Annotated in this window: 49 protein-coding genes and 2 tRNA genes (2 of these 51 cut by a window edge); 32 read left to right on the forward strand and 19 right to left on the reverse strand. The window is 44.3% G+C overall.

Going from position 1 to position 57,671, the window contains the following annotated elements; all coding sequences use genetic code 11:
- The 5 genes from ACZ5O6_RS01820 to greA all read left to right on the forward strand — a co-directional run.
- On the forward strand, positions 1 to 987 hold the end of the coding sequence (locus ACZ5O6_RS01820) for a PAS domain S-box protein (protein ID WP_447092231.1). 1,812 nt of this gene lie to the left of the window's left edge; 987 of the gene's 2,799 nt are visible here — the last part of the coding sequence; its start codon lies off the left edge, out of view; its stop codon occupies positions 985 to 987.
- Between the two features lie 17 nt (positions 988 to 1,004).
- Complete coding sequence (locus tag ACZ5O6_RS01825) at positions 1,005 to 1,754, forward strand: ATP-binding protein (RefSeq protein ID WP_447092232.1); 750 nt, start codon at positions 1,005 to 1,007, stop codon at positions 1,752 to 1,754.
- Between the two features lie 408 nt (positions 1,755 to 2,162).
- A complete protein-coding gene (gene carA / locus ACZ5O6_RS01830) occupies positions 2,163 to 3,338 on the forward strand; it encodes a glutamine-hydrolyzing carbamoyl-phosphate synthase small subunit (protein ID WP_447092233.1) in 1,176 nt (391 codons plus the stop codon).
- An 84-nt stretch (positions 3,339 to 3,422) separates the two neighbouring features.
- On the forward strand, positions 3,423 to 6,641 hold the full coding sequence (carB, locus tag ACZ5O6_RS01835; protein WP_447092234.1) for a carbamoyl-phosphate synthase large subunit: 3,219 nt from the start codon (positions 3,423 to 3,425) through the stop codon (positions 6,639 to 6,641).
- 55 nt (positions 6,642 to 6,696) lie between these two features.
- Positions 6,697 to 7,173, forward strand: a complete 477-nt coding sequence (gene greA, locus ACZ5O6_RS01840) for a transcription elongation factor GreA (protein WP_447092235.1) — start codon at positions 6,697 to 6,699, stop codon at positions 7,171 to 7,173.
- 112 nt (positions 7,174 to 7,285) lie between these two features.
- Here the strand turns inward: greA and yhbY are convergent, their stop codons facing one another.
- Positions 7,286 to 7,585 (reverse strand): ribosome assembly RNA-binding protein YhbY, encoded by a 300-nt coding sequence (yhbY, locus tag ACZ5O6_RS01845; protein ID WP_447092236.1) that lies wholly within the window; start codon positions 7,583 to 7,585, stop codon positions 7,286 to 7,288.
- A 156-nt stretch (positions 7,586 to 7,741) separates the two neighbouring features.
- Between yhbY and rlmE the strand changes: the two genes are divergently transcribed.
- From rlmE to ACZ5O6_RS01935, 18 genes are all read left to right on the forward strand, one after another.
- Complete coding sequence (rlmE, locus tag ACZ5O6_RS01850) at positions 7,742 to 8,362, forward strand: 23S rRNA (uridine(2552)-2'-O)-methyltransferase RlmE (protein WP_447092237.1); 621 nt, start codon at positions 7,742 to 7,744, stop codon at positions 8,360 to 8,362.
- Positions 8,363 to 8,529: 167 nt separating this feature from the next.
- The gene (gene ftsH, locus ACZ5O6_RS01855) at positions 8,530 to 10,437 is read left to right on the forward strand and encodes an ATP-dependent zinc metalloprotease FtsH (RefSeq protein WP_447092291.1); all 1,908 of its coding nucleotides are present in this window, start codon (positions 8,530 to 8,532) and stop codon (positions 10,435 to 10,437) included.
- A 96-nt stretch (positions 10,438 to 10,533) separates the two neighbouring features.
- Positions 10,534 to 11,388, forward strand: coding sequence for a dihydropteroate synthase (folP, locus tag ACZ5O6_RS01860; RefSeq protein WP_447092238.1), 855 nt, complete (start codon positions 10,534 to 10,536; stop codon positions 11,386 to 11,388).
- A 141-nt stretch (positions 11,389 to 11,529) separates the two neighbouring features.
- Positions 11,530 to 12,867: a phosphoglucosamine mutase gene (glmM, locus tag ACZ5O6_RS01865; protein ID WP_447092239.1), complete on the forward strand. Its 1,338-nt coding sequence runs from the start codon at positions 11,530 to 11,532 to the stop codon at positions 12,865 to 12,867.
- Positions 12,868 to 13,029: 162 nt separating this feature from the next.
- Positions 13,030 to 13,773: a triose-phosphate isomerase gene (tpiA, locus tag ACZ5O6_RS01870; RefSeq protein WP_447092240.1), complete on the forward strand. Its 744-nt coding sequence runs from the start codon at positions 13,030 to 13,032 to the stop codon at positions 13,771 to 13,773.
- A 38-nt stretch (positions 13,774 to 13,811) separates the two neighbouring features.
- Entirely contained in the window at positions 13,812 to 14,204 is a 393-nt protein-coding gene (secG, locus tag ACZ5O6_RS01875) for a preprotein translocase subunit SecG (protein ID WP_447092241.1), read from the forward strand.
- A 54-nt stretch (positions 14,205 to 14,258) separates the two neighbouring features.
- Positions 14,259 to 14,343, forward strand: a tRNA-Leu gene (locus ACZ5O6_RS01880).
- A 163-nt stretch (positions 14,344 to 14,506) separates the two neighbouring features.
- Positions 14,507 to 14,583, forward strand: a tRNA-Met gene (locus ACZ5O6_RS01885).
- A gap of 286 nt (positions 14,584 to 14,869) precedes the next feature.
- Positions 14,870 to 15,427: a ribosome maturation factor RimP gene (locus tag ACZ5O6_RS01890; RefSeq protein WP_447092242.1), complete on the forward strand. Its 558-nt coding sequence runs from the start codon at positions 14,870 to 14,872 to the stop codon at positions 15,425 to 15,427.
- 58 nt (positions 15,428 to 15,485) lie between these two features.
- Positions 15,486 to 16,985 (forward strand): transcription termination factor NusA, encoded by a 1,500-nt coding sequence (gene nusA, locus ACZ5O6_RS01895; protein WP_447092243.1) that lies wholly within the window; start codon positions 15,486 to 15,488, stop codon positions 16,983 to 16,985.
- Between the two features lie 17 nt (positions 16,986 to 17,002).
- Positions 17,003 to 19,678 carry a translation initiation factor IF-2 gene (gene infB / locus ACZ5O6_RS01900; RefSeq protein WP_447092244.1) on the forward strand — a complete coding sequence of 892 codons (2,676 nt, stop codon included), beginning with the start codon at positions 17,003 to 17,005 and terminating at the stop codon, positions 19,676 to 19,678.
- A gap of 6 nt (positions 19,679 to 19,684) precedes the next feature.
- Positions 19,685 to 20,080: a 30S ribosome-binding factor RbfA gene (gene rbfA / locus ACZ5O6_RS01905; protein ID WP_447092245.1), complete on the forward strand. Its 396-nt coding sequence runs from the start codon at positions 19,685 to 19,687 to the stop codon at positions 20,078 to 20,080.
- 17 nt (positions 20,081 to 20,097) lie between these two features.
- Positions 20,098 to 21,039 carry a tRNA pseudouridine(55) synthase TruB gene (gene truB / locus ACZ5O6_RS01910; RefSeq protein WP_447092246.1) on the forward strand — a complete coding sequence of 314 codons (942 nt, stop codon included), beginning with the start codon at positions 20,098 to 20,100 and terminating at the stop codon, positions 21,037 to 21,039.
- 156 nt (positions 21,040 to 21,195) lie between these two features.
- Positions 21,196 to 21,465, forward strand: a complete 270-nt coding sequence (gene rpsO / locus ACZ5O6_RS01915) for a 30S ribosomal protein S15 (RefSeq protein WP_447092247.1) — start codon at positions 21,196 to 21,198, stop codon at positions 21,463 to 21,465.
- A gap of 201 nt (positions 21,466 to 21,666) precedes the next feature.
- Positions 21,667 to 23,934 carry a polyribonucleotide nucleotidyltransferase gene (gene pnp / locus ACZ5O6_RS01920; RefSeq protein ID WP_447092248.1) on the forward strand — a complete coding sequence of 756 codons (2,268 nt, stop codon included), beginning with the start codon at positions 21,667 to 21,669 and terminating at the stop codon, positions 23,932 to 23,934.
- A 275-nt stretch (positions 23,935 to 24,209) separates the two neighbouring features.
- On the forward strand, positions 24,210 to 26,303 hold the full coding sequence (locus ACZ5O6_RS01925) for a di-heme-cytochrome C peroxidase (protein ID WP_447092249.1): 2,094 nt from the start codon (positions 24,210 to 24,212) through the stop codon (positions 26,301 to 26,303).
- Positions 26,304 to 26,319: 16 nt separating this feature from the next.
- Positions 26,320 to 27,651: a cytochrome P450 gene (locus ACZ5O6_RS01930; protein WP_447092250.1), complete on the forward strand. Its 1,332-nt coding sequence runs from the start codon at positions 26,320 to 26,322 to the stop codon at positions 27,649 to 27,651.
- Between the two features lie 104 nt (positions 27,652 to 27,755).
- Positions 27,756 to 28,526 (forward strand): FkbM family methyltransferase, encoded by a 771-nt coding sequence (locus ACZ5O6_RS01935; protein ID WP_447092251.1) that lies wholly within the window; start codon positions 27,756 to 27,758, stop codon positions 28,524 to 28,526.
- Positions 28,527 to 28,583: 57 nt separating this feature from the next.
- Here ACZ5O6_RS01935 and panB read toward each other — a convergent pair whose 3' ends face one another.
- From panB to dksA, 9 genes are all read right to left on the reverse strand, one after another.
- A complete protein-coding gene (gene panB, locus ACZ5O6_RS01940) occupies positions 28,584 to 29,393 on the reverse strand; it encodes a 3-methyl-2-oxobutanoate hydroxymethyltransferase (protein ID WP_447092252.1) in 810 nt (269 codons plus the stop codon).
- 15 nt (positions 29,394 to 29,408) lie between these two features.
- Positions 29,409 to 30,092 carry a deoxynucleoside kinase gene (locus tag ACZ5O6_RS01945; RefSeq protein ID WP_447092253.1) on the reverse strand — a complete coding sequence of 228 codons (684 nt, stop codon included), beginning with the start codon at positions 30,090 to 30,092 and terminating at the stop codon, positions 29,409 to 29,411.
- Complete coding sequence (gene folK / locus ACZ5O6_RS01950; protein WP_447092254.1) at positions 30,089 to 30,640, reverse strand: 2-amino-4-hydroxy-6-hydroxymethyldihydropteridine diphosphokinase; 552 nt, start codon at positions 30,638 to 30,640, stop codon at positions 30,089 to 30,091. Before folK ends, ACZ5O6_RS01945 begins: the two co-directional genes overlap by 4 nt.
- A 10-nt stretch (positions 30,641 to 30,650) precedes the next feature.
- Complete coding sequence (pcnB, locus tag ACZ5O6_RS01955; RefSeq protein ID WP_447092255.1) at positions 30,651 to 31,940, reverse strand: polynucleotide adenylyltransferase PcnB; 1,290 nt, start codon at positions 31,938 to 31,940, stop codon at positions 30,651 to 30,653.
- 706 nt (positions 31,941 to 32,646) lie between these two features.
- Positions 32,647 to 34,062 (reverse strand): sigma-54-dependent transcriptional regulator, encoded by a 1,416-nt coding sequence (locus tag ACZ5O6_RS01960; RefSeq protein ID WP_447092256.1) that lies wholly within the window; start codon positions 34,060 to 34,062, stop codon positions 32,647 to 32,649.
- Positions 34,063 to 34,141: 79 nt separating this feature from the next.
- Entirely contained in the window at positions 34,142 to 37,168 is a 3,027-nt protein-coding gene (locus ACZ5O6_RS01965; RefSeq protein ID WP_447092257.1) for an ATP-binding protein, read from the reverse strand.
- Positions 37,165 to 37,335, reverse strand: a complete 171-nt coding sequence (locus ACZ5O6_RS01970) for a hypothetical protein (RefSeq protein ID WP_447092258.1) — start codon at positions 37,333 to 37,335, stop codon at positions 37,165 to 37,167. The genes ACZ5O6_RS01965 and ACZ5O6_RS01970 overlap by 4 nt, the downstream gene beginning before the upstream one ends.
- Before the next feature lie 184 nt (positions 37,336 to 37,519).
- The gene (gene gluQRS / locus ACZ5O6_RS01975; RefSeq protein ID WP_447092259.1) at positions 37,520 to 38,473 is read right to left on the reverse strand and encodes a tRNA glutamyl-Q(34) synthetase GluQRS; all 954 of its coding nucleotides are present in this window, start codon (positions 38,471 to 38,473) and stop codon (positions 37,520 to 37,522) included.
- A gap of 204 nt (positions 38,474 to 38,677) precedes the next feature.
- Complete coding sequence (gene dksA, locus ACZ5O6_RS01980) at positions 38,678 to 39,115, reverse strand: RNA polymerase-binding protein DksA (protein WP_447092260.1); 438 nt, start codon at positions 39,113 to 39,115, stop codon at positions 38,678 to 38,680.
- 278 nt (positions 39,116 to 39,393) lie between these two features.
- Between dksA and sfsA the strand changes: the two genes are divergently transcribed.
- On the forward strand, positions 39,394 to 40,107 hold the full coding sequence (gene sfsA / locus ACZ5O6_RS01985; RefSeq protein ID WP_447092261.1) for a DNA/RNA nuclease SfsA: 714 nt from the start codon (positions 39,394 to 39,396) through the stop codon (positions 40,105 to 40,107).
- A 59-nt stretch (positions 40,108 to 40,166) separates the two neighbouring features.
- Here the strand turns inward: sfsA and htpX are convergent, their stop codons facing one another.
- Together htpX and ACZ5O6_RS01995 are read right to left on the reverse strand one after the other, a co-directional pair.
- Positions 40,167 to 41,054: a protease HtpX gene (htpX, locus tag ACZ5O6_RS01990; protein ID WP_447092262.1), complete on the reverse strand. Its 888-nt coding sequence runs from the start codon at positions 41,052 to 41,054 to the stop codon at positions 40,167 to 40,169.
- 110 nt (positions 41,055 to 41,164) lie between these two features.
- Positions 41,165 to 41,443, reverse strand: a complete 279-nt coding sequence (locus tag ACZ5O6_RS01995) for a TfoX/Sxy family protein (protein WP_447092263.1) — start codon at positions 41,441 to 41,443, stop codon at positions 41,165 to 41,167.
- A gap of 178 nt (positions 41,444 to 41,621) precedes the next feature.
- Between ACZ5O6_RS01995 and ACZ5O6_RS02000 the strand changes: the two genes are divergently transcribed.
- The 4 genes from ACZ5O6_RS02000 (at position 41,622) to nhaA (ending at position 45,574) form a co-directional block, all read left to right on the forward strand.
- Entirely contained in the window at positions 41,622 to 42,401 is a 780-nt protein-coding gene (locus ACZ5O6_RS02000; protein WP_447092264.1) for a M15 family metallopeptidase, read from the forward strand.
- Between the two features lie 33 nt (positions 42,402 to 42,434).
- Positions 42,435 to 43,229: a serine O-acetyltransferase gene (gene cysE / locus ACZ5O6_RS02005; protein WP_447092265.1), complete on the forward strand. Its 795-nt coding sequence runs from the start codon at positions 42,435 to 42,437 to the stop codon at positions 43,227 to 43,229.
- A gap of 98 nt (positions 43,230 to 43,327) precedes the next feature.
- Positions 43,328 to 44,161 carry a hypothetical protein gene (locus ACZ5O6_RS02010; protein ID WP_447092266.1) on the forward strand — a complete coding sequence of 278 codons (834 nt, stop codon included), beginning with the start codon at positions 43,328 to 43,330 and terminating at the stop codon, positions 44,159 to 44,161.
- A gap of 231 nt (positions 44,162 to 44,392) precedes the next feature.
- A complete protein-coding gene (nhaA, locus tag ACZ5O6_RS02015; protein WP_447092267.1) occupies positions 44,393 to 45,574 on the forward strand; it encodes a Na+/H+ antiporter NhaA in 1,182 nt (393 codons plus the stop codon).
- Positions 45,575 to 45,665: 91 nt separating this feature from the next.
- Here the strand turns inward: nhaA and ACZ5O6_RS02020 are convergent, their stop codons facing one another.
- Complete coding sequence (locus tag ACZ5O6_RS02020; protein ID WP_447092268.1) at positions 45,666 to 47,084, reverse strand: DUF5610 domain-containing protein; 1,419 nt, start codon at positions 47,082 to 47,084, stop codon at positions 45,666 to 45,668.
- Between the two features lie 180 nt (positions 47,085 to 47,264).
- On the opposite strand from ACZ5O6_RS02020, the gene ACZ5O6_RS02025 reads away from it, so the two are divergent.
- A complete protein-coding gene (locus ACZ5O6_RS02025) occupies positions 47,265 to 47,888 on the forward strand; it encodes a LysE family translocator (RefSeq protein ID WP_447092269.1) in 624 nt (207 codons plus the stop codon).
- A 58-nt stretch (positions 47,889 to 47,946) separates the two neighbouring features.
- Here the strand turns inward: ACZ5O6_RS02025 and ACZ5O6_RS02030 are convergent, their stop codons facing one another.
- Positions 47,947 to 48,432: an Hsp20 family protein gene (locus tag ACZ5O6_RS02030; protein ID WP_447092270.1), complete on the reverse strand. Its 486-nt coding sequence runs from the start codon at positions 48,430 to 48,432 to the stop codon at positions 47,947 to 47,949.
- Positions 48,433 to 48,772: 340 nt separating this feature from the next.
- Between ACZ5O6_RS02030 and ACZ5O6_RS02035 the strand changes: the two genes are divergently transcribed.
- Entirely contained in the window at positions 48,773 to 50,194 is a 1,422-nt protein-coding gene (locus tag ACZ5O6_RS02035) for an aspartate ammonia-lyase (RefSeq protein WP_447092271.1), read from the forward strand.
- A gap of 69 nt (positions 50,195 to 50,263) precedes the next feature.
- Here the strand turns inward: ACZ5O6_RS02035 and ACZ5O6_RS02040 are convergent, their stop codons facing one another.
- The gene (locus tag ACZ5O6_RS02040) at positions 50,264 to 51,259 is read right to left on the reverse strand and encodes an adenosine kinase (protein ID WP_447092272.1); all 996 of its coding nucleotides are present in this window, start codon (positions 51,257 to 51,259) and stop codon (positions 50,264 to 50,266) included.
- Positions 51,260 to 51,430: 171 nt separating this feature from the next.
- Here ACZ5O6_RS02040 and mrcB point away from each other — a divergent pair, with 171 nt between their 5' ends.
- Both mrcB and ACZ5O6_RS02050 read left to right on the forward strand, forming a co-directional pair.
- The gene (gene mrcB, locus ACZ5O6_RS02045) at positions 51,431 to 53,941 is read left to right on the forward strand and encodes a penicillin-binding protein 1B (protein WP_447092273.1); all 2,511 of its coding nucleotides are present in this window, start codon (positions 51,431 to 51,433) and stop codon (positions 53,939 to 53,941) included.
- 126 nt (positions 53,942 to 54,067) lie between these two features.
- On the forward strand, positions 54,068 to 54,577 hold the full coding sequence (locus ACZ5O6_RS02050; RefSeq protein ID WP_447092274.1) for a tetratricopeptide repeat protein: 510 nt from the start codon (positions 54,068 to 54,070) through the stop codon (positions 54,575 to 54,577).
- Between the two features lie 6 nt (positions 54,578 to 54,583).
- Here ACZ5O6_RS02050 and ACZ5O6_RS02055 read toward each other — a convergent pair whose 3' ends face one another.
- From ACZ5O6_RS02055 to ACZ5O6_RS02070, 4 genes are all read right to left on the reverse strand, one after another.
- The gene (locus ACZ5O6_RS02055) at positions 54,584 to 54,901 is read right to left on the reverse strand and encodes a cupin domain-containing protein (protein ID WP_447092275.1); all 318 of its coding nucleotides are present in this window, start codon (positions 54,899 to 54,901) and stop codon (positions 54,584 to 54,586) included.
- A 43-nt stretch (positions 54,902 to 54,944) separates the two neighbouring features.
- Positions 54,945 to 55,841, reverse strand: coding sequence for a 3-mercaptopyruvate sulfurtransferase (sseA, locus tag ACZ5O6_RS02060; protein ID WP_447092276.1), 897 nt, complete (start codon positions 55,839 to 55,841; stop codon positions 54,945 to 54,947).
- A 62-nt stretch (positions 55,842 to 55,903) separates the two neighbouring features.
- The gene (gene hemL / locus ACZ5O6_RS02065; RefSeq protein ID WP_447092277.1) at positions 55,904 to 57,196 is read right to left on the reverse strand and encodes a glutamate-1-semialdehyde 2,1-aminomutase; all 1,293 of its coding nucleotides are present in this window, start codon (positions 57,194 to 57,196) and stop codon (positions 55,904 to 55,906) included.
- A gap of 108 nt (positions 57,197 to 57,304) precedes the next feature.
- On the reverse strand, positions 57,305 to 57,671 hold the 3' portion of the coding sequence (locus ACZ5O6_RS02070; protein WP_447092278.1) for a CopD family protein. 56 nt of this gene lie beyond the right edge of the window; 367 of the gene's 423 nt are visible here — the last part of the coding sequence; its start codon lies beyond the right edge, outside the window — the gene reads right to left on this strand; its stop codon occupies positions 57,305 to 57,307.

Below are 57,671 nucleotides of genomic sequence, written 5' to 3' on the forward strand. Positions count from 1 at the left end.
ACCGAATTTAATGGTGAGCTAGCGGATTTTTCTGATCTCCTGCATGCAGATGATAGGCCGTATGTTTTGGATGCGCTTGATAAGCACTTGAAAAATGAAGGGCCTTATAAAGTCGATTACCGAATGCAAAAAATTGATGGTAGTTATATATGGATACATGCAGAAGGGCAGGCGTTGTGGAATGAAAAAGGTGAGCCTGTTCGTATGGCAGGCTCTGTTGAAGATATTACTGAGCGTAAGCAAAAAGAAATAGAGCGAGAAAAATTAATTAATGATTTGGCTAAGTCGAATGAGGGTTTGGAGCATTTTGCATTTATTTGTTCTCATGATTTACAAGAGCCGTTGCGAATTATTCGTAGCTTCTCTGAACGCTTACAAAAGCATATGGGTGACTCTTTAGAGGGTGATGAAAAAGCTGAGCTTTATTTTAAATTTATTGTTGATGGTGCCGCTAGAGCGCAAGTGCTAATTGCCGATATATTGGCATATTCTCGTTTAGAAAATGATACTCAAGTGTTAGAGGACGTTAGCGCAGAAGAATTAGTCGAGGCGGTTAAAAAGCATTTGCAAATAGGGCTCGACGATGATCAGCGATTAGTGACATACGATCCTTTGCCGATGTTAAGTGGTAATAAAACGCAGTTGTACCAATTGTTACAAAATTTAATTAATAACGGGTTGAAATATCAAGCGGCGGGTGTGAAACCAGAGGTGCACATTAGTGCGACGGATTCTGGTGATGGCTTTTGGTGTTTTTCGGTTAAAGATAATGGTATTGGTATTGAGCCGCGTTATCAAAAACAAATATTTGATGTGTTTAAGCGTTTACATGGGCAAAGCGAATATGCAGGCACCGGCGTGGGGCTCGCTATTTGTACCAAAGTGGTAGAGCGCCACGGTGGTCGATTATGGGTCGAATCAGAAAAGGGTAGCGGCTCTACGTTTTTCTTCCGTTTGCCTAAGCCCGACGATTCTGCAAAGGTGTAGTTGTCGATTTAATATCAATGAGTGTGGGTAGTCTTGAGATGTCAGTTGATGAGAAGTATTTGCAAGCAGTGATGCGCACACTATCCCATGATATGGGGAGCTCTTTGCGTGCAGCTTCAGGCTTTTCCAAATTGTTAATTGAGCAATATGGCGATAGCTTGGATGAAAAAGCGTTGAATTGGTTAGCGCTTATCCGTTCTGAGGGTGAGATTGCACAGAAAAGGCTTAAGGTGTTTTCCCAGTACGCGAAGTTGCATGGTGTTGATGGCTTATCCGATACGTGCGATTTAGCGCTGGCTTGTCAGCGTGCCCAGACTGAGGTTGGTTTAAAGCAGTTGTTAGCTAATCATCCTGATTTTTCTCTGTCGGTATCCGCCCTTAGTGATGTGAAAGGTAATGCTGAGATGTGGCAATTGTATTTTTCGTTAATCATAAGTAATGCAGCTAAATATGCTCGTGCCGGTGAGCCTGTAACGTGTTCGGTTTTTACAGAAAATAAGCCAGCGTTCAATGGCGACGCTGCTCAGGTCTCGCTGGTGATTGAAGATGATGGTGTTGGTTTGTCGATGGATCATATTACAAAAGCGTTGCAGCCATATCGAACTCTGAATGCTCCCCAAGAAGGCGATGATGTGTCGTCGCTGTCAATGGGGATGGGCTTATCGTTAGCCAAGCGCATTGTTGATATGCACGAAGGTGTGTTTGTCGTTTGTGCTCGCCCCGATGGTCGTTCAGGCTTACGTGTAGAGGCAAGGCTGCCGTTGTAATCTGGGGTACGTTAATAAGCGGTAAAGTTACTCTAAAAAGTTGTGCCTCTGAAGAGTTTCCCTGTGGACGTTGTTATGCCTTTACCGTACAATCACGTCCCAATCAACGAAACCTTAATCGCAGCACTTTATGGTGCGTCGGCAGCCTTCTTCGGCAATCGAGTTGTGGTGTTTGTCTATCTATATAGATATTGTCACTACTTAATCTAGGTCTTCGGATTAAAGCGAGATGTAACGCAATGGCAGTCAATGCACGTTGTTCATCTCGCTTTTTTATAGCTTTTATCTATTCATTACTACATGAAATAAGGTGGGCCAAACACTAAAGTGTTTGAGTCCGGTTGCCTGCACGCGAGTATATTTCGCAAAGGGCGATGGCAAGCCTGCCTTATTCACTTTGGAGGTTGCGTGACAACGGGTGCCCTACAACCCATTCAGCAAGCGCTTGCTTGCGACAAACCCGCTATTTTGGTGCTGGCCGACGGTAGCGTTTTCCGCGGTACGGCGATTGGTGCCGATGGCCAAACGGTTGGCGAAGTCGTTTTTAATACGGCAATGACCGGTTATCAAGAGATTCTTACCGATCCATCGTATGCCAAGCAAATAGTCACCTTGACCTACCCCCATATAGGTAATACCGGTGTTAACCAAGAAGATGAAGAATGTGAAAACATTTGGGCGTCTGGTCTGGTTATTCGTGATCTACCGTTGTTAGAGAGTAACTTTCGCAGCAAGCAATCGCTGGATGTTTATTTAAAAACACGCAATATTCTTGGTATCGCTGGTATAGATACGCGTCGACTCACGCGTATATTGCGAGAAAAGGGTGCGCAAAGTGGCTGTATTATGGCGGGCGAAGGTATTAGCGAAGATGATGCGTTATCGGCAGCGAAAGCCTTTTCGGGTTTAAAAGGCTTGGATCTTGCGAAAGAGGTATCCACCAAAGAGAGCTATCGTTGGGACTTGGGTTCTTGGAATCTCGGGCAAGGGTTTAGTCAGTTGGGCGAAGGTCAGGCACGTTATAAGGTCGTGGCTTATGACTATGGCGTTAAGCGTAATATTTTACGCATGCTTGCTGACCGTGGCTGTGATATCACCGTTGTGCCTGCAGAGACATCAGCGCAAGATGTATTAGAGATGAACCCCGATGGCGTATTCCTTTCTAATGGCCCTGGCGACCCAGAGCCTTGTGATTACGCTATTGCAGCTATTCAAGAGTTGCTGCAGGCCGGTGTGCCGATTTTTGGTATTTGTTTAGGTCATCAGTTGCTGGCGCTCGCCAGTGGCGCCAAAACGGTGAAAATGAAATTTGGGCATCACGGTGGTAACCACCCGGTGCAAAATACCGAAACCGGTGTAGTAATGATTACTAGCCAAAACCATGGTTTTGCCGCAGATGAATCCACATTGCCTGCGAATGTCAAAGTGACACATAAATCACTCTTTGATGGTTCTCTTCAGGGGATTCACCTAACGGATAAGCCGGCATTTAGCTTTCAGGGGCACCCTGAGGCAAGCCCGGGCCCGCATGATGCGGCACCATTATTTGATCACTTTATCGCGCTAATGGATGAACAGCGTTAGCGCTGTGCAGCACTATTTTTGGTGCTGCGCATCAGATGATTGAGCAAACCCGATATTCGATACATTCGACAGTGAAATTAAGACATGCCAAAAAGAACAGACATAAATAGTATTTTAATTCTCGGTGCAGGGCCTATCGTGATAGGTCAGGCATGCGAATTTGACTACTCCGGTGCGCAAGCGTGTAAAGCGCTACGAGAGGAAGGGTATCGCGTTATATTAGTAAACTCTAACCCTGCCACGATTATGACCGACCCCTCAATGGCTGATGCCACTTACATTGAGCCTATTACGTGGGAGACGGTAGAGCGTATTATCGAAAAAGAACGCCCCGATGCCATTCTACCTACCATGGGTGGTCAGACCGCGCTGAACTGTGCGTTAGCATTGCATGAGCATGGTGTGCTTGAAAAGTACAATATTGAGTTGATTGGTGCGAACTACGAAGCCATTCACAAGGCAGAAGATCGTAACGCTTTCGATAAGGCGATGAAAAAAATTGGTCTTGAGTGTGCGCGTGCCGACATTGTTCATACCATGGAAGAAGCGCTACGTGTGCCAGATAAATTTGGTTATCCCGTTATTATTCGTCCATCATTTACGATGGGTGGATCGGGTGGTGGTATTGCCTATAACCGAGAAGAATTTGAAGAAATTTGTCAGCGTGGTTTTGACCTGTCACCCACTAATGAGCTGTTAATTGACGAATCGCTATTGGGTTGGAAAGAGTATGAAATGGAAGTGGTGCGTGATAAAAACGACAACTGCATCATTATTTGCTCTATCGAAAACTTTGACCCAATGGGGGTTCATACCGGCGATTCGATTACTGTTGCACCAGCGCAGACCTTAACCGATAAAGAATTGCAAATTATGCGTAATGCCTCGCTTGCGGTATTGCGTGAAATCGGCGTTGAAACGGGCGGTTCTAACGTACAGTTTGCGGTTAACCCTGAAAACGGTCGTTTGGTCGTGATTGAAATGAATCCGCGCGTCTCTCGTTCGTCAGCGTTGGCGTCTAAGGCTACCGGTTTTCCTATTGCTAAAGTAGCCGCTAAGTTGGCGGTGGGTTATACCTTAGATGAGTTGCAAAATGATATTACAGGCGGAACAACGCCAGTTTCGTTCGAGCCAACCATTGATTATGTGGTCACAAAAATTCCTCGCTTCACCTTTGAAAAGTTTGGCGATGCCGATGCGCGATTAACCACCCAAATGAAGTCGGTGGGTGAGGTAATGGCGATTGGTCGCACGTTCCAAGAGTCATTGCAGAAAGCATTGCGCGGCCTCGAAGTGGGTTCCGCAGGTTTTGAGCCGATTGTCGATCTTGAGTCTGATGATGCGATTAATAGCATTCGTCGCGATCTATCTACGCCGGGTGCTCATCGTATATGGTATGTAGGTGATGCTTTCCGTGCAGGTATGACGGTTGATGAGGTTTTTGATTCGTCTGCGATTGACCCATGGTTTTTGGTGCAAATAAAAGAGCTGATTGATCTGGAGTCGCTCTTGTCTGACAGTGCCCTATCCGATTTAGATAAAGACACCTTGTGGGCGCTCAAGCGTAAAGGGTTCTCTGATAAGCGTTTGTCTGATCTATTACAAATTAGCGAAAAAACAGTACGTGATCATCGCCATAATTTAGGTGTCACACCAGTTTATAAACGCGTCGATACTTGTGCCGCTGAATTTGCAACGCCGACGGCTTATATGTATTCCAGCTATGAAGAAGAGTGTGAAGCGGAGAGTTCGGATAAAGATAAGATCATGGTTATCGGCGGTGGACCTAACCGTATTGGACAGGGTATCGAATTCGATTACTGTTGTGTGCATGCAGCCTTAGCGATGCGCGAAGATGGTTATGAAACCATTATGGTGAACTGCAACCCCGAAACCGTATCAACAGATTATGATACGTCGGATCGTCTATTCTTCGAACCAGTCACGTTGGAAGATGTGCTAGAAATTGTTCGCAAAGAAAAGCCTAAAGGTGTGATCGTGCAATTTGGTGGACAAACCCCGCTTAAACTTGCTCGTGACCTTGAAGCAGAAGGCGTGCCGATTATTGGTACAACACCTGACGCGATTGATCGTGCTGAAGACCGTGAGCGTTTTCAGCAAATGATTATTAATTTGGGTTTAAAACAGCCATCTAATGCGATTGTCCGCTCTACCGAAGAAGCCATTGCAGAGGCCGATAATGTGGGCTATCCCCTTGTCGTGCGCCCATCTTATGTGCTCGGTGGCCGCGCAATGGAAATTGTGTATAACCTGAAAGAATTGAAAACATATATGACTGAAGCGGTACAGGCGTCAGATGATGCGCCGGTATTGCTCGATCACTTTTTAAGTGCTGCAGTCGAAGTGGATATCGATGCCGTGAGTGATGGCAAACAAGTGGTGATTGGCGCCATTATGCAGCATATCGAGCAATGTGGTGTTCACTCTGGTGATTCAGCTTGCTCTTTGCCGCCTTACTCATTGCCTGAAGATGTGCAAAACGCTATGCGTGAGCAAGTGAAAAAAATGGCCATTGAGTTAGGCGTTATTGGTCTAATGAATGTTCAGTTGGCTTATCAGAATGAACAAATTTATGTGATTGAAGTTAATCCCCGCGCATCGCGAACCGTGCCTTTTGTTTCTAAGTGTATCGGTGTGTCGTTGGCGAAGGTCGCTGCTCGTTGTCAGGCTGGCGTTAGTTTAGAGGCTCAAGGCTTTACTCAAGAAATTGTGCCTGATTACTTTAGTGTAAAAGAGGCGGTATTCCCGTTTAATAAATTTCCTGCTGTCGATCCTATTTTGGGGCCAGAAATGAAGTCGACCGGTGAGGTCATGGGCGTGGGCGATAGCTTTGCAGAAGCCTATGGTAAAGCGCAAAAAGGTGCGGGTGATACAATTCCTACCAGCGGCCGCGCTTTTATTAGTGTTCGAGATGTCGATAAAGAAGGAATTGTTGATGTTGCTCGTTCGCTTGCCGAGCAAGGTTTTGAGTTGGTGGCTACGCAGGGCACTTACAATGTCTTGGCTGCGGCAGGTCTACAGGTCGAAGTTGTTAAGAAAGTAACAGAAGGCCGCCCTCATATTGTTGATATGATTAAAAACGATCAAATATCCTTGATCATTAATACCACTGAGGGTCGTCAAGCCACTAAAGATTCATCGAGTATTCGTAGAAGTGCGGAAAGCCACTTTGTGTATTACACCACCACATTGGCTGGCGGTGATGCGGTTAGCCAAGCGCTACGCTTCGGTAATGAAGAGCAAGTAAGAAGCGTGCAAAGTTTACATCAGCGTTTAGGTTAGTGTTCGCAAAGTGCATGATGATATTGATAGAACAGATTAGAGAATAGGATATAGAATGAGTACCGTTCCAATGACCAAGCAAGGCGCTGATGCTTTGCAGGCTGAGTTAGATGATCTGAAAAAAGTTCAGCGTCCACGCATTGTGCAAGCAATCGCTGAAGCGCGTGAGCATGGCGATTTAAAAGAAAATGCTGAGTATCATGCGGCCCGTGAACAGCAAAGTTTTTGCGAAGGCCGCGTTCAAGAAATAGAAGGAAAGCTGTCTAATTCGCAAGTGATTGATGTCACCACTATTGCGCATACAGGGCGCGTAATTTTTGGTGTAACTGTTGAGTTACTGAACTTAGATACCGATGAGCAAGTCACTTATCAAATCGTCGGTGATGATGAGGCTGACGTCAAGCAAGGTAAAATTTCGGTGAACTCCCCTATCGCTAGAGGCTTAATTGGTAAGTCTGAAGGTGATGAGGTTGCGATTAAAACGCCTGCGGGTGAAGTTGAATACGAAATAGAGAGTGTAAAGCACCTGTAGCGGTTGCTGGCTCGCTCTTTTCCGGCAAATAGCTTCCTTTTTATTTGTTGGAATTATCATCGCGCTTACCCGCTCTTGAAATGTGTAAACGCGGTGATTTATTGAGTTTGTGTTAACGAATATTGGAGAGCTTGCTGTTAGGTCTCTTTGCTTCTCTAAGGAGTAAAACAACTTTGCCTATTTGCTGTACCTGAATGGCTTTTGTTTGTTGGCTGATTTCATCGGCGACTTCTGATCGACTATCTCGATCGCTAATGGCAATCTTCACTTTTATCAATTCATGATCATCTAACGCGCGGTTAATTTCTTTTAGCACATTTTCTGTAAGACCGTTATTGGCAACAGTCACTACTGGCTTTAAGTCATGTCCAATACTGCGATACTGTTTCTTTTGCTCGTTGCTAAGTGGCATACTGCGTGGATATCCTGTTTTTGCTAATAGGTGTGTTGCAAATCGACCTTTCCGATTCTAAGGCGGCATTCTAATTTTTTTTAGGTGAAAAAGCGAACGCTTTACTATTTCGAAAGAGATAGGCGAAAAGTAGACGGCGAGAAAAAGAGTAAAGCTATGGCACGTTCAAAATCGAGTAAGGGTTGGTTGGATGAGCACTTTAAGGACAAATATGTGCAGCAATCACAGCAAGATGGCTATCGCTCTCGAGCGAGCTATAAACTGCTAGAATTAAATAAAAAAGATCGATTGATCAAAAAAAATATGACCATTATCGACCTTGGTGCTGCCCCAGGCGGTTGGTCGCAAGTTGCGGCTGAGTTGGTGGGGGATAACGGTACGGTTGTTGCTTCAGATATTTTGCCGATGGACGGCATTGCCGGTGTTGACTTTGTACAGGGCGATTTTACTGAAGCCAGTGTGTTTGAGGAGATTATGCAAGTGATGCAAGGTTTTAAAGCAGACCTTGTTATTTCCGATATGGCACCCAATATGAGTGGTATGGCGGATGTTGATCAGCCGCGCGCCATGTATCTAGTCGAACTTGCATTGGATATGGCAGTCCATACATTAAGCGATGGTGGTGCGTTTGTTGCTAAAGTCTTTCAGGGTGAGGGTTTTGACGAATTATTGGCGCAAACCCGTACGCACTTTTCCCGTGTAGTGACCCGTAAGCCAGATGCATCGCGTGCACGCTCGCGCGAAGTGTATTGGGTGGCGACAGGCTTTAAGGGCTAAGCGTTAAAAATGAGTAATATGAGCCTGCAAGCCAGTACGTATAAGTTCATGGTTATGATTGAAGTTGGCTAGTTTAGAGTGCTAGATTAATTGGGTTAAATAAATAGGTCCGTGTGACCCGCCCCTGTGTGGCGAAAGTATAATTTGAGGATAGTCTTTTGAACGATATGGCAAAAAACCTTGTGTTGTGGCTGGTTATTGCAGCTGTTATTTTGGCAGTGATGCAGGGGTTTGATAAACCCAGTCAAGATACGTTGTTGGATTATTCCGATTTCGTTACAGAAGTTCAAAATGGACGGGTGAGTGAGGTCTCAATCGATGGACTCACCATCAAAGGTAAAACCGTCAACGGCAAAGAATTTCGTACCGTTCGTCCGCAGGTGCGTGATGATAAGTTGATGGACGATTTGTTGAATAACCGTGTAGCAGTAAAGGCGCCAGAGCCTCAAGAGGCTAGCCTGTGGCGTCAATTGCTCGTGGCGAGCTTTCCCATACTCATTATTATTGCCGTGTTTATGTTTTTTATGCGCCAGATGCAAGGCGGTGTTGGTGGTAAGGGTGGGCCAATGAGCTTTGGTAAAAGCAAGGCGCGCTTACTTGGTGAAGATCAAATTAATGTCGGTTTCGCTGATGTAGCGGGTGTTGATGAGGCAAAAGAAGAGGTGCAAGAGCTTGTCGACTTCCTGAAAGACCCCGGTAAATTTCAGCGCTTAGGCGGCAAAATTCCTCGTGGTGTGCTTATGGCGGGGCAGCCGGGTACGGGTAAGACCTTGCTTGCCAGGGCTATTGCTGGCGAGGCCAAAGTGCCGTTCTTTTCAATATCGGGTTCAGACTTTGTCGAAATGTTTGTGGGTGTTGGTGCTTCTCGTGTGCGTGACATGTTCGAACAAGCCAAAAAGCATTCGCCGTGTATTATATTTATTGATGAGATTGATGCGGTTGGTCGCCACCGTGGAGGCGGTCATGGCGGTGGTAATGATGAGCGTGAGCAAACGCTTAACCAATTGCTTGTCGAAATGGATGGTTTTGAAGCTAATGATGGCGTTATTGTCATCGCGGCCACTAACCGCCCCGACGTATTAGATAAGGCGCTGATGCGCCCCGGCCGTTTTGATCGACAAGTACATGTGGGGTTGCCGGATATTCGTGGACGCGAACAAATCCTGAAAGTACATATGCGCAAAGTTCCCTTGTCTGACAAGGTTGATGCTTCTATTGTAGCGAGAGGAACGCCCGGTTTTTCTGGTGCTGATCTAGCGAACTTGGTTAACGAAGCCGCATTATTTGCCGCTAGAGCTAATCGCCGTTTAGTCACTAACGAAGAATTTGAGAAAGCACGCGATAAAATTTTGATGGGTGCTGAGCGCCGTAATATGGCTATGAGCGAGAAAGAAAAAGAAAATACGGCTTATCACGAAGCGGGTCACGCTATTGTTGGTCGTCTTGTTCCTGAGCATGATCCAGTACACAAGGTAACGATTATTCCTCGTGGTCGTGCTTTGGGTGTGACGCAATTTCTGCCAGAAGAAGATAAATACAGTCTGAGTAAGCGTGCGCTTGAGTCGCAGCTGTGCTCTCTATTTGGTGGGCGTATTGCTGAAGAGCTAACACTAGGTTTTGAAGGGGTGACCACCGGCGCATCCAACGATATTGAGAGAGCTACCCAATTAGCCAATAACATGGTGACGAAGTGGGGCTTATCAGAAAAGCTAGGGCCGCTACATTATGGTGAAGATGATTCCGGTATGCCGGGTGCAGGTAATGTGAACTATTCTGGCGCTACTTCAAAGTCTATTGATGAAGAGGTAAGGCGTATAGTTGATGAAACCTATGCGACGGCCAAGAAATTATTGGAAGATAATCGCGATATTCTAGAGTCAATGAAAGATGCATTGATGGAATATGAAACAATTGATTCTGAGCAGGTCGATGACCTCATGGCTCGTCGTAAAGTGCGACCTCCTAGAGACTGGCACAATAACGACGACTCGCCGAATGATGATGGCGCGGCGGCAAGCGGATCTTCCGATGGTGCTTCTGATAAGCCGATAGGTGGTCCTGCAAACGAGGTATAAAACACCCTGTCTTACAAAAAGCCTTCGTTGATACGAAGGCTTTTTTAGTTATAGCCTTAATATCTACTCCTTTACTCTATAAAGTATTATTTGTTTATGTTCTCAGTCCATCCTAAATTGCAACTTGAGCAGCCTCGTTTGATGGCGATTATTAATGCAACGCCCGATTCATTCTCTGATGGTGGCGCACTCTATAAAAACCAAAAGGTAGATCGTGAAGCGACGCTGTTGCGCTTAGAGCAGGTGGTGAATGAAGGTGCGGATATTATTGACATCGGCGGCGAGTCAACCCGTCCAGGAGCCGAGCCTGTTAGCGTGCAAGAAGAGATGGATCGAGTGCTGCCAGTGGTGGAGTGGGCGCTGGCAGAGACAGACTTGGCAGTGTCTATTGATACGAGTTCGCCTGAGCTTATACGGGCAGCGGCAGCAGTGGGGGCGCACATGATTAACGATGTGCGCGCATTATCACGTGCTGGTGCAATTGATGCGGTAGTCGAGTCTCAATTGCCTGTGTGCTTGATGCATATGCAGGGGGCTCCGCGCTCTATGCAGCAGTCACCGAGTTATCAGGCGGTCGTAGATGACGTAGCTACTTACTTAGAGAGTCGAATAGCGGCGTGCGTTGATGCCGGTATAGCGTTGAGTAAACTCTGCATTGATCCAGGCTTTGGGTTCGGTAAGACGCTGAAGCATAACTTATTGTTACTCGCTTATTTAGAAAAATTGAGCCGTTTAGGTTGTCCTGTATTAGTAGGGCTATCGCGAAAGTCGATGATTGATCATTTGTTGGGCCGTGATGTTGGTGAGCGTTTGTACGCTAGCTTGGCTTTGGGTTTAATGTCGCTCGAGCGCGGTGCTGCCATATTAAGAGTGCATGATGTTCGTGCGACGCGTGACATTATTGACAGTTTTATTGCAGTGACCGATTGCGCTTCTTTGTCAGAAGTATAAAATAGCGACTTTTCTTTTTGATCGATTTTTATCCACTTTTTGTGTTGTTAATTGTTGATGGATTGTTTTTCGGCGTGCTGCTGAAAATATCTGTGAGTGTATCTATTAATTAAGTGAGTTGTTGAGTAGGGAGTAAGTTGGTTGTCTAGACAGTATTTTGGTACGGATGGTATTCGAGGGCGTGTGGGAGAACATCCTGTCACTCCAGATTTTATGTTGAAGCTGGGATGGGCGGCTGGTCGCGTGCTATCTAAAGAGGCTGATAGTGCCAAGCTTATTTTGATTGGCAAGGATACGCGTGTTTCCGGTTATATGTTTGAGTCTGCGCTGGAAGCGGGGTTGATCAATGCGGGTGTCGATGTTGGACTTTTGGGTCCTATGCCAACACCGGCTATCGCTTATTTGACGCAGGCTTTTCGGGCGCAAGCGGGTATTGTCATTAGCGCTTCTCATAATCCTTATTATGATAATGGCATTAAGTTTTTCTGTAGTAAGGGCGCTAAATTGCCTGATTCTGTAGAAGCGGCAATAGAAGCCGAACTTGCCAATGTCATGACAAGCGCTGAGCATCTAGGTAAGGCAAGGCGGATTAATGATGCTGTGGGTCGTTACGTTGAGTTTTGCAAAGGTACGATTCCACGCAGTATGAATCTGTCTAATTTGAAGGTGGTTCTTGATTGCGCTAATGGGGCGACTTACCAAGTAGCGCCGAGTGTTTTTCGTGAATTGGGCGCTACGGTTGATGTTATTCATGCTGAGCCAGATGGGTTCAACATTAATGAAAGTTGTGGTTCAACGGTGCCGGAAAAATTGCAGGCGCGAGTTAAAGAGATTGATGCGGATTTAGGTATTGCTTTCGATGGCGATGGAGATCGTGTTGTTTTTGTTGATGGCAATGGTGAAATCGTTGATGGTGATGAGTTGCTTTACATTATTTCTAGTGCATGCCACAAAGAGCAAGGGTGTAATGGCGTAGTCGGTACTTTGATGTCCAACTATGGTCTTGAGTTGGCGTTTAAAAAGCTCGGCATTCCTTTTGTGCGTGCCAATGTAGGTGATCGCCATGTTATCCAAAAAATGAAAGAGCATAATTGGTCTTTGGGTGGCGAGTCGTCTGGCCATATTATTTGTAGTGATGTGACTACCACTGGTGACGGCATTATTTCTGCTTTGCAGGTTGTCTATGCGTTAGGTATTTTAGATGCTCCGCTCGCTGATGCTAAGCACGGTATGCACAAGATGCCACAAAAAATGATCAATGTTCGTATTAAGCAAAAAGTTGATCTTAGCCAGATTGATGAAATTCAGGTGGCTATTTCTAATGCAGAACAGCAGCTTGCGGATAAGGGGCGAGTATTGTTGCGCCCGTCAGGTACCGAGCCGCTCATTCGCGTCATGGTTGAGGGAGAGGACCAGGTATTAGTTGGCCGTTTGGCAAAAGAGTTGGCCGACGTGGTTAGTGAGTCTTTATCAGCATAAATTTCCAATGTTGTGTTTGCCATTCGTTGATGCCCTTATTCGTAGGGCTTGCGCTTGATCTTGTAACTTGTAAGCAAGTCAGATACTATTGCGCGCCGCGCTGGGTAGTGAATCTATAGGTGCGGGCTATAAATTATTTTGAGTGGTTTTAAAAGGTATATCATGCGTCATCCCTTAGTGATTGGTAACTGGAAAATGAATGGTTCCGCAGGAGCTAACGGTCAGTTATTAAACGCGCTGATGGAGCAGTTCTCTGCCGCGGAGGTAGATGCGCATTGTGTGATATGTGCTCCTTTTGTTTACATTGCTCAACTAAGAGAATTTGCTGGTGTAAGTTCTGTATTGCAGGTGGGTGCACAGGATGTCAGTGTGCATCTTAATGGTGCATATACCGGTGAAATATCGGCGTCTATGCTGGCTGATATGGGATGTAGTCACGTGATTATTGGTCACTCAGAGCGTAGGGAGTATCATCAAGAAAGTAGTTTGTTGGTAGCCCAAAAAGCACTGGCACTACTCCAGCATAACTTAACGCCGGTGATCTGCGTTGGTGAGACCTTGGAGCAGCGACAGTCTGAGCAAGCGTTTAGTGTCATTGGTGAGCAGCTTCTCGCAGTAAAGAACGTATTGGGCGATAAAGGTTTATCTCGTTGCGTTATTGCCTATGAGCCAGTTTGGGCTATTGGCACTGGTTTAACGGCAACGCCAGAGCAGGCTCAGGCGGTGCATCAATTTATTCGCGAGCAGTTGGGCGATGCTGCTAATAGTGTGAGTGTGTTATATGGCGGCAGCGTAAAGCCTGATAATGCAAAAACTTTATTCGAACAGCCAGACATTGACGGTGCTTTGGTTGGCGGTGCATCACTTAAGGCAAAAGATTTTTTCGATATAGTATCAGCGTTTTAATAGTGGCGGTCTAAACTAAATTTAGTAAGGTAAAAGTAATGGAAACAATAGTTACAGTCATACACTTGCTGGTTGCTTTGGCAATCATCGGTTTGATTTTAATGCAGCAGGGTAAAGGTGCGGAAGCTGGTGCTTCATTTGGTGGTGGCGCTTCTCAAACTGTTTTTGGTAGTCAGGGCGGAAGTAATTTTTTCGCTAAAGCTACCGCGGTATTGGCCTTTGTTTTTTTTGCGACGAGTTTTGGTTTGGCGGTTATTGCCAAAGAAAATACACAGGTTGGCACTGTTGATGGCATTCCTTCGGCGGCTGAGCAAGTGCAAGAGTCAGAAATTCCTTTTGCTGCCGAAAATGCTGTGGAAGAAAGTGAATTGCCGGCGGTTTCAGTTGAAGAGCCGGTAGTGGAAGAATTAGAGCCTGCGGTTCAGCAATAACAGCTGCTTTGCTTGTCGTATTATGTGGTCGATTTCGGCCTTAATCAGAATTATGCCCAAGTGGTGGAATTGGTAGACACGCTATCTTGAGGGGGTAGTGGCGTAAGCCGTGCCGGTTCAAGTCCGGCCTTGGGCACCATCTTTAACTAAACGTTTAATAACTTGATATTTAACGTTTTTTATCTTGACCAAAGCGAGGGGCGTCCTTATAATGCGCACCCTTGATTGAGCAATCAATCATTAGTTTTTTGAAGTTTAGTAAAACTTCTTGTTTAAAAAGTAATTGTTACTTTTTATGTCGGTGCGGGGTGGAGCAGCATGGTAGCTCGTCGGGCTCATAACCCGAAGGTCGTTGGTTCAAATCCAGCCCCCGCTACCAATTACGTTTGTTTAAATCTAAGTGTTTATACAGGCGCGAGGGGAATCCCTTTTCACAGTATTATATCTTTTAGCTTAATGGCTGATAGATAATGTAGAAGCCCCTTATTGGGGTTTTTTTATATCTATTTTTTGGTGCGGGCATTAGATTCCTTACTATTAATAGTTAAAAGCTGTGTCATATGTTGTTAACAGTTTTCTTGCAAAGTGGGCCTCGTGCCCATTTTTTGTTTTTGAAATATGCATAGTGCAACCTGTGTTGCCATTTTGATAGGTTTAGGTTTTTCATGTCGTCAGTACAAGATAAATTGACAGCGCTTATTGAGCCAGTCGTTACTGCCTTGGGTTGCGAACTGTGGGGCTTGGAATATTTAACGCAGGGTCGGCAAGCGACGTTACGTATCTATATTGAAAAGAGTATTGAAAAAAAATGTTCGCAAGAGGTTTCTGATAGCGATGACGGTGCTACAGCGAAAAGTAGCAATGAAGTAGCGCCTTCTCAGTCGTCACAAAAAGATTCGGGTGTAGGTTTGCATGATTGTGAAAAAGTTAGTCGCCAAGTGAGCAGCGTATTAGATGTTGAAGATCCTATCGCAAGCCATTATACGCTGGAAGTCTCATCTCCTGGTATGGATAGACCTTTATTTTGTTTGGCGCATTATGAGCGTTCAGTGGGTGAGAAGGTATCAATAAAATTAAGTCGAAAGTTTGAAGAACGTAAAAATTTTTCTGGCATTATTGCTGGCGTTGAAGATAACGATGTCGTATTACGTGTTGATGAAGAAGAATATTTATTACCAGTTGAGTTAATTGATAAAGCGAATATTATTCCTACGTTCGAGTGAAGTAGAAATAATATTTATCTATTAAATTTTTTGTGATGTGTAGTTAAGAGGCACAACCATGGGCAAAGAAATACTGTTAGTTGCTGAAGCGGTTTCCAATGAGAAAGGTGTTGATGCAGAAATTATTTTTGAGGCATTAGAGCTGGCTTTGGCCACTGCTACTAAAAAGCGCTATGACGAAGACTCTACGATAGATGTGATTATCGATCGAAAAACGGGTGAGTATGAAACGTTTCGTAGTTGGGAAGTGGTCGATGATGATACGTTGGCCTTGCTGGGTACGCAGTTCACCACAGAAGAAGCGATAGAGCAAAATCCGGATCTTAAGCCGGGTGATGTTCATAAAGAACAAGTCGAAAATGTTGACTTTGGCCGTATTGCGGCGCAAACGGCAAAGCAAGTTATCGTGCAAAAAGTGCGTGAAGCTGAGCGTGAACAAGTTGTCGAAGAGTATCGAGATAGAATTGGCGATTTGATTAGCGGCACGGTTAAGAAAGTGACTCGCGATAATATTATCGTTGATTTAGGGAATAACGCTGAAGGTTTATTGCCTCGTGAAGAGCTTGTCGGTCGTGAAATTTACCGTATGGGTGACCGCATTAGAGCCATGCTGATGGAAGTGCGCAGTGAAATGCGAGGTCCGCAACTTTATTTAAGCCGTGCTAGCGCAGAGATGCTGGTTGAGCTGTTTCGTATCGAAGTGCCAGAAATTGCTGAGGAAATCATTGAGTTAAAAGGTGCTGCTCGAGATCCGGGTTCGCGGGCTAAAATTGCAGTGAACACGAATGATGGCAGAATCGATCCAGTGGGTGCTTGCGTAGGTATGCGCGGTGCGCGTGTACAAGCAGTGTCTAATGAGCTTGCAAACGAACGTATTGATATTATTTTATGGGATGATAATCCAGCGCAGTTTGTTATTAATGCAATGGCGCCAGCCGAAATAGAATCCATTGTTGTTGACGAGGAAACCGCTTCGATGGATGTAGCTGTTGCTGAAGATAATCTCGCAATGGCTATTGGTCGAGGTGGCCAGAATGTACGTTTAGCATCAGAGCTGACCGGCTGGGAAGTCAATGTCATGAGCATTGAGCAGTGGGAAGAAAAACAGCAAGAAGAAGCGGGCGGCCAAATGGAGTTGTTCATGGAGTCGCTGGATGTCGATGAAGATATTGCTGGTGTTCTTGTTGAAGAAGGTTTCACTAGTCTTGAAGAAGTTGCTTACGTTCCTTTAGAAGAGATGCTTGCGATTGATGGTTTTGATGAAGATATTGCTAATGAGCTACGTTCTAGAGCGAAAGATGCGTTGCTAACAAAAGCGTTAGCGTCAGAAGAGGAGCTTGAGGGCGCTGAGCCCGCAGAAGATTTGTTAACAATGGAGGGCATGGATAATGTTCTTGCTGCAGTGTTAGCAAAGCGTGGTGTTGTGACGATGGAAGATTTAGCCGAGCAGGCGATCGATGAGCTTATTGATATCGATGGTATGACAGAAGAGCGTGCAGCGGCACTAATTATGAAGGCACGTGAGCCCTGGTTCGCTTCAAGTGAAACCAGCGAGTAATTGATTGAGGAAATAAAATGGCAGATGTAACAGTTAGTGATCTCGCTAAATTGGTCGGCGCGTCCGTTGATCGATTGCTCGGGCAGATGAAAGATGCGGGTCTATCCCACGAGTCTGCAGACGCACTAGTGTCTGACGATGAGAAAAAAGTGTTGTTGGCTTATTTAAAAACAAGTCATGGCGAAGAAACCGCTGCACCAAAAAAAATCACACTTAAGCGAAAAACAACAAGCACGCTTAAAACAGGTACCGGTTCCAGCCGCAAAACAGTGAACGTAGAAGTGCGTAAAAAGCGCACTTATGTCAAACGTGATGAAGAAGCTGCCGACAACGAAGGTGTTGATGCACCGGTGGATGAGGTGCTTGAGGTTGAGGCCGAAGCAGAGGTAGTGCAAGAAGAGGTTGTAGTTGAGCCTGAAGTTGTCGAGGCACCTAGCGAAGAAATAGAAGAAACTATTGCAGACGAGCCTGAGAAAAAGGTAGAAGAGGTAAAAACTGTACGCTCGGTTCTGGTTGATGATATCGAACTGAAGCGACAGGCAGCATCCGCTGCACGCCGCCGTGCGGATGAAGAGTCAAAGACGCGTAACCAAGAATTACTAGCTAAAAAAGCGGCTGAAAAAACTAAGCAGCAACAGCAGAAAAAAGACGAAGATCCTAAGCAAAAGCAAGCGGCTATTGAGGCTCAAGCACTTAAGGCTCAACAAGAAGAAGAGAAAGGTAAGCATGGCCGTAAAAAAGAAAAAGGCGATGCTGGATTTTCTGAAGAAGCGCCACGTAAAAAAGTGGTACGTAATAAGGGACTTGGACCTAAGAAATCGGGTAGTAAAGTCGATTTGTCACGATTGTCTGATGATTATGAAGATGAAAGCGTTATGCGTCGCCGTGTTCGCTCATCTAAATCTAATAGTCACGGATTCAAAAAGCCGACCGTTAAAATGATTCATGAAGTACAAATTCCAGAAATGATCACCATTCCTGATCTTGCACAGCGCATGAATATTAAGGCGTCGCTGTTGATTAAAGAACTCATAAAAATGGGTGTTATGGCAACGATTAATGAGCCTATTGATCAGGAATCTGCTCAGTTAGTGGTTGAAGAGCTTGGTCACACACCAGTATTGGTTAGCGGTAATGCCGTCGAAGAAAAGCTGGTAGAAGATTTAGAAACCTTGGGTGATCAAGTATCTCGTGCGCCGGTTGTTACCGTTATGGGTCACGTTGACCACGGAAAAACGTCGTTACTAGACTATATTCGTAAAGCAAAAGTAGCTGCAGGTGAAGCAGGCGGTATTACGCAGCATATTGGTGCGTATCGTGTGCAGACCGAACAGGGCGAAATTACCTTTTTAGATACTCCGGGCCACGCAGCATTTACTGCTATGCGTGCGCGTGGGGCGCAATGTACCGATGTTGTTATCTTAGTTGTTGCGGCGGATGATGGTGTCATGCCGCAAACAGAAGAAGCTATTCTTCATGCGAAGGCTGCTGGAGTGCCTCTCGTTGTTGCCGTCAATAAGTGCGATAAAGAAAGTGCCGATCCTGATCGTGTGAAAAATGAGTTAGTTGCTAAAGGCGTTATTCCTGATGACTGGGGCGGTGATACGCAATTTGTGAACGTGTCGGCTCATACCGGTGAAGGTATCGATAAGCTACTTGAATGCGTGTCGCTACAGGCTGAACTGCAAGAGCTAACAGCGGTTAAAGATGCAGCGGGTAAAGGTGTTGTTGTCGAATCGCGAGTCGATAAAGGACGCGGTGTTGTTGCTACAGTACTTATTCAGCACGGTACATTAAAACGTGGTGATATTTTACTGGCGGGTCAGAGTTTTGGCCGAGTTAGAGCAATGACAAATGAGTTAGGTAAATCTGTTACCGAAGCCGGCCCATCAACACCTGTTGAGTTGTTAGGATTAGATTCTCCACCAAACGCAGGTGATGAGTTTGTTGTTGTACCTGACGAGCGACGTGCTCGAGAAGTTGCAGAGCATCGTGCTGAGCGTGAAAGAGAAGATAAGCTCAAGCGACATCAAGCCGCTAAGCTAGAAAATATGTTTGCCAGTGTTGGCGAAGGTGAGAAGAAAGTACTGACTGTTGTGGTTAAAACGGATGTGCGTGGTTCGCTAGAAGCGATTCTTGCCGCATTGGCCGATATTGGTAACGAGGAAGTGCAGGTTAATGTTATTTCTTCTGGTGTTGGTGGTATCACGGGCAATGATATTAACTTGGCGCTCACTACTAATGCCATTGTTATTGGCTTTAACGTGCGTGCCGATGGTACTGCCCGAAAACTAGCCGAAGCAGAAAGCATAGAAATTCGTTATTACAGCATTATTTATCAATTGTTGGATGATGTGAAGAATGCTCTAGAAGGCATGTTGTCACCTGAGTTACGCGAAGAGATCGTTGGTATTGCGGATGTTCGTGAAGTCTTTAGTTCGCCGAAATTTGGTCAAATTGCGGGGTCTATGGTGACAGAAGGAACCATTTATCGTAACGAACCTATTCGTGTACTGCGAGATAGCGTTGTGATTTATCAAGGTGAACTTGAGTCACTGCGTCGCTTTAAAGATGACGTGAATGAAGTCCGTAACGGGATGGAGTGTGGTATCGGCGTTAAAGACTACGATGTAAAAGTAGGTGACCAAATCGAAGTCTATAAAGTGACAGAAGTTAAGCGCGAGTTGGCGTAAGTTATTATGGCAAGAGAGTTTTCACGCACCGACCGTATTGCAGATGCTATCCAGCGCATTTTAGCGACGGCTATTAGTCAGGAAGTCGGTGATCCGCGTGTTGGTATGGTTAATATTAATGATGTGACTGTTACTCGAGACATGGCTCACGCCAAAATTTACGTAACTTTCGTTGGACGTGATTCCGAAGATGAAAGCTTGAAAGCTGCTGCTGTGCTCAATAATGCGGCAGGTTTTCTCCGTGGTATAGTGGCTAAAGAATTAGATATTCGAGTGACGCCTAAGCTGCGCTTTGTGTATGACAAAACGTCTGTCAAAGGCCAGCAACTTTCTAGCCTTATCGATCAAGCAATTGCAGAAGATGCGACCCACGGTGATTCAACTCCTTCGGATACGCAGTAAGTTAAGGGTGTAATAACGTGGGAAGACGGCCAAAATGGGGACGCCCAATTGATGGTGTTCTGTTACTTAATAAAAGTACAGGCATGACATCAAATGACGCTCTTCAGCAAGCAAAGCGTCTCTTTTTCGCCAATAGAGCGGGCCATACGGGGAGTTTAGATCCCCTAGCTACCGGTGTGCTGCCTATTTGCTTCGGAGAAGCGACGAAATTCTCTCAGTACTTGCTAGATGCTGATAAGCGCTACAGTAGTACATTTCGCCTAGGTGTTAAAACTGAAACCGGAGACTGTGACGGAAGTGTCGTTGGCACTCAAGATGCTCGGCAAATAACACAAGAGCAGATTGATGCTTGTATTCCCCGCTTCACTGGTAAAATCAGTCAAATCCCCTCAATGTACTCTGCCCTTAAGCACCAAGGTAAACCGCTCTATAAATGGGCTAGAGAAGGTGTAGTTATTCCCCGTGAGCCTCGACAGGTCACAATTTATGACTATCGCGTAACTGCTTGCCGTTTAGGTTGTGAGCAAGTGGAAGTTGACGTAGAGGTGCATTGCAGTAAAGGAACGTATATTCGTTCTTTGGCTGAAGATTTGGGTGAAATGTTAGGGGTTGGTGCTCACGTGTCACGCTTGCATCGGCGCTCAGCAGGCCCTTTTAATGAAGAAGATAGTATTTCCCTCGACGCTTTAACAGCATTGCGAGGTGAAAGTGAAGCAGAATCCTTAGATCATTTATTGCTGCCCACCGATTCGCCGGTACAAAATATTCCCCAAGTATCCATCTCGGATGAAATGGGTGACTACTTCCGTCAAGGGCAGGGAGTGATGAGCACGCAAGCCTACCGTTCTGCTGAAGAAGGTGGTATTGTGCGCGTCTGTAGTGATAGTGGTGATTTTTTGGGTATTGCGGAATTGACAGAAGGTCAATTAGCACCCAAAAGAGTAGTCGTTAAACGCTAACGCGTCAGTATTTGACCTACCTGTAAATATGCACGGGTAGGCCATAAATAGAGAAATAAGTGGGGTCAGATACACATTTTGTTGTATTTAAAATGTACAAAATGTGTATCTGACCTCACTTATTTCTCTGCATATTAAACTAAAGAGGAAAGTATTATGGCACTAAGTGCAGAAGAAAAAGCAGCTATTGTTAAAGACAATCAAATTGAAGCGGGTGATACCGGTTCTCCAGAGGTACAGGTTGCCTTGTTGACTGCCAATATTAACAAGCTACAAGAACATTTTTCTGATCATAAACAAGATCACCACTCACGTCGTGGTCTTATTCGTATGGTAAATCAGCGACGCAAGTTACTGGATTATTTGAAAAGCAAAAATGTTGAGCGTTATTCAGGCTTAATTAAAAAGCTAGGCTTACGCCGTTAAGCAATACCCAAAAGTGCCCGCTGTTGCGGGCACTTTTATTTTATAATTTCAGGTGTTTTCTCGTTCTTCGTATGTGATGTAGGGATTTAATGGAATAAATGGAGTCACGACTCTGACCCCATTTATTCCATTAAATCCTTGTCATTCAACCGATAATGAAAAACATACAACTAAAAGACTGTAAATAGAAAGGATAAATTTGTGAATCCAGTAACTAAATCATTCCAGTTCGGTAACGACACCGTTACTTTAGAAACCGGCCGTGTGGCTCGTCAAGCAACAGGTGCTGTTCTTGTCAGCATCGGTAAAACCCAAGTATTGTGTACTGTTGTTGGTGCAAAGCAAGCCGTTGAAGGTCAAGGCTTCTTTCCACTATCGGTACATTATGTAGAGAAAGCCTATGCAGCAGGTAAAATTCCTGGCGGTTTCTTTAAGCGTGAAGCACGCCCTAGTGAAAAAGAAACGTTAACGTCACGATTAATTGATCGACCTATTCGCCCGCTATTCCCTAATGGCTTCATGAACGAGGTGCAGGTTGTGTGTATGGTTGTTTCTGCAGAGACGGACGTTGATCCTGATATTGCAGCAATGATTGGTACATCTGCGGCATTATCTGTATCAGGCATTCCATTTAACGGCCCTATTGGTGGCGCACGTGTAGGCTATACCCAAGAATCTGGCTACATTCTTAACCCAACCTATAGCGCTCTAGCAAATTCTGAATTGGATATGGTTGTTGCTGGTACACAAGACGCTGTACTAATGGTTGAATCAGAAGCGAGCGAGTTACCTGAAGATATTATGTTAGGAGCGGTATTATTTGCCCATCAAGAATATCAAGCAGTTGTGCAAGCGGTTGCTGATTTAGCGAAAGAAGCGGGTAAGCCACGTTGGGAATGGGCCGCCGAAGAAGAAAATGTGCAGCTTAATACATCGATTAAAGAGCAGTTTGGTGAAGGTATTGCTGACGCTTACCGCACCACTGATAAGATGGAGCGTTACGCTAAATTAGGTGAGTTGCGTGATGCGGCGGTCGAAGCATTAGCTAATGAAGACTTAGCCGCTGATGCAATTAAATCAGCCTTTAGTAAGTTAGAGAAACAAACGGTACGTAAGAGTGTCGTTGCTGGTGAGCCACGTATTGATGGCCGTGATACCAAAACAGTTCGTGGTATTGATGTGGAAGTGGGTGTGTTAAACAAAGCACACGGCTCTTCATTATTCACCCGTGGTGAAACACAAGCCATTGTTGTCGCAACGTTGGGCAATGCTCGTGATGCACAAATTATCGATGCCCTTGAAGGTGAGCGTCGTGATCCATTTATGCTTCACTATAACTTCCCTTCGTACTCTGTGGGTGAGTGTGGTCGTATGGGTTCAACCAGCCGTCGTGAAATTGGTCATGGTCGCTTGGCTCGTCGCGGTGTTGCTGCGGTATTACCGAATCAAGAAGATTTTCCTTACACGATTCGTGTTGTGAGTGAAATTACTGAGTCAAATGGCTCAAGCTCAATGGCTTCAGTGTGTGGTGCCAGCTTGGCGATGATGGATGCGGGTGTTCCTCTTAAGGCACCTGTAGCAGGCATCGCAATGGGTCTTGTGAAAGAAGAAAGTGGTTTCGCTGTATTGACCGACATTTTAGGTGATGAAGATCACTTAGGTGATATGGACTTTAAAGTGGCCGGTACTGCCGAAGGTATTACTGCACTTCAAATGGACATTAAAATTGAAGGCATTACTGAAGAAATTATGGAAATTGCTTTAGGGCAAGCTCTGCAAGCACGTTTACATATTCTTGCGGAAATGAACAAAGTGATTGCTGAATCACGTAAAGAAGTGTCTGACAATGCGCCTCGTTTTGAAACGATCAAAGTCGATCCTGATAAAATCCGTGACATCATCGGTAAAGGTGGTGCAACTATTCGCTCAATTACCGAAGAAACGGGTGCATCTGTTGATATCGATGACAACGGTGTAGTTAAAGTTTATGCAGCAGATAGTGGTGCACTTGAAGCGGCGATGAACAAAATTGGTGAGATTACTGCAGAAGCAGAAATTGGTGCAATCTACGAAGGTGTGGTTGCACGCATTGTTGATTTTGGTGCGTTTGTTACTTTCCTACCCGGCAAAGACGGTCTTGTGCATATTTCGCAAATCGCAGAAGAGCGTGTGAATGCGGTATCGGATTACTTAACTGAAGGCCAAACGATCAAAGTGAAATGTTTGGACGTTGACCAGCGTGGTCGTATTAAGTTATCGATTAAAGAAGCGAATGCAGAGCTAAATGCTAATGCAGAGGAGTCGGCCGCTGAAGAACCTACTTCGGAAGCAGCGCAAGCGGAAACCGGTGCTGAAGCACCTGCACAAGATAGTGCCGGTGATGCGACGGGTGATTTAACGCCAAATGCAACTATCGACTTGTCGTCAGAAGCGAATGCCTCTGAAGATAAAGCCTCAGAAAAAGCGTAAGCATTTGCTGCTGATGTAATATTACTCAGTCGCATTGAAAATACAAAAAAGCCGAGATTTTTCTCGGCTTTTTTGTGCGTGATTTATTCTTAATACACGATCAAAATATTCAGCTTTTTCTTACATCGCATCGGCTAGGACGCTTATGGCGTCGTATTAGTCATAGCGATAACATTACGTAGATTAAGCTATTGTGATTCATAGTAGCGCTTGTTAGACTCGCCGCAGTTGTAGCGCCAAAAATTCTAAAAACAATTGTCAGAGGGAAAATTGTCATGGCTACTTTATTTCAGCGTCTCTTCGCTGCTATTTTTTATTGCCTCAAAAATATAAAACTACTCCTTGTTATCATCGTTGTGTTGATGATCGCGGCTTTAATCGTGGGAAAAATCTATCAGGGTTGGGATGATGATCCCGATCGTGGTGGTATTCCTATTGAGAACGGTTTGTTTGGCGAGAGCTATTCAACGCCGGTGTATTTGGATCAGGGGTGGTCGGCTAACGATAGTCTTTGGTATTACAACACGACACAAGGCTCCGCCTTATTGCCCTACGATTTTTTCTTAGCGCTAGAACAAGAAAATAGCGACACTTTATTTCGTGACAATCAAAATATGGATCGCTATCGCTACTTACCGCAAAAACCGACCTTTTTTAATCCCGATGGCTTAGTGGTTGGTTTTGTGAAGGAAACTTATCAAGGCAAAGATTATATGGGCTATACCTGTGCAGCTTGCCACACAGGTCAGGTGAATTACCAAGGCAAAGCCATTCGTATTGATGGTGGCCCCGCCATGGCTGATATGGTCGGTTTTTTAACCGGTTTAGAAAAGTCGATGCAAGCTACCTTAACGGATGAAGATAAAAAACAACGTTTTGTTGAAAAAGTGGTTAGCCTGAATAACGACTACAGCAACGAGCAAGATGTAATGGCTAGTCTAGCCGAGTGGACGCGGACAGTAAGGCTATATAATACGGTTAATCATAGCCATATTGATTATGGTTATGCGCGTTTAGATGCTTTCGGCCGTATCTACAATCGTGTGCTACAGCATATGATTAACAAGTCGCAATTAGCGACGGCGATGAAATTAGCTCTCTCCCCGACAGGCACTCGTATTCTCACTGATCAGCAAATTGATACAGTGTTAGAGGGCGTTGGCGAAAACATTATTTTAGATAAAGAATTTGGTTTAGTGCTTGAGCGTTTAGCGTCTAGTGACGCCGGTTATCCCGGTCTCAATCAGCGTAACCTGTTGCGTGTACGCAACCAAATATTTAACGAAGCAGATGCGCCAGCGAGTTATCCTTTCTTATGGGATGTTGCGCAATCCGATTATGTGCAATGGAACGGTGTTGCTAATAATGCTGGCGTCGGTCCCTTAGGTCGTAACACCGGTGAAGTAATCGGTGTGTTTGGTATTCTTGATTGGACGTCTCGTGAAAAGGACGGCTTTAGCTTAGCCGCAACATTAACTGGCCAAGAAAATTTGAGTGAGCAAATCGATTTTAAATCGTCAATCGACCTAACAAACTTGCGCCGTTTGGAATCACATCTAAAAAGCCTTAAATCGCCGGTATGGCCGGAAGAGATTCTTGGTGCTATCGACAGAGAAAAAGCAGAGCGTGGGCAAGTCATCTACTCGCAGTATTGCCAATCTTGTCACGAAGTGGTTGAGCGTAATAATTGGGATCGTGTGATTGTTGCTCAAATGTCGGATGTTGAGTTTATTGGCACAGACAAAGCACTCGCTGAAAACGGTATCAGTTATAAAGGCAAATCTGGTCACTTAAAGCATACCCTGCAAGATGTGGGTGTAGGTAAGGTGTTTATTGGTGAAGATGCGCCGGTCATTCAGACGTTAACCTCTACAACTAAAGGTGTTATTGCAACACCTGATAGCGATAAAATATTTGTTCGCCGTTGGTTAGATCGTATCTATGACATTGGCTCGTCGTTTTTTGAAAACAAAATGCCCGCGACTGTTAAAAATGGTAATTACAATGCGGATACCACCTCGTCACCTTATGCCTCTTTATATGCTTATAAAGCGCGTGCATTAAATGGCATTTGGGCGACAGCCCCGTATTTACACAATGGTTCAGTGCCGACGATGTATGACCTGTTAAAGCCGCAAGAAGAACGTCCGGCCACCTTTCTGGTGGGGAGTCGTGAATTTGATCCAGTTAAAATGGGCTTTCGTTCAGAGGGTTATGATGGATTTTCGTTTACCACGTTCCGCGTTGGTGATATGAATACCGGTCATGAATACGGTGCAGGTCGTACTCCACAACTTGATGGTACGGTGCTACCAGCACTCAGCGAAGCGCAACGTTGGGATTTAATTGAATACATCAAAACGCTATAAGTCTGAGGATATAGGCATGACAAAAGATTACCTAAAAGAATACGATGCAGCAGCAGAGGCGGATAAATACCCTCTCGTCCAGCAATGGATGAAAAAAGAGCCGTTGCCATTTTTTAAACAGTTGCGAGAAGAGCGGCCAATTTTAGTCACACCAGAATGCACATTGTTAGCCTTATTTACTGACGTGCGTGACTGTTTGCAGATGCCAAAAATTTTTACCGTTGATTTGTATAAACCCAAAATGGGAGTGACGGATACCGAAGAAGGTTATTTGATGGCGCATGATGACGATGCGCTACATTATCGTGAAAAATCGATTATGCAGGGCATGCTAAACCGTGATGACTTACCTGCGGTACGCGAAGGTATTAAAAAGTCGGCTGAAAAAATTCTTGATAATGCTAATGGTCAGTTAGATATTGTCGATAATTATTGTCGTATGGTGCCTGCCATCATGGTGCAAGAGTACTTCGGGCTTGATGGGATTGATCCTAAAAAGTTATTGAAATGGTCATTTTGGAATCAATACAACACCTTCCATAATCAGCCATTTGATCTTAACTCAAAGGAAAAATATGGCCATATTGTGAAAGAACACGCGAAGTGTTCTGAAGAGTTAGTCGAATATATTACTGTGTTAATGGTGCGTAAATTACTCACGGTAAAAATCAAAGATCGTATTTTTGGCGCAGGTATTAAATTGCGTAACCTCTTGCGCGCACTGAGTAAGAAAAACCCCATCTTACCCAAAGATGATATTGTTAAACGTATGTTACGCACCAGTTTTGCTGATCACGTTAATTTTCCGCTGACGCGTATAGGAACTAACGCAGGCGGCTTGTTGATTGGTGCAGTAGAGACTACATCGCAGGCGGTCGCACAAGTGATTCAATACTTTATCGATCGACCTGAGTTGTTGGTAAAAGCTAAAGCAGCATCACGACAAGAAGATACGTCGGCGATTGATGCTTTAGTCTGGGAAGCGCTCCGCTTTGTACCTATAAGCCCCTATATGTTTCGACAGGCAAGCCAAGATTATACGATTGCGAAAGGCACTGACAGAGAAACGACAATCCCCAAAGGCACTAATGTACTCACATTAACGCAGTCCGCTATGTTTGATAATTATGCCAATGAAAACCCTGATGAATTTAATCCTGATCGTAATTGGTATCACAACTTTAACTACGGCTTTGCGTCTCATGACTGTTTAGGCAAGTACGTGGGAATGGCTATGATTCCTGAAATGGTGCGGCAAGTTTTGTTAAGGGATGATATTCAAGCCGTGTCGGAGATGGATTATGAGGAAGGCCCATTTCCTGAAAAATATGAGCTGTCTTGGTCTTGACCGTATAGCATTGCCATTACACGATTTAAAAAATCCCCGCTATTCATTTATCGGGGATTTTTTTTGTCCGTTATACAAAGCTTACCTTTCTTGCGCATGTCATAATGTTCCCACTAACGGTAAAAGGAGAATGTCTCATTAAAATCCAAAATTTTACTACGATTGAATCGACTTACGGGCGCTTTATTGTCAACCGCCATTGTGCCTATCAAGCCGATGTTTTAATCAAAACGGGCAAGCCGCATATTCAACCGGAACTAGATAAAATACTGGGTATTGTCAGTACATTGCCTGAAGAGAGTGTGGTGCTTGATGCGGGAGCAAATATTGGTCTAGTCACAATTCCAGTCGCGCAGTTGTTGACTAAAAAAGGGGGGGTTGTTCACGCTTTTGAACCGCAAAGAATGATGTCCTATGCGTTGTGCGGTGCGCTGGCACTCAACGACTTAGAAAATGTCGAGGTTTATCACCAAGCGGTGGGCGAGAACAATGGAACACTTACTGCCGACCACGTAGATTATAGTCAGCCACAAGACTTCGGTTTGTTCAGTTTAGCTGACCAGAATCAGAGTGAGCAGCACGCACATGCAGTCTCCGTAGTAACGATCGATTCACTTGGCTTGCCGCGTTTAGACTTTCTTAAAATAGATGTCGAAGGAATGGAAGTTGACGTATTGAGGGGCGGCCGAGAAGCTATCGAGAGTCATTTACCGTGGTGCTGGGTGGAATACTGGAAGGGTGATATAGAAAGCATCAAAGCGCAGTTTAAAGACTTGGATTATACCTTTTATATGATGGATCAGCTGAATATGCTGTGTGCCCCCAATAAGCGTATGACTGATTCTGCTATTACAATTAACGCAAAAACCATGTGAGTGAGCAGAGGGTGTGAGTTATTTTTTTGCCTTAATCTGTAAACAAATGGTTAGATGCTAGAAGCTGTGTTCGTCCGATGGAAATTGTCCGCTTTTAACTTGTTTATCGAATGCTTGGAATGCTGCAGCGATAGAACCCGCTTCTGCTAGAAAGTTTTTTGAGAATTTTGGCGGCTTCTCGGTTAATCCGATCAAGTCATTAATAACAAGTACTTGGGCATCGGTACCATTGCCTGCCCCAATACCGATGGTCGGTATGCTCAGCGATTGTGTCATGTTTGTTGCAAGTGTTGCTGGTACACATTCCAGTACGAGCAAGTCAGCACCTGCTGCTTCTAGAGCATTGGCGTCATCAATAATCGCTTTTCCCTGTTGCTCATCTCTTCCTTGGACTTTGTAGCCTCCTAGTTTATTGACGGACTGTGGTGTTAATCCTAAATGGGCACAAACGGGAATGCCTTGTTCGCTGAGACGGCTAATTGTGTCTCCTAACCAAGCACCGCCTTCTAGTTTTACCATGTGCGCACCTGCCTGCATTAGCAGGGCAGCATTGCTCATGGCCGCTTCTGGGGTGCTGTAAGACATAAACGGCATATCAGCGATAATCAGTGAAAAAGCATTGTTACGTGCAACCGCTGCGGTGTGGTAAAGCATATGCTCCATAGTGACGGGTAATGTACTGCTGTGCCCTTGTACGGTCATGCCTAAGCTGTCACCCACTAAGACGGTCGCGATGCCTTGTTGAGCCGCAAGAGCGGAAGACGGTGCATCATAAAGAGAAATACACGAAAACCGACGCTGCTCACTTTTATAATTGCGTAGCGTGTTAATGGTGACAGGTTGTGCGTGTGTATTGGTATAGGCCATAACAGTGTTGCTTTATCAAAGTAAGGTGGATGTAGGGTTAAAATAATGCCGCCCTTGTTTAATGGTAAGAATGTACTCTACCAATTGGTTGTAACTGTCGTCATTGTTGACCCAATCAATTTCATTGGCATTGACAATCAATAAGGGTGATTGTTCGTAAAAATGAAAAAAACGGGTATATGCATCGTTCAGTGTTTCTAGATAACCATTATCGATCGATCGTTCGGCTTGAATACCACGATTTTTAATACGCGCTAGCAACGTGTTGACGGGCGCTTGTAAATAAACCACTAGGTCAGGTTTAGGTGCATCAATGGTTAGTTGGTTATAGACCTGTTGATAGATGGCCAATTCATCTTTATCAAGAGTCACTTCGGCAAATAGAGGATCTTTGTCGATAAGAAAATCAGAGACACGCACGGGTTGAAATATATCGGATTGACGAAGTTCTTGTATTTGTTGTGCGCGTTGAAATAAAAAAAATAACTGGGTAGGTAATGCGTTATTTAGGCGGTCTTGATAGAAGCGCTCAAGAAATGGATTTTCTTCCGCTTTTTCTAGTAAAACATCATAATTAAAGGTGGCGGCTAAGCGTTTTGCTAGTGTTGTTTTGCCTGCGCCAATCGCACCCTCCACAGCAATGAACCGAGGTAGTTCGCTACGTTGCTGTGCAGTAAATCCACTGGTTTGTTCGTTCACGATAATGGCTCATTATTCGATGGAGTATGAGGTAATGATTCGCCGACGATAGATGCGTGGGGTTCAATACGATGTAAATCGGTCATTGGCATATGCTGAAGAGCATCGCGCAATGTGTCACCGTTAGGGAATATTAATTCTGGGTTGAGATCAAATAATGGGTATAGCACAAAGTTTCTATTTTTAATTTCTGGATGCGGGACTTGCAGCGTGTCATCTTGTACGGTTAGGTTATTGTAGAGCAATAAATCAAGGTCTAGTGTGCGTGCGCCCCATCGTATATCCCGTTGTCGCCCGTGCGTGTTCTCGATCGTTTGTAACAGTTTTAATAGTGCATGAGGTGATTGTTGGGTTTTACAGCGTATAGCGGCATTCACATAATCGGGTTGCTCGCCTGGACCAACGGCTTTACTTGCATAATAAAAAGAGCACTGAACATCACTAAGAGTGCTGGTATTACGCAAAACTGAGATAGCGCTATCAATTTGTGTCAGGGGCTTATTTAAGTTGCTGCCAAGCCCAATGTAAGCAATAGAATGATGAGTCAAAATAAGCCTGCTATGAAGGTGAGGTGGTCTTTTTCTTGCGGCGACGAGGTTGGCGTTGAGCGGGTTGTAATTCGTCGACCATGGCTTCGCGCACATCCTCTGGCGCTTCTTGATACCGTGTCCACCAATGACCTAGGCCATTCAGTTTTTCACCGGCGGTTTCGCGCATAAGTAAAAAGTCATACCCTGCTCGGAACTTAGGGTGCTCAAGTAGTTTATCGGCTTTCTTGCCTGTGCGTAGTGCAAGTCTCCATTGCAGTTCCCATATTTGTCGCATGGGGATTGTAAACCGCTTGGGTATGGCTACGGTTGTAAGCTGTTGAGCGATAACCGCATCAGCAGCTTGATGGACTGCGGCAATAATGGGTACGCCTTCTTCAACGAGTCTGTGTTGTTCATAAATAAAGGCAGGCCAGAGTAGTGCGCCATAAATAAATGCGGGCGTCACGCGCTTGTCACTGCGAATGCGCTTGTCGGTGTTAATCATGACTGCATCAATCAAGGCACCAAAGAATGGACTCTTATCCAATACCGCCATGGTTCCCGGAAATAGTGTATCGAGTAGTCGATAATCACGCAGTAGCGCGTAGGTCGCTGTTGCTGAGCCATTTAAAAATAGCTTCAGTATTTCGTCAAATAATCGCGCAGGTGGAACATGGGTGAGTAGATGACCATTATCGATAATGGGTTCGGCCGTTTTTTCTTCAATGCTAAAACCGAGCTTGGCTGAAAACCGTACGGCTCTTAATAGCCTGACGGGGTCTTCTTTGTAGCGGGTTAATGGGTCGCCAATGATACGCAATTCGCGTTTATCAATATCGTCTATACCGCGGGTGTAGTCATAAATCGATTCGTTTTCGGGAGAATAGTAGAGCGCATTAGCAGTAAAGTCTCGACGAATAGCATCACTGTGCATATCGCCATAGACATTATCGCGCAGTAGCTGGCCTGTATTTGACTCAACTTGTTGTGTTGAGTTACTGGCTTGCCCGCGAAATGTGGTGACTTCTATAATCTCACGGCCAAATCTTACGTGAACAATACGAAAGCGCCGGCCGATAATACGAGCATTGCGAAACACTTGTTTGACTTGTTCTGGTGTCGCATCAGTGGAGACATCAAAATCTTTGGGCTGACAGCCAAGTAAGCCATCACGAATACTGCCCCCTACAAGATAGGCTTGAAAGCCTGCTCTACTGAGTCCCTCAATCACTTTTATAGCACATGGACTGATGCTGTTATGATCAAATCGATGTTTTGTGGATGGGACAATTATTGGCTGCGTGGCATTTTTAGCCATAAACATAGTGCTCTCGGTGTAATGAATATACACCTAATGTGTATTTTTGATGAGAAGTGCGAATTGGCAGTAATTCTACCATGAAGCATTGTTCAGCATGAAGCGTTCGGTTAATTAGATCGGGACGTAGGAGGTGATAATTGAGCGTTGAGCCTGCGCATAGCAAAACGGCAGCCTCCCAAGGGAGCCTGCCGTTTTTTGTCGAACTCGGTTTCTATGTTTTTGTAACAAATTCCGTTACTAATTTATTATTTTTATTCTATGGCTTCCTTGCTCAGCATTAGCAGTAAACACTGCTTTCTCCTCTTTTTGGTCGTTTTAAAACACTTTCTTATTATTATTTATTGTTATTATTGTTAATGCTTTTTTTATTATTCTTTATTGTTGTTATTATGCGATTACATATAGCATTTGGTGTGCCATGTTTTAAAAATTGTTTTAAATCAATCGTTTGTATTTTTTCGGCTTATATTATGAAGAAAGTGTATAAGCAAAGTGTTACTTTTTTACACTCAGTTATGCGCATAAAGTAACGTTTTGCTTTTTGCGGTAACACTTTTTGTGTTTTTTTGTGCCAGCCTGTCAAGGCGTGTGTTTAACAATACGTTGTCTATTGGGTGAGTATTTTTAAATAATGGGCTGCGCGGCTTGTTATGAGAGTAAGCCCTAAGCGGGAAAGAGGGGGGCTTGAGGGTTGTGTATTGGTCTAATTCTTTTGACGGGGAATGCCCAGTTTTTGTCGCCTTTCCCAGAGGCACTTTCGGCTTATCCCCAACTTCTTCGCGAGTTCGGTTTCATTCATTGCATCTTGGTTGTCTAAGACGACTCGCTGGAAATAGTCTTCCAATGACAAATCTTCTTCAGGTAGGCTAGAGTTTTGCGGCTGTTTGGCCACTCTTTTCGTTGGGACTGCCTGCTGAGGTTGGGTGACTGATAGGTCGAGCAGTCGCTCATCAATTTCTTGTTGGCTTTCACAAAGAATGACCGCTCGTTGTATGGTATTTTCTAACTCGCGTACATTGCCTGGCCAAGGATGCTGAATGATTCGCTGTTTGGCTTTAGCGGATAAGCGCAAAGGTGTTTTGTTGTTGGATTCGCAATAACGGCTAACGAGTGACTCGGCCAATAAAATAATATCTTCTTCTCTATCGCGCAGCGGGGGAATTTGAAGATTAATCACATTGAGGCGAAAAAATAAATCTTCTCGAAATACACCTTCTTGGCAGCGCTGTTGTAAGTTTCTATGAGTGGCGGCAAGTAAGCGTACATTGACCTTTTGCGTTTTTGTGGAACCCACGGGTCTGACTTCACCCTCCTGTAGTACACGAAGTAAGCGAGCCTGTGCTTCTAGCGGTAGTTCGCCAATTTCGTCGAGGAATAAAGTGCCGCCGTCGGCCGAAACAATGAGGCCGTCGCGTTGTGCATTCGCCCCAGTAAATGCGCCTTTTTCATGCCCGAAAAGTTCTGATTCAATAAGTGTTTCGGGGATAGCTGCGCAGTTAATTGAGATAAGCGTATTTTTTGCGCGTGTGCTGGATGAATGAATGGCTTTTGCAACGAGTTCTTTGCCTGTGCCAGTTTCGCCTTCGATAAGTATTGTTGCACTGGTAGGAGCCACTTTCTGAATTTGGTGAAAGAGGTCTAGCATCATGGGGGATGAGCCAATCATCGGTTTATTACCGTCGATGCTCCCTAAGTTTTGTAAGTCTCCAATCGAATTAGGGTGATTGACTAAGGGGGTGTTATTTGTCGTGGTTTGGTTATTTTTCTCTTCTTTTTCTCTCAGAATGCGCGCAACGGTTTCGATCATTTCATCGTGGTCGAAGGGTTTGGCAATATAATCCACAGCGCCCATACGCATAGCATCTACTGCAGAGCGCAAGCTGGCGTAACTGGTCATAATAAGGACAGATGTGTGGTTTGCCAGTGTAATTAATTCGGTGCCGGGTGCGCCGGGTAAGCGTAAATCACTAATAATAAGATCAAAATCATTCACATCATAAGAGTGTGAAGCTTCGCTCACTGACTCTGCTTCGCTTACGCGATAGTTATGACGTTCTAATAGTTTTCGCAATGCCATGCGAATAATCGATTCATCTTCAACAATCAGGATTCGGTACATGGTTGTGTAATAACACCTTAGCTATGACGAGTCGTTAATGCAGTCAATTCAGGCAACAAAGAGAGGCATCTATGATGACTTAATGCGCCTGCTCATTGTTGGGAGGTGTAGTGTGCAGTGGCTGACTCAGAGTTTCAAGTGCTTCATCAAGTAGTGGTAATTTAATCGTAAAGCAGGTGCCTCCCAGGCGTGTGACAGGGCTGGTAATATCCATTTGCCCTTCATGCTCTCCAATAATGCTAAAAACGACCGAGAGCCCAAGCCCTGTGCCTTTGCCCGCTTCTTTTGTGGTGAAGAATGGGTCCATAATTTGCTGAATATGGTCTTGCTCTATGCCAGAGCCTTCATCAATGACATCGATATGAACAAATGGAGATTTTAGTGTGGTTTGGAGTGTGATGGTGCTGTAATCGGGGCTGGCATCATTGGCATTACTTAGTAGATTAATAAAGACTTGGATAATACGTTGGGTGTCGCCTAGCACAAAGATGGCTTCATCACATAGGTTGCGGTATTCAATTTGCTTGCGTTCTTTTTGCATTGACAGCAGGTGAATAGCTTCGTCAGCGCACCGGTGAATGGATACTTTATGAAAATCTTTCTGTGATGATTGTCCAGTATGCGCAAAAGTGACCAAGGACTGAACAATACGTGTGATTCTATCTGTTTGCGATAGTATGGCTTGCGCGGTTTCTTCTCGCCCTTCAGCATCATCTTCATATTTTAGGTTTTGTGCTAAGCAAGCAATGCCTGTTACCGGGTTGCCAATTTCATGAGCCACCCCTGCAGCCAGTCGGCCGATAGAAGCAAGGCGGGTGTTGTGAGTGAGCTGTTGTTCTAACTGATGCCGCTCGGTAATGTCCTCGATAAGGACGACCTGCCCCTCGGTGCGTGATCCCCAAGACTCTTGAACGGCTGACTTGTGTAGGCGGTACCAGTGACTGCCTTGAGGGTTTTCGTGAAGGTTGCTGGGGGTGCCATTGGTTTCTGCATCTGTGTGGGTTTCTGCACTATTGGCAAATTGATGAATAAGCTGGCCCCAAGGTTTAGGGAGGTCGTTGAGATTGGAGCCGGTCACGTCGCGACCATCAATGCCGGTGATATCACCCATGGCATGGTTCCATAAAAGAATTTCGTCATCCATACCTAATGAGCAAATGGCAATGGGTAATTCCTGTAGTGTGTTGCGATGGTATAACCGTAGTTGATTGACGTCGGCTGTTAATCCATGAATGTTATCCCCCATGCGTTCTAGGCGGTTTTCCATCAGGTTAATGTCGAGCACTTCTCCGTGTTGTGGCGAGGTATAGGGGAAATGGTGATCCATCATTTCGACAGCGACACTCTGTCCCATTAGCGAGGCTAGGTTAGCTTGGATGCGTGTGCGCAATCGGCGTAAGGCATAAGGGCGTGTTTCGTCATGTGTGAGCTGTAAAAAATCGAGTGCACGTTGCACTTCGCGTTCAGCAGCGCTAGCGCCAATACTGTCTTCTAAACCATCAATAAAATCTTTGACGGATGAGATATTTAAGCTGCGTCTAAAGGGCCGGCTGAGCTCATCTTCTGCGCAGAGTTCCGCATGGTAATGTTCCTCATCACTCATTGTGGTAAAGCGTGAGACGAGCGCAAAAATAATCAAATTGCTAGCAAGACTAATAATCGTAATATTTTCCCAATAGTACACCCCGTAGCCAATACTGATATCGACAATAGGCAGTGTGAAGGTGTTTTGCCCCGTTAGCATGGGGGTGACAAAGCTAAATGCCCATACAGCGGTGCCCGCCAATATACCGGCGTAAAAGCCATGGCGATTGGCGGAAGGGAAATAGGTGATGGCGACAACACCAGGTAAAAACTGTAAGGCTTGAATAAATGTGACGAGTGCAAGGTCAACCAGTGTTAAGCGGTAATCTAATAATTGATAGGCGCCATAGCCAAGCATGGCGATAGAAAGAATGAGCCCGCGTTGCAGCCAACGAAGCTGTGCGTAAATATCCCCTTCTTTTTTTAGTTTAAATAATGGCAAAACCCAGTGATTCGCAATCATTCGTGATAGCGATAATATGGCAACGATCAATGCGCCTGATGCGGCTGAGACTCCGCCAATATAGGCGATCATGGTGAGTGTGGCTGACTGTGAAGCCATGGGTACTACTAGGGTAAAGTAACTCGCTTGGTAGGGAACTTCGAGTTTAAAGCCTGCCCATAAAATAGGGAAAACAGGAATAGCCACAATGAACAGCATTAATGGAAAAGCCCATGTCACGGTGCGGCTTATCTGCTTGGTGGCCATGTTGATATTACTCATATGAAAAATATGAGGCATAACAATACTGGATGCTAAAAATACCAGTAATAAGGTATGGGAAGAGGATTGTTTATCTGGGTTATGTAGGTTGTTTAGGTGTTCTGGGTGTTCGGCTAGCCATTGGTCTAGCCCTCCAAATCCGCCGAACACACCAAATACCGCAAATAATCCGACTAACAGCATAGCCAATATTTTTATAAGCGATTCAAAAGCCATTGTGGTAATTAGACTGCTGTACTGACGGTAGCTAGCGCCAAAAATCATACAAAAAGAGGCAATCAGTAAGCAGTAGAAAAAAGCAGTGATATCGCGTTGCTGAATCCATGCTTTAAAGTTGGAAGTGCGCAACGAAGTGTTGCTGGTGAGAATTTGCAGTGTATCGGCAATCGCCTGAATTTGAATGACCAGTAATGGCAAAATAGCGAGTAGCATACATAGCGTTGCTAGACTGCCCGCGGTTTGGCTGCTGTAACGAAAAACTAATAAATCTGCAATGGAGCGTAACTGGAATCGCTGACACAGCTCAGCCAGTGGCGCTTGGATCATTGGAGCGAATAAGAAAAATGCACCAATACCCATGTAGTAGGCGAGAGCACCATAACCGAAACGATTGGCGAGATCGATAACGCCGTAAAATGACCAAGCGCTAAAAAAAATGCCTAAAGATAATACGTAAGTAATCGGGTGGCGGGTAATACGCGTCGGAATCCACTGTCGGTTGGTCGCATAGGCAATGCCAAAAAGTATGGCAACGTATACAACACCGAGTAAAACAATATTTTCTAATTCAAAGCTCATGGCGTTTTGCTAAACCGGTGCATGGAAAAAGCAATAGCAATAATCATTAGCCAAATAATAAAAGGCCGGTACCATGCGCCGTTGGAGGAAATCATCCAATTAAAGAGCGTGGGTGTGAATATATAAGCGACGAGTAAAATGAGTAGCAGTAATCGATGGTTAGACATATTGTCTTCTCAGTGTGCGAACCTGCAACGCAACGCGTTGCCTGAGCCGGTATTGTTATAGTGGGATAATACGGTTATCTGCCGTCATGCACAATGTTGCTTAGAATGTTGCATAGTATGAGCCAGGGTGGTCGGTTCATAAACCCCTTCATGTCTTGGTATGCAATTGTATATCGAGTCAGCACTAGCCTGAGACGGTAATAGTGGGTACAGATGGAATAAGAGATCGCTGCCATTGTGTCGTTGCCCACTGTAGTAAGGCGTCTATTGCCCCTTGTTTTTTTATGCTTTCGATAGGGGGGTGGCCTAAAAATAGCAATGCTTGGCAGAGGTTATTAAACGCGTATTGGCTATTAAGCGCAGTGGCCTGATTTTGTTTGCTTAGCTTTCTCCCATCGCTAATCACGGCAATAGGTATGTGCCCATATGTTGGCAGTGTAGATTGTGTTGCTTCGCCTTGGTGACGACAATGATTGAGCAGCAGCCATAGGTAGCGCTGACGAGACGTAGATGAAAGTAAGTCTGACCCACGCACCACATGGGTAATACCTTGGGCGATATCATCGACAACAACCGCGAGTTGATAAGCGATTAATCCATCTTTACGCCGCAAAATAAAATCGCCGCTCTCTGTTGCTATCGGTTGTTGTTGGTGTCCTTGGAATAGGTCAGTAAATTGCTCACTTTCACACTGTTCAGAGGAAGCTAGCTGGTCAGTCTTTAGTCTTATAGAGTTGTTCTGGGTTTGTTGGTACTTACACTTTTCTGTATTTTCTCTCTTCGCTAAGGTTCGGCAATGGCCGTCATAGATGCCTTGGATCTGCTTTAGGCGCTGTCGATTACAATAGCATGGGTAGGTGTAAGTACTTACTTTTTTAAGGTGTTCTGAATAGCTTGTTTGACGCTGGCTTTGTATCATTAGCTCGCCATCCCAATGTAAGCCGTGAGCGACCAAGCAAGAAAGAATATCTTCTTTGGCGCCTTCGACTGTTCTAGGTGTGTCAATATCTTCGATACGTACCAACCATTGCCCATGATGATGTTTGGCATCTAAATAGCTAGCTAAAGCGGTGACAAGAGAGCCAAAATGTAATGGGCCTGAAGGTGATGGAGCAAAGCGGCCTACATAAGGTGACATGATAGATTCAAGAGCTCCTTAAATACCGATAGAAAGTAGTCAGTGGTATAGCTGTCATCTTGTGGTAATTGGTGTGTTTAGGTGTAGTTTGATATGTAGTTTGTCGTATCTTAGGCTAGAGGTGGTGCTGAGTAAGAAGGTGTTAGCCTAAAACAACAAACGAGCCATAAGGCTCGTTTGAAAGGTTTTCATTATGTCTTTCGCTTAAATGCCGACTTGCTTTTCTTTGATTTCGGCTAGGGTTTTACAATCGACACACTGTGTTGCGGTTGGTCGTGCTTCTAAACGACGTATACCAATCTCAACGCCACATGATTCACAAAAGCCGTAATCATCGGCATCAATTTGCTCAATGGTTTTGTCGATTTTTTTGATGAGTTTACGCTCGCGATCACGAGTGCGTAGTTCAAGGCTGAACTCTTCTTCTTGACTGGCGCGATCAGCAGGGTCTGGAAAGTTAGAGGCTTCATCTTGCATATGGCTTACTGTACGGTCAACCTCTTCCATAAGCTCAGTTTTCCATGCTTGGAGTAGGTTTTTAAAATGCTCTAATTGCTTTTCGTTCATGTATTCTTCGCCCTTCTTCTCCTTGTAGGGCTCAAAACCATGTAACGTTAAGGTATTATCATTATTTGTTGGCATCGCAAATTATCTCTTTAAACGCTATATACTAGGTCTGTGCTTATATACTGCTACAAACTAGACCGCCGGTAATTTGACCGCGCAAACTATCAGATTGTCTGCTAGAGCGCTAGTCATTTTTTGTTAGTTTCCTAATATTAGGGCGGCACTGTAGAAAAACAATGGTGTTTTTAAGGTTGTTTGTCCATGATAAATGGTCTTTTTATAGCCAATAGCTGTATTGCTATAGACATTTAATGGATTACACCGCTGGTGTGATAAAACGCTTTAGAGGATTCATGCACTTTTCACCACCGTTGCAGCCTGCTGTTTTACTTTCTCGCTATAAGCGCTTTTTGGCTGATATAGCATTGCCGGATGGCCAAGTAACAACAATTCACTGCCCTAATACGGGAGCTATGACTCGTTGTATCGTAGAAGGTAGCCCCTGTTGGTATTCTGTATCAGATAATCCTAAGCGAAAATATCCTTTTACCTTGGAAATAGTGACCACGCCAAATAAAGGCCTGGCTTGTATTCACTCGGCGCGCGCTAATGCGCTGGTTGAAGAAGCGTTAGTGAAAGGCGTGATCAGCGAGCTTAAAGACTATGATGCGATTGATCGAGAAGTCAGGTATGGCGATGAAAATAGTCGAGTGGATTTTCTCCTACGTAGTGACCGCCGCGATTTGGTTGACTGCTATGTTGAAGTCAAAAGTGTCACATTAGGAATGGAGGGTGGGCTAGGGTTATTTCCCGATGCGGTGAGTCAGCGTGGCGCGAAGCATTTACGTGAGTTAATGGTAATGGTATCTAGAGGTTACCGTGCGGCGCTCCTCTTTTGTGTGCAGCACACAGGTATTAGTTACGTATCGCCTGCTGACGCTATTGATTCTCATTATGGCACTTTGTTACGAGATGCCGTGCAAGCTGGGGTAGAGGTGTTGGTTTATCGTGCAGAAATTAATCCTGAGCGTATTCAGTTAGCGGCGCCTTTACCATTAATTTTGTAAGTGCCACTCTTTCATAGCATGAAGAGTGGCATGTGTTGCCCTTGCTGCAAGGGTTAACGTTAGTTTACTGTTTGTAGTGCGCGAATACGTTCCTCTAGAGGTGGGTGAGTCATAAATAGTTTGCCCATGCTTTTCTTGAAACCGCTGCTAATACCAAAAGCTTGGAAAGTGTCGGGCATAGAGCTGGGAACTTGTGCTTTCTGTTCGCTAAGTAAGCGGTTGAGTGCGCCAATCATCGATGATTTATCCGCTAAACGTGCACCGGCTTCATCGGCTCTAAACTCCCGGTAGCGTGAAAATTTCATCACAATAATACTAGCGAGCACGGCAAGTACCATTTCAGCCACAAATGTGGCGATATAAAAGCCAATGCCATGGCCGCGTTCGTTTTTTAAAATAACACGGTCAACAAAATGGCCAAATATACGCGCGAAGAACATCACGAAAGTGTTGACCACACCTTGGATTAAGCTCAGTGTGATCATATCGCCATTGGCGACATGACCAATCTCATGTGCCATAACAGCGCGCACTTCATCACGGCTAAAACGTTGTAATAGCCCTTCGCTTACCGCCACCAAGGCTTTGTTTTTATTCCAACCCGTTGCAAAAGCATTAGATTCCGGTGCGGGAAATATGCCAACCTCCGGCATGCCAATGTTGGCTTTTTGGGCAAGTTCAGCCACGGTGTCCACTAACCACTTTTCTTGGGCAGTGCTGGCGTGCTCAATAATACGGGTGCCCGTTGAGCGCTTTGCCATCCATTTAGAGATGAAGAGAGAGATGAGTGATCCACTAAAACCAAAAACAGCACAGAATATTAAAAGGCTTGTCAGGTTGAGTTCGCTACCTTGAAGGTAGTGATCTACGCCAAGTAGATTTAAGGTAATGCTGGCAATAAAGAGTACTGCCAGATTAGTGAGTAAAAAAAGACCGATACGTAACATGCCAAACTACCTATACAAAAAGTGTTTATCAATAAATAACACCAACAATAATGTATCCGATTTATTGAAAATCAATGACAGTAAGGTAAATATGGTAAATTTTGAGTGCCTTAAGTGGGCGTGGCCTCAGCATCGCTTACTTGGTTAAGCAATGCTTCCTTTAAGTGGGGGGCGAGTTTATTCCAGTGCACGTCCATTAATGCACCTTCTAGTGCATAGAGCATAACTTTGGATACGTGGATATTACGTTTTTTGATGCGTAGATAGGTTTCCACCGATCCTACATTCTTTAAGTCTTCGTAACTGTTAATGCCGACGGCGTGTAAAATATTGATAGATGCAGTGCCTAAGTTTTTACGCTCGGCCAAATCGCTTACGTCTTTGCTCATGGTTAATTGATTTATTGTTATTATTTGATGGATGATGCGTAACTTTATGTTTATTGCTAAACCGTGATTGTGATACGCTTTTTATCGTTACTTTATTTTTATTTACATAATAAGTATATATTTGATCATAATGCTAATTGCTGATTTATTCCAGTAAATAAACTGAGATCTTTTTACGATGTCATCACTTTCCTTATCGCACTTACAAATGCTGGGTTGCAATGAAGCGCATTTATCTCCTATTGTTGAACAGGAGAATATTTATGTACATGGTGAGATACTATCAAGTCTTCGGCAATTAACTAAAGATGCGAATGCGGCAGGCTTTGATTTGAAAGTCGCAAGTGGTTTTCGCTCGTTTGAGCGACAGTTGCTGATATGGAATAACAAATGCTCGGGTAATCGAGCAATTATGGACGAGCAAGGTCTCGCACTTGATATAGCAGGCTTATCTACAAAAGAAAAAGTGTATGCTATTTGCCGGTGGTCGGCTTTACCGGGTGCATCCAGACATCATTGGGGCACCGATATTGATATTTATGATGCCAAAGTGATGTCTGAAGATTATCAATTACAGTTACAGCCGTCAGAATATGAGGCGAACGGTTTGTTTTCGCCAATGATGGAATGGCTAGATGTTTACCTGTCTCTACCTTCCAGCCCGCATTTTTTTAAGCCTTATCAGTTGGATAAGGGAGGGATTGCACCAGAGCCTTGGCATCTTAGTTATCAGCCTATTGCTGATCATTATGAGCAGCAGTTATCACTAGAAGTGTTGCATACTTTATTGTCTTCGATTTCTTCCGCGTTAGTTGCTAGTGACGGTCTTTTCGACGATGTTGTTATTGATGATGAAGGTGTATTGTTGTCTTCCGTGTTGGGTCACTATACGTTAGAAGATAAAGTGGCGGTGCTAGAGTATCTTCCTGATCTTTATCGACGTTTTGTTCAACGATAAACCTGATCTCTAAAGTAGGAGCAGTCATTCGGTATGCCAAAAAATACCACGAAAAATAACGTACATGATGTTTGGCTGCAGTTGCGAGAGGAAGCAACGAAAGCGAGCCAGCAGCAACCGCTTATGGCGAGTTATTTTCATGCCAATATACTTAATCACTCAACATTTTCGTCAGCAATTTGTTTTTTCCTGTCGCACCATCTATCAAATGGCGCAGTGTCTTCAATGATGATGCAAGATGTCTTTGCAAAAGCCATGTCAGATGATGACACTATTGAACAATTGATGCAGCAAGATCTTATGGCGCATTACACGCGAGACCCTGCTTGTGATCAATTGATAACGCCTTTTCTTTATTTTAAAGGCTATCATGCGATTCAAAGTTATCGTATTGCTCATTGGTTATGGCAGCAAAAGCGTCGAGTGCTTGCTTATTATATGCAAAGTCGTATTGCAACATTATTTGATGTTGATATTCATCCGGCCGCATCGATTGCGGGTGGCTTAATGGTTGATCACGCAACCGGTGTGGTGATCGGCGAGACCGCCGAGATCAAAGAAAATGTATCGATGTTACATGCGGTTACTTTAGGTGGTAGCGGTGCAATAATGGGTAAGCGGCATCCAACGATAGCGCAGGGTGTGCTACTGAGTGCTGGGGCTAAGTTATTTGGTGGTATTACCATTGGTGCCGGCACAAGTGTTGGCGCGGGAAGTGTTGTGCTGGAAAGTATGCCAGCAAATAGTACGGTGGTTGGAGTGCCTGCGAGAGTGGTGGGGCGTTCGCGATCCTCTATGCCGGCGTTAGAAATGGAGCACAATCGTTGATTACCTAATTTTATCTATTTTGATGAAGGTCTCATAATCTTGAATCAGTGGTTGCTATAGAATGCCGTTATAAGTACTGCTGTAAAAAAGGTATAATTATGTTCGAAAAATACTTCAATATTATCTTTACTGGTGTCATCAGGGACGGTTTTGATGAAGTCAGTGTGAAGCAAAAAGCACAACAAATTTTTAAGATAGATGCTGCAAAAATAGCCACATTATTTAGTGGTAAGGCAACGGTACTGAAAAAAAATGTTGATGCTGTTGCCGCCCAAAAATATCAAAAAGTATTGCATGGCATCGGCATGCAAACGAGAGTACACCCTTGCCAAGTAGCACCGCTTTCAAGTCCCTCGGTTAATCACGTCGATAATATCGCTGAAGAAAAATCTACTGCTATAGACTCCTTGCCGGTGAGCTCTAAGGTTTCTGAAGATGAGCCTTTGCGTGTACTCGCTAGTGACGAGGCGGATGAGCGCATTCGTGATCATCAAGCCTTAACCTCAAAAAATGACGGGCACTCGATGATTGATATTCCCGATTGGGATATTCAGCAGGCGGGTGAATGGTTAACAGAGAGTAAACCGTATGAAGGCAATGAGGTGCCAGCATCTCTAAACAAACCTCTTGAGGGTGTTTCGTTGGCTCCAGTGGCCTCAGACTTATCTGAGCGCGAAGCTGGTAATGCGCTATTAGAAATTTCCGCACCACAGTTTTTAGCCGATAAGCCGATCGATTCCATCACGCTATCTGCGGTAGGCGATGATTTGCTTTCTTCGTCTGAGCAGCGTGTAGAGGCTAAAGCATCCATTAATATTAATCATTTAACCGTTGAAGCTGCAGAGGGTGATCTTCTTTTACCGGAAGAAAAAACCGTGTTCGTTAAAAAAGAGATTGAGACTCATCATCTTAATCTAGAGTCTTCTAGCTAGCGGGTGATCAACATATTTTATAGTGGGGTGATGGGATGCCGTTGAGGTTTGCCATAATACCCCAATCTATAAATGATGATGACGCGTACGTATTTTTACTGTCATGTAAGATGAGTAAAGTGCATTTAATCGGCTATACTGAATAGTAATTTGTGCTAAGTTGATGAGAGCTTAAATGCTTAGTTTTCTGTGAGATGTTTTTTGATAAAACCCTACAAATAAAAGGTGCTTATGCAACATAATAATTATTGGTCTCTTGTTACTCGGTTTTTTAAATCAGAGCCTGCCAGCGGCATTTTATTGATGGCGGCAGCGGTACTAGCAATGATTTGTGCGAATACGTTCTTGTCTACGTATTACGAGCTATTGTTATCGACACCGCTGGAAATACGTGTCGGTACGCTAAGTATCGATAAGCCTTTGCTTCTATGGATTAATGACGGCCTAATGGCCATCTTTTTCTTTCTAGTGGGTTTAGAGTTAAAGCGTGAATTAATGGAAGGGGAGTTATCCGATAAACGAAATATTATTCTCCCTGGGATCGGCGCCATTGGTGGTATGGCTGTTCCAGCTCTGGTGTACTTATACTTTAATTACGATGACCCTATTGCGGCTCAAGGTTGGGCAATACCTGCAGCGACGGATATTGCGTTTGCATTGGGTGTGCTTAGTTTGTTGGGCTCACGTGTACCCGTATCGATCAAAATTTTTCTGACATCATTAGCTATTTTTGACGATATTGGCGCTATTCTTATTATTGCCATTTTTTATACGTCACAAATTTCTTTTACTGCATTAATTGTTGTGGCTTGTTTTGTTCCTATACTGGCGATACTGAACCGGTGCAATGTAGTCTCAAGAATGCCCTATATATTAATTGGTATTGTTATTTGGGTGGCCACCTTAAAGTCGGGCGTACATGCTACGTTGGCTGGTGTGGTGTTAGCGATGTTTATTCCTATGCGCTGCACTAAAAACCCGGATATTTCGCCAGTAACCAGTTTAGAGCATACTTTGCATACGCTAGTGGCGTTCTTTGTTTTACCTGTGTTTGCGTTTGCTAATGCGGGTATTAATTTTAGCGGTATGGGTGCGGACCAGCTCTTTCACGATGTGCCGGTGGGTATTGCGCTGGGTTTATTTGTCGGTAAACAAGTCGGTATTTTTGGTTTATGTTGGTTGTTTATTAAGTTGAACTTAGCTCGTTTGCCAAATGATATGAACTGGGGAAGTTTGTATGGTACATCTGCCCTGTGTGGTATTGGCTTTACCATGAGTTTATTTATCGGCTCACTTGCCTTTGGTGGTGGCGAGAAGTTATTTGATGAGCGTATTGGTATTATTTTAGGTTCGTTGCTGTCGGGTATTTTTGGTTACATTATTCTGAAAAAGTCTTTGCCACAGCAAGCATAAATTAGACGCCATTAGGCAACCACAAAAAAACCGAGTGTAGCGCTATACTAACTCGGTTTTTTTGTGTCTATATTTTTTCGGTAATATTTATCTATAGTTGTGTGGTAGCGCGAGCATCGCTAATCGATTGCCCAAAAGTATAATCGTTATTGTTGGTAATTTGCTGATCAATTTGTTGGGCTAATTGCTCAATCACTTGAGCATAATGTATCTGTTGATAGTTGTCTGGGTTGGTGATGCTTTCTAGTACCTGTTGAGTATATTCCCCGACTTGTTTAAACAGTGCCTGCAGATCTTGTGCGGCAGATTGATTGGGGAGTGTCTCGTTTTGTTTTGATGTGTTTGCATCATAAACCGCTGCGACATGGTAACTTTCTACCTGTGTTAGCTGTAAGGCATAGGCGGTGATCTCGCTACTGTCGTAGTTCATTTCTAATGCTGATTGGTAAGCCGCGCCTACATCGCCACGATAAAACTGCTCAGATAGCGACATCACCTGTGTGAGTAAATCGTTAATAGCAGTGACTTCCTCTTTGTTGAGGTCGCCATCTACCTGAAAGGTAAATTGCTGGTGGCTACTTGATGCCTGAATATCAAGATTATTGGAAGCGCCTTGATACGATGCATTAGATAAGTGAGAAGAGCGGTCAGCGGTAATAGTAATTTCGTCGCCTTCCGCTGTGGTTAAGCTAAATGAGAATTGCTGTTTTTCTGAGTACTCGACAACATGTTCACTGACAGACTGCATTTCGTCTAGTGAGTCCAGCAGCGTAATAAGTTGCGTGTCGGGTTGATCCATCGTTTGTAATAGCGTGTCTATAGGTGATGCAAGAACGTTACTTTCTGATTGCTTTGGTATGTTGTTGGGTGCGTGTTCAGCAGGGGTGTTAGACAGAGTTACTTGATCAGGCGTTGTTGACGTTTCTGCCGCTTCACCTAGGTAGGCTTGTCGTAAGTTGGCGATGCCTTCGACAACCTGATCATAGAGCAAAGAGATAGAATCACTGACAGCGGTATTTAATGAACCATCGTCTGATTCGCTATCTTGGCTAAGTAGTTGTTTTGCTTCATCAAAACCTTGTATAAAGCCTGATAAACCTTGAGTTAATAGTTCGGATAGCACCTCTGAGGATGCGCCTGCAGCCTGTTCATTGGCGACTCGTTGTTCAATAAATTGCAAAATATTACTTGCGCCATCGAGTAATGGCGGCGCCTCTTTTACCTTGTTTACCTGTTCAAGGGATAGGCTAGAATAGCTTTCAAAACTATGGCTAGCACTGTATGTGAGGCTACCTTGTTGGTTTTGCGTATCTTGTGACTGTATGTTGACCGAGTAGGCATAACTGCTGATGGAGCGATATTGCGATTGCAGTGGTTTTTGTGGTGTATGACTGGCTTCTGAGAGTGTCGCCTTTTCGGTTGAGTCTTGCTTTGTTGTATCTGGCTTTGCAGTATCTGCCGTGGATATTGGCGTGTGTGGTAAGCTGGATAAGTGCTGGGTTGGCTGCATGGCGGCTCTCGTTCATACATTCATAGCGTTAATCATATAAGGCTATCGGCCATGGCGAGATTGTCTTGAGGTTTTATTCGTATATTCGTCGGGCATCGCTATTTGATACTTGCGACTAACAACCCTCTTGTGTCATGTATGTTTAGCGATGTTGACGGTTCAATTTTTAGGGAAATATCAATGGATAACTATCTGCTCTTTATTTTAGTGGCCTTTATTACCATTTTAAGCCCCGGCCCGGGGATCTTACTTACGCTCACTAATGCGCTGCGCTATGGCTTTAAGGGCGCCACCGGTAGTATTTTGGGTATCGCTGTGGGAAGTTTTATTGTTGCCGGTGTTTCAGCAACGAGCGTGGGAGTGATCTTAGCAACGTCGACGATGGCTTTTAGTATCATGAAATATATCGGTGCCGCGTATTTAATTTATATGGGGGTCAAATTATGGCGCTCCGCTCCTGTTACGTTCTCCAATCAAGAAGAGGGTAATAAAGCATCTGATATCCGCATGATCAAACAGTTCGTAGCGGGTTTTAGCATGCAGCTCACAAACCCCAAAGCTGTGTTTTTCTTTATGTCGATTTTTCCGCAGTTTATCCAATTGGGGGTGAGCTATTCACAACAGTTTGTCACGCTAGTTGTCAGCTATAGTGTCTTAGTGGTTGCGGTACACATGGTCTACGCATTTCTTGCTAAAAGTATGCGTCACTGGCTATCTTCTGAAAAGGGAGGGCGAGCCGTTAACCGTTGTGGTGGAGGTATTTTTGTTGGCTTTGGTGTGGCATTAGCTTTTGCTAGTCGTTAGTCAACTTTCTATTTGTGATTGGAAGACTGACACAGTGCCAGTCTTCCGCTGTTAATAGTTAAGCTGCATTTTTACTTTTAGTTTCACTATCGTGTGCTATGGCCGCAGATTTTTTATTACCATTAATGGCAATCGATTTTGGTTTCATTGCCTCTGGAATTTCTCTGACTAAGGTAATGTTAAGTAATCCGTCAGCGAGTTGTGCATCGGTCACTTCGACGTGATCTGCTAATGTAAATTTGCGTTCGAATGAGCGTTGGGCAATACCTTGGTGAAGATAGTTACGGTTGCTGTTTCGCTTATCTTCTGCCTGATTACCTCGCACGGTAAGTACTCCATTTTCTGTTTCTATTTCTATATCAGCTTCTTTAAAGCCTGCGACCGCTAGTGTAATGCCATAGCGGTTTTCTTCTATCGCCTCAATATTGTAAGGCGGGTAGCCGCCGGCCGCTTTTTCTGTTTGAAATGCGGCGTCTAAGAGTGATCCAAATCGATCAAAACCAACAGTGGAACGGTAAAGGGGAGTTAAATCTATTCTAGTCATTGTGTATATCCTCATCTTATAAGCAATATCATTAATAGTAATAGGGTTCTCTGGGAGACACCCTGTAAGCAAGTAGAATCGGGCTATCTTGCTTATTTTTCTATTTAAGGTCACTCAATATATTTTCAAGGGGTGATTTCACTTTTTGATTTTACTTTTTGTTTATGTTTCTATTCTTGAAATAGTGATAATCACTTTTTTCAAAGGGTTTTTAGTGATTCGTACTGCTTGGCGTCTCAATTGTTTTGTGAAATTCTGCGTGTGTGTTTTGGCACCATAGATAAGCGCCTATTACAGTAAATTCGACTACCCTTATAAAAACATTTTTTGAGGTTGATATATGTTACCTAATACCAATACCCCATTAACGGGTAGTCGAACAGAGAAGGATTTATTGGGCGAAGCTGATATTCCTAATAATGCGCTTTACGGTATTCAAACTTGGCGTGCAACACAAAACTTTACACTAACCGGTGTGCCTCTTAATCATTTTCCTAAATTTGTGCGTGCATTAGCTATGGTGAAAATGGCTGCCGCAAAAGCGAACGCGGAGTTGGGCAACTTGGCCGAAAAAAAAGCAGAGGTCATTCTTCGCGCTTGCCAAGATATTATGGATGATAAGCATCATGATGCGTTTATTGTCGATATGATTCAAGGCGGTGCAGGCACGTCAACTAATATGAATGCCAATGAGGTGATTGCCAATATTGCTTTGCAATATATGGGTGAGCCATTAGGGAATTACAACGCGTTACACCCGAATAATGATGTCAATTTATCCCAATCAACTAACGATGCTTACCCTACAGCGGTACGGTTGGGTATTTTGCTAAGCCATGACGAGTTAGTTGATGCGCTCAAATCATTAAAGAGCGCTTTTTCTCATAAAGCGGAAACGTTTACAGACGTGATTAAAATGGGACGCACACAATTACAAGATGCTGTGCCTATGACTTTAGGACAAGAGTTTGCTTCATGGGCCACTAACCTTGAAGAAGATGTATTGTTGATTTCGAGTCTCTCGGAAAAAATGCTAGAGATCAATTTAGGTGGTACAGCTATTGGTACAGGTATTAATGCGGATCCCCGTTATGGTAAAAAAGCTATTGCAGAATTGGCGACTATTTCGGGCTTTAAGTTTACGCAAGCTGCTGATCTGGTCGAAGCCAGTTCTGACATGGGGGCTTTTGTTTTATTCTCGAGTGCATTAAAACGATTAGCGCTTAAGTTATCAAAAATATCGAATGACTTACGTTTATTAAGTATGGGGCCACGCGCGGGCTTACATGAAATTAACTTGCCGCCGCAGCAGCCCGGGAGCTCAATTATGCCGGGTAAAATTAATCCGGTTATCCCTGAGGCGATGAGCCAAGTAGCGTATCAAGTCGTTGGTAGCGATGTCACTATTAGTATGGCTGCAGAAGCGGGGCAGTTACAGCTCAATGCAATGGAGCCATTAATTACTTATCACTTGTTAGAATCGATACGGTTAATGACCCGTGCGATGACAATGTTAGAGCATCGTTGTGTTAACGGTATCACTGCTAATGCTGAACATTGCCGCAGTATGGTAGAAAATAGTATCGGTATTATTACCGCATTAAATCCCTTTATCGGTTACGAAAATTCATCCCGTATTGCGAAGCAAGCGTTAGCCGAGAATAAAAGCATTGTTGATTTGGTTGAAAGTGAAGGGCTGCTTAAACGAGAGCAGCTCGATGTGATTCTTAATCCAAAAAATATGTTTGTTGAGCAAGAGTGATAACGAAGACAATAAATAAGTCATCGTCCTACTCGTTTTTAAATGAGCAGGGCGATGCTTGTTGGTCAGCTATCCTAAAATGCGCTGCAATACGTCTCTATGCTGTTCTGGTTTTAAACGCGGCCCATATTGGCTAACGACTTGAGCAGACGCTGCGCTTGCTAACTCTCCCGCTTGTGTATAGTTATAACCATTGGTGATGGCATACAAAAATGCACCCGCGAACATATCGCCAGCACCATTGGAGTCTACGGCGGTTACTTCGTTAGCGGCAATTTTAATTAAAGAGCTTCCGTCGTAAATGAGTGCGCCTTGATCGCCCAAAGTAATGGCAAATTCGTTGGCGTATACTTTAAGAGCCTCTATGGCATCAGCGAGCGTTTCGGTTTGTGTAAAACCTAATGCTTCGTCTTGGTTGCAAAAGAGTAGATCTACTTTTGTTCCGATCATTTCCTTTAAGCCATCGGCGAAAAATTGCACCATGGCAGGATCAGATAACGTAAATGCGGTTTTAATACCGTTTACTTGCGCTTGTTTACGCAATTCAATAGCGGCAGCTTTACCGGTTTCAGAGGTGACTAAGTAGCCTTCTATATAGGCGTATTGCGATTGCTTTAATGCCTCTATGTTTAATTCATTAACTGATACGGTTTCACTTATACCTAAAAAGGTATTCATGGTGCGCTCTGCATCAGGCGTAATCATGACAAGGCATTTACCTGTAATGCCATTTTCTTTTTCAGTGTTGGTAGTATCAACACCCGCTTCTTGCATATCGTTAAGATAAAAACTGCCGTTATCGTCGTTAGCGACTTTACAAGAATAAAAGGTCTTCGCACCAAAATAGCTCGCACCGATAATAGTATTAGCTGCCGATCCACCGCTCGCTCGCTTTGAGGTGGTGAGATGATCAGAAAGTAAGTTGATGAGCTCGTGTTGACGCGTTTCGTCTACCAAGGTCATCACCCCCTTGTCGATGCCGAAGGTAGCTAAATCACTGTCATTGACGGTAATTTCTGTATCGACAAGTGCGGCGCCGATGCCGTAAATATGGTAAGTGGACATATAAGACCTTTTTAAATCAATGAATAGGTAATCATGCCGTAGTGACAGCAGATTTGTTATTAGGCGAGCTATTATCCGGTGTGACGCTATAAAGTAAAGACCAAATGATATGCGCTACGTCGTATAATGAGGCATATCCACTCTTTATTATGAGTTATTCATACGTTTGCTATGCTGTCTTCATTCTATTTAATTTTACGTTCTATAGTGTTTTCTATATTACCCCCTATATTGCTCCCTTGCGCTGCGGTTGCTAAAAAACCAGCATCTAAAAAGAAGCCGACTAAAAAAACGCCTGCTAAACGAAAATCACGGAGCAAAAAATCGTCTGCGTTATGGCAGCGTTTCCTGCCTTCGTGGGTAACGCTTTTTAAGCTATTCGCTGTTATCTTTATTGTGTTTTGCTTATGGCTTGTGATGTTGGATGTGCAGGTAAGAGAAAAATTTAATGGCAAAAAATGGGCGATTCCTGCACGTGTATATGCACGACCACTAGAGATTTATGAAGGCTTATTACTAAACCCCGAAGAGCTAAAACGTGAGCTAAATAGCGTGGGCTATCGGCATGTGAAACAAGTGTATGATGTGGGACAGTATGCAATTAAAGGCTCAACTTATACGATTTTTACACGAGACTTTGTCTTCCCTGATAAAGCAGAAGTTGCTGCACGTTACCAAGTAACGTTGAGTCAACAGTCTGTAGCTTCTCAGGTGTCTCGTGTTGTGGGTGCAGACGATGATTTAACCGTGCGTATTGAGCCACAAGAGATTGGTAGTATTTATCCTCGTCACGGGGAAGATCGCATTCTTGTGCAGCTAGAAAATACACCTCCTTTATTGGGACAGGCGTTAATTGCAGTAGAAGATAAGGATTTTGCCAATCATCACGGGATTTCTTTTCGAGGCATCGCGCGTGCCATGTTAGCGAATATTAAAGCCGGGCGCTTTGTACAGGGTGGCAGTACGTTAACGCAACAGTTAGTGAAAAACTTTTATCTCACGCAAGATAAAAACGTAGGCCGAAAAATACAAGAAGCTTTAATGGCACCATTATTAGAGTTGCATTACTCAAAAGCGGATATATTGGAAGCCTATATTAATGAAGTGTATTTAGGTCAAAGTGGCCCAAGGGGGATTCATGGTTTTGGATTGGCATCTAAACACTATTTTAATCGTGCCTTGGATCGTTTGCAGCCGCACCAAATAGCGTTATTGGTAGGTACGGTAAAAGGCGCATCGTACTATAACCCTTGGCGTCATCCTGAGCGTGCCAAAAACCGCCGTGATACGGTATTAAAACTGATGGCTGATAGTGGATTGTTGACGGCTGCAGATTATAAAAAATATACCGCAATGCCGTTAGGTGTCGTTAAAAAAAGCACATTGCGCTTAGGTGATTACCCTGCGTTTCTTGATGTCGTTAAACGACAGTTACAACGCGATTATGACCAAGACGATTTACAAAGCGAAGGCTTAAGAATTTTTACGACCATGTCACCTGGTGTGCAAGCCATTACCGAAAGTGCTGTGTCTAAACGCTTGTCGCAGTTTACGCCGAGAACCAAGAAGCAAGTACTACAAGGTGCTGCAGTCGTTACCGCAGTGGGCAGTGGAGAAATTGTGGCCTTAGTCGGTGATAAAAACCCGCGTTATAGTGGGTTTAATCGAGCCGTCGATATGCAACGTTCGATTGGTTCGTTAGTTAAGCCCTTTGTGTTCTTATCTGCGCTTTCACAGCCCAATCGTTACACGTTAAGTACGTTACTGGATGATAGTCCTGTGACTATTCCTCTCGACACGGGCAAGCAATGGCAGCCAAAGAATTTTGATAAAAAGTCTCACGGGAATATCCCGTTGTATCAAGCGTTAGCGTATTCGTACAATCAGTCAACCGCTCGTATGGGAATGGAGGTAGGCTTACGTCATGTGATTGAGACTTTAAAGGCGGCTGGACTTGAGCAATCAGTTCCGGCTTTACCGTCGTTATTATTGGGTTCGTTAGAGTTGTCACCGCTGGAACTGAGCCACTTGTATCACACGTTGGCGGCTGATGGTGTGTATACGCCCCTGCGTGCGATTCGTGATGTGCTTGATGCCAGCCATGCACGTTTGAGTCGTTATCCTCTAAAAAGCGAACCTCGGTTGAATGCCGATGCGGTTTATTTAATGCATTATAATTTGCAAGCTGTCATGCGTATGGGTACAGGCCGGCGTGCTTATCAGCAACTGCCGGATAGCTTGGCTGTCGCAGGAAAAACGGGAACCACTAATCGTCAGCGCGATAGTTGGTTTGCGGGTTACAGTGCAGATCATTTGGGCATTGTATGGGTGGGTGCGGATAATAATACACCGACATCTTATACGGGGAGCTCAGGGGCGTTACCGATATGGGCGGACGTATTTAGCGCATTGTCGACAGAGTCATTGAGAAGTGAGCAACCTGATAATATTGCGTATTATTGGGCGGATAGCCGTGATGGTTTGTTGAGTACAGAAAATTGCGAAGGGGCTATTTTGGTTCCTTATATTCGAGGCTCTCAGCCTGAGCAAAGCCCTCGTTGTCAGACGGGTGGCCGGTCGGTCACTGGATGGTTTAAACAATGGTTGAATGATGCTGTGACAAGCAAGCCTTCTGATGCGAATACACGACAATCCGATACGCAAGAAAGAGGTATGCGCTAGAAAATGGGTTTACTATTGTTTGTTCACTTAAGATGTTCTCGTTTAAGCCCCGTTGGCTTAAGCAAAGTTAATGTACTCAACTATCGTGAGTAAGAAAGTACATATATCGTGAGTAAGAAAATACATATGAAAGACAAGAATATAAAAAAATGTAATAGGCTTCTTTTAGGTGGCGTTGTGGTGTTACTTACGGCCTGTGCTTCTTCGCCGAATGAGGTTGTTATACGCGATGCAGCAGGTACGATACCTAGTCCAACATCATCGCCGAAAGAGCGTGTGTTATCGTCATCTAGTCATGCTGAAAACAAAAGCACGCGCAATGCCGAAAAAGCAACACCGGAAAATAGTGTGTCGATTGTGCGCTCTGTTAATGAACAAAGCGTTTCTCCGTTACAGAAAAAATTACGTTTATCGGCACAAAAACATCTGGCAGCCGGTGAGTCGGAGGAGGCTATTCGTTTGGCCGAAAAAGGCTTGCGCATTGATCGTAAGGATACGCAATTCTATGTGGTGTTAGCGCGCGCTTATCAGCAGCTCAATGACACTAATCAATCCGCTTATTTTGCTCAGCAAGGTTTACGTTATGCTAAAAAAGGCAGTGAAGATTATAAGGTACTTAACCAATTAGCCTTCTAGAATTTTTTAAACGTCGTAATAATTTTCAGGTAAAAAACGCGGCGTACAGACAACTAAAAAGATAAGATCATCATCTCCGGTATTGCGGATCATTTGAGGACAGTTCTCGGGAATAATGACCACGCCGTTACCGCTGACAATAATATATCGCTCAATGGTTTTATTTAATCGGTGCAGGCGTGTTTCGGTATTAGGTGTTAATCGTGCTCTAGCGACCGAAAGTCCTGCGTCTTTTTCTGAATTTGACACCTCTAATATATAGCAGCCTTCCTCAAAAAAATATTCGTTTGATTCATCGTTGTGAATAATCAATGGTGATTGCATAGTGGACTCTTTATTATCGCTGTTGTGGGTTTTTGGCAGTGGATCAATCAGTCGTAGTATCAATCGGAAGGTGGTTGTTGGGGTCTCCCCACTCACACCATGAGCCGTCATAAACCGCAATTTTTTTAATGCCCGCAAGGTGAGCAGCAAAGGCAATAATACAGGCGGTAATCCCGCTGCCACAAGTGGCGTATAGCGGTTGGTTGGCCTCGTCGCTTTTATTGTTCCCCCCTTTGTTGTCATAACACTGGTTTATTCTCTCGCGTAGCTCGGTTGTTGGCTTAAATAGTCCATTTTCCAGCAATTCGGTAAACGGCAAGTTAATCGAGTGTGGAATGTGTCCGCTAATTAATCCTTCTCTCGGCTCTTTTGCATGGCCATCAAACCGTGCTTGAGAGCGTGCATCGATTATGGTTGCTGAGTGTGATTGGCTGGCGTGGAGTATTTGGTTTTTATCTTTGATCCAATCAGATTGATATTGAGCAACAAAGTTGCCCGTATTAAATATTGCAGTTTTTTCCGCACGGTGCGTTGCGTTTTTTTGCTTTTCCCACTCGGGGAGACCGCCATCAAGTACGGCGCATTGAGTGTGGCCCATTGCCATAAACATCCACCACGCCCTTGGCGCAGAAAATATGCCAAGGCTATCGTAAATCACAATAATACTGTCTTGATTAATGCCTAATGCTTGCGCTTCCTGAGTAAATATTTCGGGCGTGGGAAGCATGTGCGGTAGAGACGAGAGGGTATCTGCAATGGCATTGTTAAAATCAAAAAAACGTGCCCCCTTTATGTGTTTATTTTTCCACTCTGCCATTGCATCACGGTCGGAGCCCGGCATGTGGGCGCTGGCATCTAGAATAATTAATTGTGGGTGGTGATGATTTTCTTTTAACCATTTGGCACTCACTAATGGACTTGGCAATGTTAAGTTTTCCATCGCTAGATGTTCTCGTATGATTGTTAGTGTTGTTTAAAACGGCCTATCAATGTAAGGAAGGCTTATAGTTGCGCAAACGCCCGCTCAGCGGCATCCAAGGTTGCTTGAATATCAGCATCGCTATGAGCGATCGAGGTAAAACCTGCCTCATAAGAGGCGGGGGCAAGGTAAACACCTTCTTCTAACATAAGATGAAAAAATTGGTTGAAGCGAGGAATATTGCAGTTCATCACTTGCTGATAATTTGTTACCGGTTTGCTGTCGTTAGCGTCTTTTAAGAAAAAGAAACCAAACATGGAACCCACATGATTGGTGGTAAAAGGGATGTTGGCAGCATCGGCGCGCTCTTGTAAGCCATCGACTAAGGTATTCGTTTTGGCAAAGAGTTGTTCATAAAAATTATTCTGTGTTAAGCCTTCAAGGTTGGCGAGGCCGGCCGCCATCGCGACAGGGTTTCCCGATAATGTTCCCGCTTGATATACGGGCCCTAACGGTGCGATCTGATCCATAATGGCTTGTTTGCCGCCAAAAGCGCCGACGGGCATTCCTCCGCCCATGACTTTACCTAATGTAATTAAGTCGGCGTCAACACCGTAACAACCTTGCGCGCCGTTAGGATGAACGCGAAAGCCTGTCATCACCTCATCAAATATAAGCAGGGCGCCGCTGTCGTCACAAACCTTGCGTAAGGTTTGTAAAAAATTGTTAACGGGGGGGATGCAATTCATATTGCCTGCGACAGGCTCTACAATAATACAGGCGATTTCTTTTCCTATGTCGGCAAAAAGCTGCTCGACCTGCTCGCTATCATTGTAGTTGAGTGTAATCGTGTGGTCGGCAAGGCTATCAGGCACGCCGGGAGAGCTTGGTACCCCAAATGTTAGTGCGCCTGATCCTGCTTTGACGAGTAACGAGTCAGAGTGTCCGTGGTAGCAGCCTTCAAACTTTACAATTTTGTCGCGTCCGGTTGCTCCTCTTGCAAGCCGAATCGCACTCATGGTGGCTTCGGTTCCCGAATTCACAAATCGTACTTTATCCATATTGGGAATGATGTCGCAAATACGTTCAGCGAGCGTTGTTTCTATCTGAGTGGGCGCACCAAAACTAAGACCATTTAGTGCCGCTGCTCTAACCGCTTCGATCACGGGAGGATAAGCATGGCCTAAGATCATCGGCCCCCAAGACAGTACATAATCGATGTAGCGTTTATTATCTTCATCAAATAAATAAGCTCCTTCTGCACGCTGTATAAAAACGGGAGTGCCACCTACGGCTTTAAAAGCACGTACGGGAGAATTAACGCCACCGGGAATGTGGTCTTGCGCTTCAGTAAACAGTTGTTCAGAACGATTCATGTAAAAACCTTTTTATGCGCTCTTTATCGAGCCGTAAGATGAAATGTTAATAAAGGGTGATGATATGTTGTGTGCTTTGAAGATGTCTTTTGACTATGTGTAAATACATTAGCTGGGTTTCACGACAACGAGGCAAACGATAATAATTAACAGTAAAACAGGAAATTCATTAAACCAACGATAAAAAATGTGGGAGCGCTGGTTATTGTCCTGACAAAATTGCTTCCATAGATAAATGCATGTCCCGTGGTAGGCGACAAGTACGCCGACGGCCGAGAGCTTCAGCCAAAACCATAGACTAGCTTGATAGTAGATCCAATGGTAAGAGGTTAACCATGCACCTAATAGTAGTGTGGCGATCATCGATGGATTGCCAATTCCACGGATTAATTTACGCTCCATAATAATAAAGCGATCTTTGCTGATTTTATCTTCACTCATTGCGTGATAAACAAACAGCCGTGGCAAGTAAAAC

Source organism: Eionea flava, from assembly GCF_055393785.1.

Coding starts and splice junctions, on each gene's coding strand:
- ACZ5O6_RS01825 (WP_447092232.1), top strand. CDS start 1,005: ATGAGTGTGGGTAGTCTTGAGATGTCAGTTGATGAGAAGTATTTGCAA.
- carB (WP_447092234.1), top strand. CDS start 3,423: ATGCCAAAAAGAACAGACATAAATAGTATTTTAATTCTCGGTGCAGGG.
- greA (WP_447092235.1), top strand. CDS start 6,697: ATGAGTACCGTTCCAATGACCAAGCAAGGCGCTGATGCTTTGCAGGCT.
- yhbY (WP_447092236.1), bottom strand. CDS start 7,585: ATGCCACTTAGCAACGAGCAAAAGAAACAGTATCGCAGTATTGGACAT.
- rlmE (WP_447092237.1), top strand. CDS start 7,742: ATGGCACGTTCAAAATCGAGTAAGGGTTGGTTGGATGAGCACTTTAAG.
- ftsH (WP_447092291.1), top strand. CDS start 8,530: ATGGCAAAAAACCTTGTGTTGTGGCTGGTTATTGCAGCTGTTATTTTG.
- folP (WP_447092238.1), top strand. CDS start 10,534: ATGTTCTCAGTCCATCCTAAATTGCAACTTGAGCAGCCTCGTTTGATG.
- tpiA (WP_447092240.1), top strand. CDS start 13,030: ATGCGTCATCCCTTAGTGATTGGTAACTGGAAAATGAATGGTTCCGCA.
- secG (WP_447092241.1), top strand. CDS start 13,812: ATGGAAACAATAGTTACAGTCATACACTTGCTGGTTGCTTTGGCAATC.
- ACZ5O6_RS01890 (WP_447092242.1), top strand. CDS start 14,870: ATGTCGTCAGTACAAGATAAATTGACAGCGCTTATTGAGCCAGTCGTT.
- nusA (WP_447092243.1), top strand. CDS start 15,486: ATGGGCAAAGAAATACTGTTAGTTGCTGAAGCGGTTTCCAATGAGAAA.
- infB (WP_447092244.1), top strand. CDS start 17,003: ATGGCAGATGTAACAGTTAGTGATCTCGCTAAATTGGTCGGCGCGTCC.
- rbfA (WP_447092245.1), top strand. CDS start 19,685: ATGGCAAGAGAGTTTTCACGCACCGACCGTATTGCAGATGCTATCCAG.
- rpsO (WP_447092247.1), top strand. CDS start 21,196: ATGGCACTAAGTGCAGAAGAAAAAGCAGCTATTGTTAAAGACAATCAA.
- ACZ5O6_RS01925 (WP_447092249.1), top strand. CDS start 24,210: ATGGCTACTTTATTTCAGCGTCTCTTCGCTGCTATTTTTTATTGCCTC.
- ACZ5O6_RS01930 (WP_447092250.1), top strand. CDS start 26,320: ATGACAAAAGATTACCTAAAAGAATACGATGCAGCAGCAGAGGCGGAT.
- ACZ5O6_RS01935 (WP_447092251.1), top strand. CDS start 27,756: ATGTTCCCACTAACGGTAAAAGGAGAATGTCTCATTAAAATCCAAAAT.
- panB (WP_447092252.1), bottom strand. CDS start 29,393: ATGGCCTATACCAATACACACGCACAACCTGTCACCATTAACACGCTA.
- pcnB (WP_447092255.1), bottom strand. CDS start 31,940: ATGGCTAAAAATGCCACGCAGCCAATAATTGTCCCATCCACAAAACAT.
- ACZ5O6_RS01960 (WP_447092256.1), bottom strand. CDS start 34,062: ATGTACCGAATCCTGATTGTTGAAGATGAATCGATTATTCGCATGGCA.
- ACZ5O6_RS01965 (WP_447092257.1), bottom strand. CDS start 37,168: ATGAGCTTTGAATTAGAAAATATTGTTTTACTCGGTGTTGTATACGTT.
- ACZ5O6_RS01970 (WP_447092258.1), bottom strand. CDS start 37,335: ATGTCTAACCATCGATTACTGCTACTCATTTTACTCGTCGCTTATATA.
- gluQRS (WP_447092259.1), bottom strand. CDS start 38,473: ATGTCACCTTATGTAGGCCGCTTTGCTCCATCACCTTCAGGCCCATTA.
- dksA (WP_447092260.1), bottom strand. CDS start 39,115: ATGCCAACAAATAATGATAATACCTTAACGTTACATGGTTTTGAGCCC.
- sfsA (WP_447092261.1), top strand. CDS start 39,394: ATGCACTTTTCACCACCGTTGCAGCCTGCTGTTTTACTTTCTCGCTAT.
- htpX (WP_447092262.1), bottom strand. CDS start 41,054: ATGTTACGTATCGGTCTTTTTTTACTCACTAATCTGGCAGTACTCTTT.
- ACZ5O6_RS01995 (WP_447092263.1), bottom strand. CDS start 41,443: ATGAGCAAAGACGTAAGCGATTTGGCCGAGCGTAAAAACTTAGGCACT.
- ACZ5O6_RS02000 (WP_447092264.1), top strand. CDS start 41,622: ATGTCATCACTTTCCTTATCGCACTTACAAATGCTGGGTTGCAATGAA.
- cysE (WP_447092265.1), top strand. CDS start 42,435: ATGCCAAAAAATACCACGAAAAATAACGTACATGATGTTTGGCTGCAG.
- ACZ5O6_RS02010 (WP_447092266.1), top strand. CDS start 43,328: ATGTTCGAAAAATACTTCAATATTATCTTTACTGGTGTCATCAGGGAC.
- nhaA (WP_447092267.1), top strand. CDS start 44,393: ATGCAACATAATAATTATTGGTCTCTTGTTACTCGGTTTTTTAAATCA.
- ACZ5O6_RS02020 (WP_447092268.1), bottom strand. CDS start 47,084: ATGCAGCCAACCCAGCACTTATCCAGCTTACCACACACGCCAATATCC.
- ACZ5O6_RS02025 (WP_447092269.1), top strand. CDS start 47,265: ATGGATAACTATCTGCTCTTTATTTTAGTGGCCTTTATTACCATTTTA.
- ACZ5O6_RS02030 (WP_447092270.1), bottom strand. CDS start 48,432: ATGACTAGAATAGATTTAACTCCCCTTTACCGTTCCACTGTTGGTTTT.
- ACZ5O6_RS02035 (WP_447092271.1), top strand. CDS start 48,773: ATGTTACCTAATACCAATACCCCATTAACGGGTAGTCGAACAGAGAAG.
- ACZ5O6_RS02040 (WP_447092272.1), bottom strand. CDS start 51,259: ATGTCCACTTACCATATTTACGGCATCGGCGCCGCACTTGTCGATACA.
- mrcB (WP_447092273.1), top strand. CDS start 51,431: ATGCTGTCTTCATTCTATTTAATTTTACGTTCTATAGTGTTTTCTATA.
- ACZ5O6_RS02050 (WP_447092274.1), top strand. CDS start 54,068: ATGAAAGACAAGAATATAAAAAAATGTAATAGGCTTCTTTTAGGTGGC.
- ACZ5O6_RS02055 (WP_447092275.1), bottom strand. CDS start 54,901: ATGCAATCACCATTGATTATTCACAACGATGAATCAAACGAATATTTT.
- sseA (WP_447092276.1), bottom strand. CDS start 55,841: ATGGAAAACTTAACATTGCCAAGTCCATTAGTGAGTGCCAAATGGTTA.
- hemL (WP_447092277.1), bottom strand. CDS start 57,196: ATGAATCGTTCTGAACAACTGTTTACTGAAGCGCAAGACCACATTCCC.